A 52,254-nucleotide genomic window follows, 5' to 3' on the forward strand; every position below is an offset into this window, starting at 1 on the left:
ACGAGACCCTGTTTTTCCGCCTGCTGGATTCGCATCTGGACGAGATGCTGCCGATCATCTACACGCCGACAGTGGGGCAGGCGTGTCAGGAGTTCTCCAAGATTTACCGCACGCATCGCGGCCTGTTCATTTCCTATCCTGAGCGCGACCGCATCGATGACATCCTGCGCAGTGCCACCAAGGACCGTATCAAGATCATTGTGGTGACCGACAGCGAGCGAATTCTCGGCCTTGGCGACCAGGGTATCGGCGGCATGGGGATTCCGATCGGCAAGCTGTCGCTGTACACCGCCTGTGGCGGGATCAGCCCGGCCTATACGCTGCCGATCGTGCTGGACGTCGGGACTAACAACCGCGAGCTGCTGGACGACCCGATGTACATGGGCTGGCGTCACGAGCGGGTGTCGGGCAAGGAATACGAAGACTTCATTGCGCTGTTCATCGATGCGGTTCAACGTCGCTGGCCGGACGTGCTGTTGCAGTTCGAGGATTTCGCCCAGTCCAACGCCATGCCGCTGCTTGAGAAGTACCGGGACGAGCTGTGTTGCTTCAACGACGACATTCAGGGCACTGCCTCGGTTGCCGTGGGCACGTTGCTGGCGGCCTGCAAGGCCAAGAATGAAACCCTTGGCCAACAGAAAGTGGTCTTTGTCGGCGCAGGGTCTGCGGGTTGCGGGATTGCCGAGCACATCATCGCTGCGATGCGCATCGAAGGCCTCAGCGAAAGCGAGGCGCGCAAGCGAATATTCATGGTTGACCGCTTCGGTCTGCTGACTGAAGGCATGGGTAACTTGCTGGACTTCCAGCAACGTCTGGCGCAAAAAACCGCTGATGTCGCTGGCTGGACGGCAGGTACGGAAGACTTTCCTCAGCTACTCGACGTGGTGACGCACGCCGGTGCCACCGTATTGATCGGCGTGTCCGGGCAGCGCGGCCTGTTCACCGAGCAGGTAGTGCGTGAGCTGCACAAGCACTGCGCCAAACCACTGGTGATGCCGCTGTCGAACCCGACCTCTAAAGTCGAGGCTACGCCGGAAGAGATTCTGCGCTGGACTGACGGCAACGCGCTGGTTGCGACTGGCAGTCCGTTTGCGCCGGTCGAGATCAACGGCCGTACCGTTCACATCGCGCAGTGCAACAACTCTTATATCTTTCCGGGCATCGGCCTTGGCGTGGTCGCTTGCAAGGCATCGCGCATTACCGACCGCATGCTGATGGCCGCGTCAAATGCGCTGGCCGAGTGTTCGCCGATGGTCACGGGGCAGGGCGATGCGGTCTTGCCACCGCTCAAGGAAATCCAGCAGGTCAGCCGCAAGATCGCGCTGGCAGTCGCCAGAGAGGCCCAGGCTGAAGGGCTGGCACTGGATACCTCGGAGGAAGCGTTGCTGGAAGCCATTGAACGCAATTTCTGGCTGCCGGGTTATCGCGCCTATCGACGCCGTTCGGTCTGACCGGGCGCCGCTTGAACCGTGACGCCTCTACAAGCCTGCTTGCAGGGGCGTTCTTGTGAATACGAGGGGCAAAGCGTGCGCCGTGATGCTTTCCTGTGAAATAACCTTCATTCAACCCAATCGTCTCACCTTTTTCACATAAAATTGATGAGGCGCTGCCTACAGTCCGCGCCATCGGGGAGTTGCCTGGTTCCTGCTATGCCCGATGCACATTAATTAGATAAGCAGACCACAATGCCGACACCCAGAACTGTTCGTCCAGAGTTTGTAACCTTGCTTGCCAGTGGCTTTCTTTTATTCGGTTTCAATCTCAATCTTTGGCAACACCTGTTTGCGATTACGAGTTCCGATGCCAAAGGCATTGCCATGCGCGTTGCATTTGGATTGATGATTTTCTGTGTGTTCAATATCGCACTGACGCTGATTGCATTCCGTGCAGTGTTTAAACCGGTGTTGATCTTTCTGTTTATGGTCAGTGCCGGTGTGGTCTATTTCATGACCGAATACGGGGTCATGATCGACGCAGGCATGTTCCGCAACTTTGCCGAAACCAACGTGACGGAAGTGCAAGGGTTGCTGTCCCTGAAGCTGGTGTTGTACATCGCGTTATTAGGCGTACTGCCTTCGCTGATACTGTGGAAAACGCCTGTTGGCTATCGTCCCTGGCACCGCGAGCTGTTCAGCAAGCTGGTGGTGGCTGTGGTCTGCAGCGTTGTCATCGGCGCAGCGGCGCTGGCTAACTATCAAGGCCTGTCTTCGTTGTTTCGCAACCATCACGAACTGCGTCTGATGGTCGTGCCGAGCAATTACATCGGTGCTTCGGTGGGTTATCTGCGTGAGCAGGTCGTCTCTGCCCAGCGCCCGTTCGTCACGATCGGCGAGGACGCCAAGCGCTCGTCGGACTGGGCGACGCATAGCCGTAAATCCCTGACGGTGCTGGTGGTCGGCGAAAGTGCCCGGGCCGAGAACTTCGGCATACTGGGCTATGGTCGCAACACCACACCGAACCTGAACAAAGAGAGTGGTTTGGTGGCGTTCACCGATGTTTATTCCTGCGGTACTGAAACTGCAGTTTCGGTGCCATGCATGTTTTCCAACATGGGCCGCAAGGATTACAACGCCACCGTGGCGCGCAATCAGGAAGGCTTGCTGGATGTGCTTAAGCGCGTGGGCATTAACGTCGTGTGGCGCGACAATCAGGCAGGCTGCAAAGGCACGTGTGATCGCGTGACATTCCAGGATGTCAGCAACCTCAAAGACCCGCAGTTGTGTACGTCCCACGAGTGCCGCGATGAAATTCTGCTGCAAGGCCTGCAGGGCTTTATCGACAACCTCGACAAGGACACGGTTCTGGTTCTGCACCAGATGGGCAGTCACGGCCCTGAATACTACAAGCGCTACCCAAAAGAGTTTGAAACCTTCACCCCTGTGTGTGAAAGCAATGCGCTGAACAACTGCAGCCGCGACACGATCGTGAATGCCTATGACAACACGCTGCTGTATACCGATCACGTGCTGTCCAGCCTGATCGATCTGTTGCGCAAGAATCAGAACAAGGTCGATACCGCCATGGTGTATCTGTCGGACCATGGTGAATCACTCGGTGAATACAACCTGTTCTTGCACGGCACACCCTATGTATTGGCCCCTGACCAGCAAAAACATGTGCCTTTGCTGATCTGGTTGTCCGATGCGTATCAGAAGTCCTTTGCGGTAAGCCCTGAATGCCTGGCAAAAGAGCGCAATTCCCCGTTGAGCCAGGACAATCTGTTTCACTCGATGCTGGGTTTGCTGAAAGTGGACACCAAGGTCTATAACCCGGCGCTGGATATGTTTGCCAACTGTCGGAGTGAGGCTAGAGCAACTGACCAGGCGTCCAATGTGCCTGGCGCCGCCGAGTGAAGCGTGGGCGCCAGGGGCAGTCGGTATTCGGGACACGCGTCGCCGTTCCTGTCAGTCATTTGCATGAAGAACGGCCAGACTCGGACGACAGACGCGCGATATTCTTCGATGACGATATATACTGCGCGCCATTGTTGAAGGGAGAGCCATGTGGCCATCGATATTCACTGGATTCGCGACGACGACAGCCTCGCCCTGTATTGCGCACAATGGCAGTCGCTGCCGTTTGTCGCGCTCGACACCGAGTTCATGCGGGTCGATACGTTTTACCCGATAGCCGCGTTGCTGCAGATAGGCGACGGAAAAAGCGCGTGGTTGATTGATCCGCTGCTGATCAATGACTGGCGGCCCCTGTCTGCGTTGCTTGAAAATCCCGACGTGATCAAAGTCGTTCATGCGTGCAGCGAAGACCTCGAAGTCTTGCTGCGCCTGACTGGCAGCCTGCCGGTTCCGCTATTCGATACTCAGTTGGCAGCTGCTTACCTGAACCTCGGTTTTTCCATGGGCTATTCGCGACTGGTGCAGGAGGTGCTCGACATCGACCTGCCCAAGGGCGAAACCCGCTCTGACTGGCTGCAACGCCCGCTGTCGGAGACGCAGATCAGCTATGCCGCCGAAGATGCGGTACACCTTGCCGAGCTGTTTGCCATCCTGCGCCCGCGTTTGTCCGATGACAAATACGCCTGGTTGCTGGACGACGGTGCCGAACTGGTCGCCAATCTGCGCCGTGAAGTTGACCCTTACGAGGTCTACAGGGATGCCAAACTGGCTTGGAAACTGTCGCGTGCCCAACTGGCGGTGCTGCGCGAATTGTGTGCCTGGCGTGAGCGTGAGGCGCGCGCGCGCAACCTGCCGCGTAATCGCATCGTGCGCGAGCACTCGCTCTGGCCGCTGGCAAAAACGCAGCCGGACAACCTCGGCGCGCTGGCCCGTATCGAAGACATGCACCCGCGCACTGTTCGTCATGATGGCGAGTTCCTTCTCGAACTGATCAAGACGGCGAGTAGCCTGCCGCCGGAACAATGGCCGCCTGCGCTGCCCGAGCCGCTTCCGGTAGACGCTGCCGGTTCGATCAAACGCCTGCGTGCGATCGGTCAGCAGTACGCCGAGAAAATGGACATGGCGCCCGAGCTGATGCTGCGCAAGAAGACCCTCGAAGCCCTGCTCAAGAGCGGTTACCCCGACGGTCCTTACCAATTGCCCGATTCGTTGCGTGGCTGGCGTCGCGAATTGATGGGTCAGGCGCTGCTCGACAGCCTGGCCACCCCTGGAGAACAGTCTTGAAGCGTATCTGCTCGATTTATCGCAGCCCGAAAAAGAACGAAATGTACCTTTACGTGCTCAAGAGCGATGTCCTCAAGCGTGTGCCGCCAGAATTGCTGGTGGCGTTCGGCAAGCCGGTGCATGCCTTTGATCTGGTGTTGAGCCCGGAGCGGGCGCTGGCGCGTGAAGACATCAATCTGGTGTTGTCGAATCTCGACAGTCAGGGCTATCACCTGCAGATGCCGCCGGCTGAAGACGAGTACATCGAGCATTTACCCGAAGAGCTGCTGCGCCGCAACGATCCCATGTGATTGTTGCTGCGGTTGTAAATCGTGTCGTAAAAGCGGTCCACATCGGTTGTGGGTTGCCTGTCCTGTTTTTAAGGTTTTTGAAACATGCGCGTTCTGATTGCCGAGCACGACTACCCCGTTTATACCCAATTGTTGCGCAAGGCTGTGCCTGAGCTGGACGTCTTGAGCAGCGGTGACTCTGCCGAGCTGTCGCGGATGGCCAGCGATTGCCCGGTCTGGCTGGGGCAGCCGGACCTGATGGCCAACCTGTTGCGTCAAGGCCACAAGCCTCAGTGGCTGCAATCTACCTGGGCGGGTATCAACCCGCTGTTGATGGGCGGCCTGTCGCGGGATTATCGCCTGACCCGCGCGGTGGGCATTTTCGGTCAGGTCATGGCCGAATTCGTGTTGACCTACATGCTTGGCCACGAACGTGAGGTGCTGGCGCGATTGATGAGCCAGGTCGAGCGCAAGTGGGACAACCGCACCGGGCAAAGTCTGGCGGGCCGCAAGGCGTTGATCGTCGGGGCCGGTGATATCGGCCAGCGCGTCGCGGAGTTCCTGCTGCCCTTCGGCGTACAGGTCTATGGCGTGGCATCTACTGCGCGCACCCAGGAACCGTTCGTTGAGGTGGCCGCTCTGGCGGACATCGGACGCCTGGTCGGTGAGGTGGATTACGTCATCAATCTGCTGCCCAACACGCCCGAGACTCATGATCTTTACGACGCGAAGCTGTTTGCCAGCTTCAAGCCCACGGCGTTGTTCATCAACGTCGGGCGTGGCATTTCGGTGGTTGACGCAGATCTGGTCGAGGCACTGAGGGTAGGGCATCTGGCGGGCGCAGTGATTGACGTCTGTCGTCAGGAGCCGCTGCCGCAGCGCCATCCGTTCTGGACCGCCTACGGTCTGCTGTTGACCGGGCACAGCTCGGCGCCGACATCGCCGGTAGCCATGACCGAGCTGTTCGTGCATAACCTGAAAGCCTTTCAGGCCGGGGAGGCCTTGCGCGGGGAAGTGGATTTCTCGCGCGGTTATTGAGTTGACCGCTGGAGGGCCTACGCCCAAGGCGTCGGCCTTTCTGTTTCAGTCCGGGCAAAAAAACGTTACAGCGAAAAATCACCTTCAGCTGCGAGTTCTGCCAACGGTTTGCGCGGGCTGGGTACTTCGCGACCTTGCAGGTATTCCGGCAGTGTCGACTTATCACCCAGCTTGCCGATCGCGATGGCAGCATGCACCGCGTAGCCTTCGGGAATATTCAGCGTCTTGCGCGTCAGGTCCTGATCGAAACCGGCCATGCCGTGGGTGTGCCAGCCGTCAAGACTGGCTTGCAGCGCCAGGTAACCCCACGCCGAACCGGTATCGAATGTGTGCCACAGGGCCGGGCTTTCTTCCGTTGCGCCGGGCGCGGTGAAGGTGGTTTTGGAAATCACGATCACCAAGGCAGCAGCATGTTGCGCCCAGCTGCGGTTGAACTCATTCAGCAGACCCAGGTAGCGCTCCCAGTTCGGTGTGTCACGGCGCGCATACAGAAAACGCCAGGGTTGCGAGTTGTAGGCAGAAGGCGCCCAGCGCGCGGCTTCGAAAAAGCTCAGCAGCGTTTCCTGCTCAATGCCTTCACCGCTGAACGCGCGGGGCGACCAGCGTTCGGTGAATTGAGGGGCGATAGGGTGGTCAGCGATGCGAGGGTTTGTGCTCATGAGAATCCTTGATAACTCTAAAGGTTGGGAAACGAGCGTGGCTGGATGGGCCGTGGTCGGCAGGCATCGTCCGAACGCGCTGAAAACGCGCTAACGCTACTGTTTTGCTTTCTGGCTGACAAGTCCCGGCTACCGACAGTCGCAAGTGCTTGGCCCGCACCCCGTGTACCTCTAGACTGGCGGCCTTTTCATTATCGATACCGTTGCTCGACTCATGGCCGCTAAAGTTGAACCGTTCTGGATTCGCAAGACCCTCGACCAGCTCGATATGCAAGAGTGGGAATCACTCTGTGACGGCTGCGGTTTGTGCTGCCTGCAAAAACTCGAAGATGAAGAGGACAACAGCGTTTATTACACGCGGATTGCCTGCAAGCTGCTGGACCTCAAGACCTGTCAGTGTTCCGACTATCCGAACCGAAAGGCGTCGGTGCCGGACTGCATTCAGCTGACGCCGGGTCAGGCTGACGAGTTCAAATGGCTGCCGCCGACCTGTGGCTATCGTCTGGTCAGCGAGGGAAAGGATTTGCCGCTTTGGCACCATCTGGTGTGCGGTGATCGCACTGCTGTGCATCATGAGCGTATCTCCCAGTCCGGCCGCATGCTCAGTGAGAGCACGGTGGCCGAAGACGACTGGGAGGATTACCTGATATTTCGCGCAGGTTGAACGCTTAGCTTAAACGACCGGCTTTGGCTCGGTCAGCGCATCAACGCCTTTGGCCGCGGCATCCTTGACGGCATTTTCAGCGTCGTCTTTCAGGTTGTTCAACTCGGCGCCGGCACGTTCGATGCTCGAACGGGCGCTTTGCAGATCGCTACGGCCTTTTTCCATCAGCGTCTTGGCGGCGCAATGACCGCTGATGCCGCGAGCCAGCGCTGCGCCACCGATGGCCAGCTGGATGAGGCCCAGAAAACCGCCACGGCGGACGCCTTTGCCCATGATCAGCACGCCGCCGGCCAGCGAGCCGATACGTTCCCAGCCGTTAACGTTCTGAGCGGGTTTTTGCTTGAGCAATTCAGGTGTGTCAATGCGTTCGATGCTCGGGGTGTCGCGCATGATGGCTCTCCATGAGGTTGTGGTGCGGAGGTAGTCTGTTGGAGCTTGGTTCAGAGAAACTGACTGCCCGCTGACAACACAGGTTCAATGCTTTTGTGTCAGTGGTCGCTCGACGGATCAATTTTTTCCCGACCAAATTGCGGACCCGAGCGCGTATTGATGCCTTTGGCCATGCGATCGTAGAGCACGACGTTGACGGTGGCCGCCAGGTTCATGCAGCCCTCGGTCGGGATATAGACCACGTCTTCGCACCAGTCTCGTATGTCCTGATCCAGCGAGCCGTCTTCCGGGCCGAAGATATACAGCGCCCGATCAGGATGCGTGTATTCGGGCAACGCACGGGCGCCTTCCACCAATTCGACAGCAACCGGAATACAGCCCAGTGGCAGGATGCTCTTGAGGTCTTCGATACCGATCAGTGGAATGTCCTGATGGATCTTCTTGGTGTCGGTGATGAAGTCCCGGGCGCGCTCATAGCGCTTGCCTGTATAGAACACCGACGCGACGCCGTAACAGCCCGCCGCCCGCATGACCGAACCGACGTTTTCCGGGGACTTGGGGTTGTAAAGACCGATGCAGGCATACCGTTTGTTGGCCACGGGGAGGGTGCTCTGTAGAAAACCGGGGATTATACGGCAGGGTTGCGGCAATGCCATTTGCATTTCCGCGGCTCAGAACCATACGCGCAGGCCCGCCACCAGCCGTGCTTCGGCAACATCGTCGCCTTCTTCGCGGGCGAAGTCGGCGGTATTGCCGTAGGACCGTTCCCAGGTCACGCCCACATACGGAGCGAATTGGGGGGTGACTTCATAGCGCAGCCTCAGGCCCAATTCGCTTGTCGAGAGGCCTGAGCCGTTGCCGCGTTGCGGATCGTTCTTGCCGAAGAAATTCAGTTCAGCAGTGGGTTGCAGCACCAGATTATTGGTCAGCAACAGGTCGTAGTCGGTTTCCAGACGCGCGGAGGTCTGCCCGGCCTCGCCTATAAAGGCAGTCGCTTCGACGTCAAGATCCGAAATCGCCTGGCCTTGCAGGCCGAAGGCTGCCCAGGTTTGCGGGGCGCCAGGTTTGAAGTCCTGACGTGCGCCAGCCGCTACGTCCCACGACGAACTGACCGAGTGGCCCCAGAGCGCCTGGACTTCCGCCTCTTCGGTCTTGCCGTTGGTTCGCTCGCCTTCGGAGCGCAACAGCAGACGGTTGATATCGCCGCCGATCCAGCCGGACAGGTCCCAGGCCAGCGCACTGCCATCGTTGGCGTCCTGCCACTCCAGCTTGTCGGCCAGAAAGTAACTGTTGATGGTGTTGTCGTGAATCTGATGGCCTGCATGGCTGGTGTAGACAGCAGCACGATCGGCATCGGTGAGGGGCGGGATCGGCGTTCTGCTTTGCGTTGCAGCGTTGCCGTTATCGCTGTCTGCGGCGTCCATCGGCATCGAGTGGCTGCCGTGATCCATACCTTCCATCTCGGCCGCCAGTGCTGGCGCCCAAGGGGCCATGACCAGACCTGTGGTCAACAGCAGGGCTGGCAGGCGAAGCAAATTGCGCGATCCATTCAACCTTGAAATCCTCATTCTTCCACCCGCACTTCGCGGAACATACCCATTTCCATGTGATACAGCATGTGACAGTGATAGGCCCAACGGCCGAGAGCATCAGCGGTGACGCGATAAGTGCGACGTGAGCCGGGCGGCATGTCGATGGTGTGTTTGCGCACCTTGGACTGCCCGTGCTCGTCTTCCAGATCGCTCCACATGCCATGCAGGTGTATCGGGTGGTTCATCATCGTGTCGTTGACCAGCACGATGCGCACCCGTTCGCCATATTTGAGCGCAATGGGTTCAGCGTCGGAAAACTTCACGCCGTTGAACGACCAAGCGAATTTCTCCATGTGGCCGGTCAGGTGCAGCTCGATAGTGCGGCCTGGCTCGCGGCCGTCAGGGTCCTGGAACGTGCTGCGCAGGTCTGCATAGGTCAGGACTTTGCGCCCGTTGTCCCTGAGACCGATACCCGGATCGTCAAGCTTCGGCGAGGTGGTCACGGCTTGCATATCGACCAGCGGGTTGCCGCTTTCACTGTCCGGGTGCGATTGCAGGGCAGGGGTTGCCTGCATCGGCATGTTGCCATGGTCCATGCCCGGCATTGAGTCATGGCTCATGTTGCCGTGATCCATCGCCACCATGCCGATGTCGTTCATGCTCAACAGCGGGCGTGGGTCCAGGGGCGGGACGATGGCTTGCAGGCCGGGCTGACTGGTCAGCGTGCCGCGGGCATAGCCTGTGCGGTCCATTGACTGGGCGAACAGCGTGTAAGCGCCTTCAGCCGGTTCGACGATGACGTCGAAGGTTTCTGCCACCGCGATGCGCAATTCGTCGACGACGACTGGCTCGACGTAAAGGCCGTCGCTGGCGACCACGGTCATTTTCAGGCCCGGGATACGTACGTCGAAATAAGTCATCGACGAGCCGTTGATAAGCCGCAAGCGAATGCGTTCGCCGGCTTTGAACAGCCCGGTCCAGTTCATGTCGGGCGCCTGGCCATTCATCAGGTAGGTGTAGGTCGCGCCGCTGACGTCTGCCAGATCGGTCGGGTCCATTCCCATCTTTGCCCACATCGTGCGTTCGGACGTGGTCGCGCTCCAGCCTTTCTCGCTGACGTCGTGGATGAAGTCGCCGACGGTGCGCTTGTTATTGTTGTAGTAGTCCGATTGCTTCTTGAGCTTTTTCATCACCTGGGCCGGGTCTTCATCGGTCCAGTCACTGAGCATGACCACGTGTTCGCGCTCGTAGCTGAACGGCTCCGGTTCTTTGGCGTCGATCACCAGCGGCCCGTAAACACCGGATTGCTCCTGAAAGCCCGAGTGGCTGTGATACCAATAAGTACCGTTTTGTTTGACCTTGAAGCGGTAGACGTACAGACCATCAGGCGCGATACCGTCAAAACTCAGCCCCGGAACGCCATCCATGTTGGCGGGCAGGATGATGCCGTGCCAGTGAATGGAGGTGCTTTCGTCGAGACGGTTTTTTACTCTCAGGGTGACAGTGTCGCCTTCACGCCAGCGCAACAGAGGGCCCGGAATGCCGCCATTGATGGTCAGTGCAGTTCTGGCCTTGCCGGTGATATTGACCGGGGTTTCGCCGATGGTCAGGTCGAACTCGGTGCCGGAGAGCCCGTCAGGCTGCCCAGGATTCGGGAGCGCCCATGCCGGGCTGCGCCAGAGCCCCAGGCCGCCGAGGACGCCGCTGGCGGCAAGCCCTTTCACAAAGGTTCGTCTTGAAGTTCGGGTGGGCATGGTGGGGTATCCGGTCAGTCTGTTCATTGCAGGCCCGCATGCGGGCTGCTTGCTCGGGGGAGTTCTGATGATGTTGGTCAGTCAGGAGGGAAGCTGGTGCAGGAGCTATCGTGGCAGGACAGTCATGAACGTATCCGAGTGCAGACCATTGCCTTCGCTGACAAGTCAGCTCCCACTTCGATATATGTCAGCCCGGTGACGGGTGCGTTGGGCTTGCCCCCCTCATTCATTCGTCTTTTTTCATCAGCCCGGCCAGTGCGGCGAACGGGTTGTGGGTGGCCTTGGCGGTTTTCGGTGTGCTCAGCGAGCCGTCGGCGAAGTATTGCTGGTCGGTGTAACGCGAATGTTCGTTATCGTGGCAATACAGGCACAACAGCTCCCAGTTGGAGCCGTCCTGCGGGTTATTGTCGTGATTATGATCACGGTGATGCACGGTCAGTTCGCTGAGGCGTTTGCCGGCGAATTCACGTGCGCATCGGCCGCAGACGTGGGGGTACATGCGCAGCGCCTTGTCGCGATAACCCATTTCACGGTCGCGCTGGGCGTCGGCCAGGATGCGGTCCAGCTTGGCAGTATGGGAAGGAGGGTTGGCCGTGCTCATGGTGTCACCTGTGCGTTGTGCGCATTGAAAGCGGAATATCGGCAAGTTTAGCGCCACATGGGCAAACTCACACCTGCTGGGAGAGTAATTGACCGTCGACCATGCGCAAACGCTTGGACAATGAGATAGCCAGGGCTCGAATGATCTTGGCGGCGATCTTCGGCGCTTCGTCGAGCATCTTGTCCAGCGAGTCGCGTCCCAGATTCAACAATTGGCAATGGGTCGACGCAATGCAACTGGCCGAGCGGCGTTCGCCATCCAGTACCGCCATTTCGCCAAAGGCCCGGCCGCGACGCAAGACTGCGATTTCCACCTGCTGGCCATCACTGGCAAGCTTCTGCACGGACACGGCGCCCTGATGGATGATGCACATGAACGTCCCGGCATCGCCTTCGGCAAAGATGGTTTCGCCTTTCTCGATGTCGGTGATGCTGAAGTACCCGGCGATGGTGAAGAAGTCGCCGGGCAGCAGTGTGTCGAAAAGGCCGCAATCCAGCAGCATGTCGCGAATGGCGTTGTTCAGGTTGGACAGTGGTTCTGACATGTTCGGTCTTGTAATCCTGACAAAGGGGCAACTCCGCTGCCCCCGATCCTAGTAAGACAGGCGTTTCACACCAAGTTCATTCGCAAATCTGCAATACCTTGAAGATAAAACCATACTCCAGTGCCACGTCGCGCAGGCCCTGGTAGCGACCGCTCATGCCGCCATGCCCGGCGCCCAGTTCGGTCTTGAGCAGCAGCAGATTGTCGTCAGTCTTGCGCTCGCGCAAACGAGCGACCCATTTGGCGGCCTCCCAGTACTGCACACGGCTGTCGTTGTAACCGGCAATCACCAGCATGGCCGGGTAGGCCTGAGCGCTGACATTTTCGTACGGCGCGTAAGCCTTTATCCGTGCATAAACGTCGGGTTCCTGAGGGTTGCCCCATTCATCGTATTCGGTGACGGTCAGGGGCAGTTCAGGGTCGAGCATGGTGTTCAGTACATCCACGAACGGCACGTCGGCAATGGCCGCCTTGAACAACTCGGGGCGCTGATTGAGCACGGCGCCGATCAGCAGGCCACCGGCACTGCCACCGCTGATCACCAACTGTTCGGCGTTGGTGAGCCCTGCAGCGATCAAGTGTTCGGCGCAGGCAATGAAGTCGCCGAAGGTGTTCTGCTTGTGTTCCTGCTTGCCGTTGCGATACCAGGCCTCGCCCAGTTCGCCGCCGCCGCGCACATGGGCGATGGCAAACGCCACGCCACGGTCCAGCAGGCTCAGGCGTGCATGGGAAAACCACGGGTCGAGGCTTTCGCCGTAGGCGCCGTAGCCATACAGGTACAGCGGGGTTGTCTTGCCGACCAGTTCGCGCTTGACCACCAGGCTGATCGGCACCTGAGTACCGTCACTGGCCGTGGCCCACAAACGCTGGCTGACGTAGGCGTCGGCGTCAAAAGTGCCCAACACCGGGGTTTCCTTGAGTACCACTTGTTCGCCGGTGGCCAGTGCCAGCTGGCGCACCTGTGCCGGACGGTTCAGTGACTGATAGCGAAGGCGAATTCTGTCGCTGTCAAACTCGAGCGTGTCCTGCACGTAGAGGCTGTAGGCAGCGTCCGGCAGCTGCACGCGATAAGCCGGCAGGTCCTGCGGGCGCACCTCGATGACCGGCAAGCCGCCTTCACGCAGGCTGAGGCTGATGCCTTTCGCGTTGAGACTGACGCCTTCGAGCATCACCTTCTTATCGTGAGCAACCAGCGTTTGCCAGTCATCGCGTACCGGTACGCCATCGGCTTTTTCTGCCGCGTAATACAGCGCGAAGTTGATGCCGCTCTGATTGCTGCGGATGAACCAGCCCCAGACACCATCGAGCAGGCCGTGATCAGGATAATATTCGTGACCTTCCTCGCGCGGCGCGAGGCAAATGAAGTCCTGCTCGGGATGGTCGGCATCGAGCACCCAGGCTTCGCTGGTGGTCTTGCTGTTGAGCAGGATGACCAGTTGGCGTTCGGAGCTGGTACGGAAGCAGTGCAGGAAGAATCGGCCGTCCGGTTCGTCGAAGACCAACTCTGCCGACGCGTGGCCAAGTGTGTGGCGATGCAGCTTGCCCGGGCGATGGGTGTCGTCCAGTTCGCCGAAAAACAGTGTCTGGCTGTCGTTGGCCCAAGTCATGCTGCCGTCGCAGTTTTCAAACGGCAGGCTGCTGATCTCGCCTGTGCTCAGTTCCTTGACGAACAGCTGATAGACCTCATCGCCGCTGGTGTCCAGGCTATAGGCCAGGCGCTGGTGGTCAGGGCTGATGCTAAACGCGCCCAGCGAGAAGAAGCCGCCATTGGCCATTGCGTTAGGGTCCAGCAGCAGCTCTTCGCGACTTTCATCCACGGTGTTGGAATCGTCGGCCGGGCGCGGGCAGCGATAGTGGCGGGCGTACTCGTCGCCTTCGGTGGTACGCGTGTAATACAGGTACGGCCCCCAAGGGGAGGGCAGCGACAGATCGGTTTCCAGAATACGGCCCTTGATCTCCTGAAACAGGTTTTCGCGCAGCGCGGCCTGGTCCGCCAATTGTTGTTCCTGCCAGGCGTTTTCGGCCTTGAGGTAGTCGAGCACCTCGTCGGTGTCGCGATTCTGCAGCCAGGCGTAGGGATCGGAGCCGTCGGCCTTGCGAGCAATCGGGGCGCTGGAGGTTGCATTCGAAAAGGACATGCTGGTCTCTCTGTAAAGGCATCGATAACGGAAATATCGGTACACGCTGTACTGATTACTGAAGCGAGGCAAGCCGCGTCAGGCAAAAGCCGTTATCATAAGCGCCTCTCTACCTGCCTTACCACGGACGTCATGACCGAAAACGACTATCTGATCGCCTGGAGCGTCTACGCCTTCGCCGCATTGGGTTGCCTGCTGGTGTGGTTCCTGATGACCCGCTGGATGTGGCGGTATCTCAAGGAGCCGCTGCTGGTGGCCGTCGCGGTGCTGCTGTTCACGCCGACCATGGTCGACCCTGTCAAGGATGCGATGGCTCCGGCCATCGCAATCACCGCGCTCGACCTTATGTTCAAGGTTGGCAGCAACGTCTGGGCCGCCGTGTCGGATCTGGCCATGTATGGCATGTTCGCGTTCTGTGCGTACCTGCTGTTTGTGCTGATCCGCTGGCCGATCGAACGCAGCCGCAAGGCGCGTCAACCGCAGCCGGTTGCTCAGCCGGTCGAAACAGACCCCGCTGACGAACCGTTTGCCGAGGACGACTCGTTTGCCCGCAGAACTTCTGCGCCCCTTCCTCCGGCCAGAGGCTCGCGGGTAGAGCCGCGGTTGTAGATCCCGCTTCGCCGGCAGCGCCGCTGTGTGCGGCGCATGACCCGCCGCAAACGTCTTGAAGCGAGAACCTGAGCATGTGTGAACTACTGGGCATGAGTGCCAATGTCCCGACCGATATCGTTTTCAGCTTTACCGGGCTGATGCAACGTGGCGGCCGCACCGGCCCGCATCGCGATGGCTGGGGCATTGCGTTCTACGAAGGACGTGGCCTGCGCCTGTTTCAGGACCCCGCCGCCAGCAGCGAATCCGAAGTCGCGCAGTTGGTGCAGCGTTATCCCATCAAGAGCGAAGTCGTGATTGGCCATATTCGTCAGGCCAACGTCGGCAAGGTCAGCCTGTCCAACACTCATCCTTTCGTGCGCGAACTCTGGGGCCGCAACTGGTGCTTTGCGCATAACGGCCAGCTGGCGGACTTCAAGCCTGGCGTCACGTTTTATCGGCCGGTCGGCGACACAGACAGCGAGGCAGCATTCTGTGATTTGCTCAATCGTGTCCGTGAAGCGTTTCCAGAGCCGGTCGACATCGAAGAATTACTGCCATCGCTGATCCAGGCCTGCACTGAATACCGTCGTAAAGGCGTGTTCAATTGCCTGTTGAGCGACGGCGACTGGCTGTTCTGCTTTTGCAGTACCAAACTGGCGCATATCACACGACGCGCACCGTTCGGTCCTGCCAGGCTGAAGGACGTCGATGTGATCGTCGACTTTCAGGCAGAGACTACGCCACACGATGTTGTAACCGTCATCGCAACCGAGCCGTTGACCGAGAACGAAAACTGGAACCGCTACGAGCCGGGTCAGTGGAGTCTCTGGCGCAAAGGCGAGTGCGTGGTTCAGGGAACTGTCGAGACAACAGCGCTTTAACGGTGTCTACCCAGGCACACCGGATAAATGGAAAAGAGGGATATTGATGCTGCGAAGTTATCTGCGATTGGTCATGTTCACGGCGGGCCTGTTGTTCGGGGTACAGATCCCCGGCTTTATCAGTGATTACAGCAAGCGTGTCGAAGCGCATCTGATCGAGGCGCAACAGGCGGTCAAAGGCTATAGCGCCACTGCGCAGCAGTTCTTCAAGGGCGATATACAGGCGCTGATTCAGCACTATCGCAGCAGTGAAGACCCTGTTTTTCGTGCTGATGCAGACAACATCGATACCTTGATGACCCGTACTCACATTCTTGAACGCCAATGGCTTGGGCTGCAGGGGGCCTGGTACTCCAAGGCCATCTTCGTGGCAACTTCTGCCGATCCGGATATTCGTCGCGAAACCTTCAACGGTTACACGTGGCAAGTCCTGCTGGCTCCGGAAGTGATCGCCTGGGGCATCATCACTGCATTGCTACTGGCGCTGGCGATTGAAAGCGTCGTTCTGCTGCTCGGCTGGGTGGTCAGTGGCGGACGACGCAAGCCGCAACTCGCGAGAGACCGTCACTGACCGCTGACAGGTGTTACAACACTGCCGGGCAGCTCATATGACTGCCCGTGTTTCGTTACGCAGATAGGCGAGCACTGTTTCGGGAGCGTTCCACATCAGCACATCGACTATCGAGAGGTTTTCGAAGAAGGTGTATGGCCCGGTGGAATAACTGAATGAAGCATGTTCGAGAAACCTCAGTTCCACGCCGCGTTCCTGCCATTCTTCAGGGATGAATATGTCGCGTCCCCCGGCTGCGTTGATGTACTGACGCGCCTCCAGCAGCGTGCTGATTTCCAGCGCCCATTGGCCGGCATGCTTTATCGGTGGCAGATCAAGCTGCAGCGTAGAACAGCGTTCCCAGTCGAAATTCATGCCCAGATAATCGCAGACCACTTTCAGGGAGCGTGTATTTATATCGCACAGGTGTGTGGCCGGTGTGCCGAGAGTCAGGTCAATCAGGTTCAGAGTTTCCTGAAAGTAGGGCGCTTTGTGCCGGTAATGCTCAAGCTGATGCCTGATTTTATGATGCGTCATGGCAAGGTCGGTCAGCGTGGCGTCCTTGATCAGCGTTCCCTCGCTGGCGCACACCGGCACAGTGATGTGTTGCCAGCCACCTTTGCCGTCCAGCACCCGATTGCGGTTCATCCAGCTCTTGCGTTTGTATTTGACGATGTCAAAGACAATGCCGCGCTGGACGGCCGCAATCAGCTGGAAATAGCCGATGTAGGGGAAAAAATAAGGCTGCATGATGCCAAGCGTTTCGTTCATGAGTCGTCCGCTGCGTGGCGACGGCGGGTCAGGCAAAACGATGGAGTTACTGCAAAACTGTCTACTCGATCAGCGCATGTCCGTCTGATGGGGTGTCTGGAATGTGTGAGCGTAGCTCATGACTCTGCAAATGGCCGAACCGATGCACAGGATGTACGAGCTTTGGCCGCCAGGCCCGTACAACCGTCAATGCGCCGTTATTTCGCCAGGTAACGCATGCCTTCTTCCAGCCCGCGCAGGGTCAACGGGTACATCTGACCTTCAACCAGATCGCGCACGACATGGGTGGAAGTGGTGTACTCCCAGGCATCCTTAGGGTACGGGTTGATCCAGATGATCTTCTTGAACTTGGCCATGAAGCGCTGCATCCACACGTAACCCGGCTCTTCGTTCCAGTGTTCGACACTGCCCCCAGGCTGGGTAATCTCGTAGGGCGCCATCGAGGCGTCGCCGATGAAAATGACTTTGTAGTCTGCGCCATATTTATGCAGCAGGTCCTGCGTGGAGGTCCGCTCAGAGCCGCGGCGCAAGTTGTTCTTCCACACCGATTCATAGATGAAGTTATGGAAGTAGAAATACTCCATGTGCTTGAACTCGGTCTTGCATGCCGAAAACAGTTCCTCGCATACCTTGATGTGTGCGTCCATCGAGCCACCGATGTCGAACAGCAGCAACAGTTTGATGGTGTTGCGTCGCTCGGGGCGCATCTGGATGTTCAGAAGGCCTGCGTCGCGTGCGGTGTGGTCGATGGTGCCATCGATATCCAGCTCGTCTGCGGCGCCTTGGCGGGCGAATTTGCGTAGACGACGCAGCGCGACCTTGATGTTGCGGGTGCCCAGTTCAACCTGATCATCGAGGTTCTTGTACTCACGCTGATCCCAGACCTTGACAGCCTTGCCCTTGCGTTCGCCGGCATCGCCCACCCGGATGCCTTCCGGATTGTAACCGCCCGAACCAAAAGGGCTGGTGCCACCGGTGCCGATCCATTTGTTGCCGCCGGCGTGACGTTCTTTCTGTTCTTCCAGACGTTTCTTGAACGCCTCGATGAGTTTGTCGAGACCGCCGAGCGACTGGATCTGTGCGCGTTCTTCGTCGCTCAGTGAGCGCTCGAACTCCTTGCGCAGCCAGTCTTCCGGAATAAGCGCCTGCAAATGATCGTCGAGTTTTTCCAGACCGTTGAAATACGCACTGAAGGCGCGATCGAACTTGTCGAAATGACGCTCGTCCTTGACCAGAATCGTGCGCGCTAAAAAGTAGAACTCATCTATGTCGGCAAAGATTACCCGCTGTTTCAGAGCGTTGATCAGGTCCAGAAGCTCGCGCAGGGACACTGGCACCTTGGCCGCACGCATTTCGTTGAACAGGTTGAGCAGCATGGCTGTCGCCCTTTTTGGTAACAGGATGGATAAAGGCGATCAACGATTGCCGCGACGGCTCATGAACGCCAGACGCTCCAACAGGTGCACATCCTGCTCGTTCTTGACCAGCGCACCGGCCAGTGGCGGAATTGCTTTGGTCGGGTCGCGCTCGCGCAATACAGCTTCGCCGATGTTGTCGGCCATCAACAACTTCAGCCAGTCCACCAGTTCGGACGTCGAAGGTTTCTTCTTCAGACCTGGCACTTTGCGCACATCGAAGAACACGTCCAGCGCTTCGCTGACCAGGTCTTTCTTGATGTCCGGATAATGGACATCGACGATGCGTTGCAGGGTGGCGCGGTCCGGGAAGGCGATGTAGTGGAAGAAGCAGCGGCGCAGGAAAGCGTCCGGCAGTTCCTTTTCGTTGTTGGAGGTAATGATGATGATCGGGCGCTGCTTTGCCTTGATCGTCTCATTGGTCTCGTAAACGTAGAACTCCATCTTGTCGAGTTCCTGCAACAGGTCGTTGGGGAACTCGATATCGGCCTTGTCGATCTCGTCGATCAGCAGAATTACCCGTTCTTCGGACTCGAAGGCTTCCCAGAGCTTGCCCTTTTTCAGATAATTGCGCACATCGTGAACCTTGTCGACGCCCAGCTGCGAGTCGCGCAGACGGCTCACGGCATCGTATTCGTAAAGGCCCTGATGCGCCTTGGTGGTGGACTTGATGTGCCAGGTGATCAACCGTGCGCCGAAAGACTCTGCCAGTTGTTCGGCCAGCATGGTCTTGCCGGTGCCAGGCTCACCCTTGACCAGCAACGGACGCTCCAGCGTGATCGCCGCGTTGACCGCCAGCTTGAGATCGTCAGTGGCAACGTAGGCCGGAGTACCTTCGAACTTCATGATCCATCCTTTTCGCGTGGTCGCGCTTGGCCTGTTGGCACGCGTACCGTAATAGAAGCAAGCAATGCCAGGACTATAACTTGGCTGCCCGATGGCTGTGAACGTTGACGCCTCATTCAGTTCTTGAATGAGGCGTCACGCTGTGACCGGGCCTGGATGGCGCCGCTGTATTGCCGCTCAGGAGCCCTTGCTGTTTTCATACCGCGCATTGAACGCCTGGACAAATGCGTTGCGCAGGATCTGCAAAAAGGCCTGGAAGCCGCTGATGTCCTGCTGATGGACGCTGCCGCTGAGGTCGACACGGGTGGCGAACTGGTTCTCGCGCTGGTTTTTCAGCACGGTTTCGCTGGTGCCGACAAGTGCTTCCCAGACCGAGCGGAAAATGCCTTTGTCCTTGTTTTCAACATCCTGGTGCCAGTTGAAGACATCAACGTTGCGCAGCAAGGGCTTGATGTAACCCGTCAACTGGCCTTTATCGGCCTGTGCTTCAATCACAATATCGCCATCACCGGCGTTGAAGTCGAACTTGCCGTAGGCCGATGAAAAGTCATTGAGCTTCTTGAGCTGGATGCCGGTGGCGCGCAGGCGGAAGTCGAAATCCTCGAAGTTGCTGAACGGGTCGAACCTGGCCGTACTTTCCAGATCGGCGTGGCCCAGCAGGCGCGCCTTGCCCTTGAACTCGGCATCGCGATTGCCTTCGACGTCCACCACGTTGGTGAGGTTGTAAAAACTGGCATTGACCTGGTCAGCGTCGATTTTCACTTTGGGCGTCGAATTGAAGTTGTTGAACGTGATGCGTCCATTGTTGATTCGCAATTCGTTGAGGGTGATCGGCAACAGCTTGTCCAGTTGGGTACGCCAGTCGGTGCCCTGACCGGTCTGGGACGCTTGCTTGTTGTTGCCGCCGTCGACGAAGTTGATCTGCGGGTCTGTGAACAAGGCTTTCGCCACCACTGCATGATCGTTCCAGAGCGAGTTCCAGCTGACAGCCAGTTCGATCATAGGCGCATCGACAAATGGCACTGGAACCTTGCCATCGGTCTTGACGATCTTCAGCCCTTTGATCCGGTAGGCGCCGCGCCACAGTGCCAGGTCCACGTCGCTGATCTGCCCCCTGTAGTCACCCATGTCGGCGAGCTTGTCGTTGAGATAGTCGCGCACCAGGTACGGCAGGGCGATATTGATGGCGATCAGCAAGACGACCAGGGCGGCCATTGTCCATAGCGGCCAGCTGTAGCGACGTTTCATGACATGCGTCTCCTGTTTCAATGAGAGGATTGACTGCGCGCGCAGTCATACGTTCGGTCGGACTGGACGCCCATTGGATGGGGGCATAGGCTTTGGGTCTTTAACCGATGTGCACAAGGACACCATCATGAGTCGTATCTACGCGGATAACGCCCATTCCATCGGCAATACGCCACTGGTGCAGATCAACCGTCTCGCGCCGCGTGGTGTCACGATTCTGGCCAAGATAGAAGGGCGTAATCCAGGTTATTCCGTCAAGTGCCGTATAGGCGCCAACATGATCTGGGACGCCGAAAGCAGCGGCAGGCTCAAGCCCGGCATGACCATTGTCGAACCCACGTCGGGCAATACCGGGATCGGTCTGGCGTTTGTAGCTGCCGCCCGTGGTTACAAACTGATGCTGACCATGCCGGCCTCCATGAGTATAGAGCGTCGCAAGGTGCTCAAGGCGCTGGGCGCTGAGCTGGTGCTGACCGAAGCTGCCAAAGGGATGAAAGGTGCAATTGCCAGGGCCGAGGAGTTGCTGGCGGGCGATCCCGAAAAGTATTTCATGCCTGCGCAATTCGAGAACCCGGCCAACCCGGCCATTCATGAGAAAACCACCGGTCCGGAAATCTGGTCCGACACCGACGGCACCATTGACGTGTTGGTGGCCGGGGTTGGCACCGGCGGCACTATCACTGGCATTTCCCGGTACATCAAACACACCGCAGGCAAGCCGATCCTTTCGGTTGCGGTCGAACCGGACAGTTCACCGATCATCACCCAGGCGATGGCTGGCGAAGCGATCACGCCCAGCCCCCACAAGATTCAGGGAATTGGCGCGGGCTTCATCCCGAAAAACCTCGACCTGTCGATTGTCGATCGGGTCGAGCGTGTGACCGACGAGGAATCCAAGGCGATGGCCCGGCGTCTGATGCAGGAGGAGGGTATTCTCTGCGGTATATCCTGCGGCGCTGCGATGGCGGCTGCCGTCCGTCTGGCCGAGAAGCCGGAAATGCAGGGCAAAACGATTGTCGTGATCTTGCCGGACTCCGGCGAGCGTTACCTGTCAAGCATGCTGTTCAGCGACCTGTTCACCGAGCAGGAGTTGTCGCAGTAACACTTCTTCGAAGGTGTGTGCTTCATGCGGGCAACGCAAGGGTTTATGATGGCCAGCTTGCCAGTCGCCGGGCGGGGTTTCTGCCTGCACGGCGCCTGCGGTCCTTTGTTCAATATCATGCATCACTGCTGCCTGCGTGACGTTCGGCGTTACTCGCCCGCTTCAAGGAGAGCTTCATGACCCTTTCATTTGTTGCCAAGGCATCGATCCTGATGCTGTTTCTCGGCAGCACGCTATATGTTCACCTGCGTGGGCGCGCGCGGCTGCCTTTGTTGCGGCAGTTCGTCAATCATTCGGCACTGTTTGCGCCTTACAACGCGCTTATGTACCTGTTTTCCAGAGTGCCGTCCGAACCGTATCTGGACCGCAGCAAGTTTCCTGAACTCGACATCCTCAAGGACAACTGGGAAACCATTCGCGACGAAGCCATGCACTTGTTCGACGAAGGCTACATACGTGCGGCCGAGAAGAACAACGATGCCGGTTTCGGCTCGTTCTTCAAGAAGGGCTGGAAGCGTTTCTACCTGAAATGGTACGACAAGGCGTTGCCGTCTGCCGAAGCGCTGTGCCCGAAGACTGTCGAGCTGGTCAACAGCATTCCCAACGTCAAAGGCGCGATGTTTGCGCTGTTGCCAGGTGACAGCCACCTTAACCCGCACCGCGACCCGTTTGCCGGTTCGTTGCGTTATCACTTGGGCCTGTCCACGCCCAACTCGGATGCCTGCCGGATTTTCGTCGACGGCAAGGAGTACGCGTGGCGCGACGGCCAGGACGTGATGTTCGACGAGACTTACGTGCATTGGGTCAAGAATGAAACCACTCAGACCCGGGTGATTCTGTTCTGCGATATCGAACGCCCGCTGACCAACCGTTTCATGACGCGCGTCAACCGCGGCGTCAGTGCGTTTCTGGGGCGTGCAACAGCACCTCAGAACCTCGATGACGAGCGTGTCGGCGGGATCAATCAGGCGTATGCGTTCAGCAAGCGTTTCAGCGACGGCTTCAGTGGCAAGGTCAAGCAGTTCAAGCGCGCCAACCCCAAGGCATATCGCGTGCTGCGCCCGGTGTTGGCGGTCCTCGTACTGACATTGCTGGGTTACTGGTTGTTCGGTTGATCTTCTGATGTATCGGGTTGCTTGCCGCTTGGGCGGGCAACCCTTATCCCTTCCTTAATCCAGATTCACATGCCGACTCAACAGCGCTCGCAATGCGGCAGGCTTGACCGGCTTGGGCAGATAATCGAGCCCGGCGGCATGCACTTGGGCGATCAGCTCCGGTCGACCGTCGGCGCTGATGAGTACGCCGGGTACTGGCTGACCCAGACGGGTGCGTAACCAGGCCATCAGTTCAGTGCCGGTTTCACCCTCATCCAGGTGGTAATCCACCAGCGCAATCTGCGGCCTCATGCCGTTGTTCAACAGCACCTCGCATTCCTGGCGGTTACGAGCAGTCCAGACCTGACAGCCCCAGCGCGACAGCAGGCTGTTCATGCCGATCAGGATGCTGTCTTCATTATCGATGCACAGCACTTGCGTACCGTTCAGCGCAGGCCGGCTGATGTCTGCCTGAGTGGCAGGGATCGGTGCCTGAGCGGTGGCCAGTGGCACGCGTACGCTGAACACGCTGCCTTTACCGGTCCACGAACGCACCTGCAAAGGGTGCTCGAGAATGCGGCACAAACCATCCGCAATCGCCAGCCCCAGGCCCAACCCCTTGGCTGCGTGGGTCTTGTGGCTGTCGAGGCGTTTGAATTCCTCGAATATCACAGTGCGCTTGTCTTCGGGTATGCCCGGACCGCGATCCCATACTTCAAGGCTCAGGCTGTCACCATGGCGCCTGACGCCCAGCAGGACAGGGCCCTTGGCGTAGCGAAACGCATTGGTCAGGAAGTTCTGCAGAACGCGACGCAGCAGCTTGATATCACTGTCGACGCGCAGTGAACTGCCCCTGACACGGAACGCCAAACCTTGCTCGCCGGCCAGCGCCTTGAACTCGGCGCCCAGCGTGTCGAACAGCGCATTCAGCGGGAACGGCTGGCGATCCGGCGTGATCTTGCCGTTTTCAAGGCGAGAAATGTCCAGCAGGTCGCTGATCAAGTCTTCGGCGGAGCGCAATGAACTGTCCAGATGCTGGACCAACTGCTGAGCGTCTTTGGCAAGACCGTCCTGTTGATGGGACAGCGCTGCGGAAAACAGCCGTGCAGCGTTCAAGGGTTGCATCAGATCGTGGCTGACCGCCGCCAGAAAACGGGTTTTCGATTCGTTGGCGGCTTCAGCCGTGCCCTTGGCGTCGGTCAATGCCTGATTGAGTTGCGACAGCTCGTGGGTGCGCGCTGCGACGCGCTGCTCGAGGCTTTCGTTGACGCCCTTGAGCGCCTGCTCTGCGGCGCGAAACTCGGTAATGTCGGTAAAGCTCATGACGAAGCCGCCGCCCGGCATCGGGTTGCCGATCAGCTCGATCACCTGACCGTTGGGGAACAGCCGCTCCGAGGTGTGGGCACGGCCCTGGCGCATCCAGTGCAGACGTCGTGCGACGTGGACTTCCGCTTCGCCTGGCCCGCACAGTCCACGTTCGGCGTTGTAGCGGATGATGTCGGCAATCGGCCTGCCCACGCCGATCAGGCCTTCCGGGTAATTGAACAGCTCAAGGTAGCGACGATTCCACGCTACCAGTCTCAACGACTGATCGACCACGCTGATGCCCTGGGTGATGTTCTCGATGGCACCTTGCAGCAGCGCGCGGTTGAATTGCAGCACCTCGGAGGCCTCGTCGGCGATGCGCACCACGTCTTCAAGTTGCATCTCGCGGCCTTCGATAGCCGCTTTTACCACTGCGCGTGTCGAAGAGGTGCCCAGTACGCCTGCCAGCAGCCGTTCGGTATGGGCGATCCAGTCGCCGTCGGCGTTCTGGCTGGGGTTGAAGCGCTTGCCTTGCCGGTCGGCAAAACGGACGAAGCTCTGTTGTGCCCGATCCTCGCCGACAAAACGTGCTGAAAGACTGAGCAGGTCCTCGATCTGCACCGCCAGCAGCGGCCGGCTGTAGTCTCGCCCCTGAGTTTCCTGGCCGATGAAGCGGCCCGCCTGCCAGTGCTCGGTCACCCGCGTGCGTGACAGCATCGAGACCCAGGCGAACAGTGTGCAGTTGCCCGCCATCGACAGCACAACGCCTTGGGTCATGGGCGAGATGGGCAGATTCAGCGGGTTATTGTGCAGCCAATCCAGCAGCGGAAAACTGCTCAGTGACCAGCCCATGCCGTGCGCGGCGACTGGCAGCACCAGGGTGTAGAACCAGATGAAAATCCCGGCTGCCAGACCCGCGAACACGCCTCGGCGATTGGCCTGCTTCCAGTACAGCGCGCCGAACATGGCCGGCGCCAACTGTGTAATTGCCGCAAAGGCGATCTGGCCGATGGTCGCCAGGCTGGCGGTCGACCCCAGCATCCGGTAACTGACATAGGCCAGCAGCAGGATCATCACGATGCTGATGCGTCTGACCGAGAGCATCCAGTGACGAAACGCTTCGAACGGCCGCTCGGTATTTTTGCGCCGCAGCAGCCACGGCAGCAGCATGTCATTGGAGATCATCGTCGACAGAGCCACGCAGGCCACGATCACCATGCCGGTGGCCGCCGAAGCACCGCCGATGAAGGCCAGCAGAGCCAGTGACGGGTGCGCGTGCGCCAGCGGCAGGCTGATCACGAACGAGTCGGGCAGCATGGAGTCAGGCAGCAGCATCTGTCCGGCCAGCGCAATCGGCACTACAAACAGGGCCGCCAGCGCCAGATAGGCCGGGAACACCCATTTGGCGAGATTGAGGTCTTGAGGCTCGATGTTCTCTACCACGGTCACGTGAAACTGCCGGGGCAGGCAGACAATCGCCATCATCGCAACGCCGGTCTGCACGAACATCGACGGCCAGTTGATCGTATCCTGCCAGTATTCCTCAAGGCGAGGCGCGAGCTTGGCCTGATTGAACAGGTCATCGAAACCGTCATACAGGCCGAACGTCACGAACACACCGACCGCCATGAACGCGAACAGCTTGACCAGTGCTTCAAAGGCGATTGCCAGCACCATGCCACGGTGGTGTTCGGTGACATCCAGGTTGCGTGCGCCAAAGACAATGGTGAACAGTGCCAGAATCAGCGACACCACCAGCGCCGTATCCTGAGCGCGCGTGCCGGTCGAGTCGGCGACTGCGCCGATCAGGATATTCACGCCCAGCACGATGCCTTTCAGTTGCAGCGCAATGTACGGCAGCATGCCGATCAGGCAGATCAGCGCCACCATCACTGCCAGTGACTGCGATTTGCCATAGCGCGCGGCGATGAAGTCGGCAATTGAGGTGATGTTTTCCTGCTTGCTGATCAGGACCATTTTTTGCAGCACCCAGGGCGCCAGGACCATCAGCACGATCGGCCCCAGATAAATCGGCAGGAACGACCATAGCTGCTCGGCGGCCTGACCGACTGCGCCAAAGAACGTCCAGCTGGTGCAGTAGACCGCCAGCGACAGGCTGTATACCCAGGCGCGCATCGTCGGGCGCAGTGAAGCGCTGTACCGATCACCATAAAAGGCAATGGCGAACATGATGGCCATATAGGACAAGGCGACGGCCGCAATCAGCCCGCTGGACAGCGACATTTCAAATTCCACACCGTATCGACAGCACGCAGTCTCGCACGATGCACACGGTTCGTCTTTGTCGACCAAGGTCGAGCGTGGCAGGGTGTCGCAGCGGTCTCTCGAACGCCTGCTGTGAAAGGGAAGGGCGCCAGGTGATGTGTAAAAGGAAATGTCCTATCGACATTCACTGAAGTTACGTCTTCAATGTGCCTCGGATTGGCGGTTGCGTCAGTTCGCCCCAGCCTCTCAGGACCATGGACGATGAGCCAACAGTCGCAATTCAGCTTGCTCGGGAAACGTCGTTTCCTGCCATTTTTCATCACGCAGTCTCTCGGCGCGTTCAATGACAATATCTTCAAGCAGTCATTGATTCTCGCCATCCTTTACAAGCTGAGCATCGACGGGGATCGCTCGATCTACGTCAACCTGTGTGCCTTGCTGTTCATTCTGCCGTTCTTCCTGTTTTCGGCACTGGCCGGGCAGTTCGGCGAGAAGTACCCCAAAGACAAGCTGATCCGCATCATCAAGTTCGGCGAGATCGTCATCATGACGGTCGGCGCTGCAGGTTTTCTGTTCAATCATCTTGAGCTGATGCTGGCGGCACTGTTTGCGATGGGCACGCATTCTGCGCTGTTCGGGCCGGTCAAGTATTCGATTCTGCCGCAGCACCTGCGTGAGAGTGAGCTGGTTGGCGGCAACGCGCTGGTCGAGATGGGGACGTTCCTGGCGATCCTTGCCGGCACCATCAGTGCGGGGGTGATGATGTCTTCCTTGCACTACGGCTGGATCGTCTCGGCGGCGACTGTGCTGGTGGCATGCCTTGGGTTCATTGCCAGTTTCGGCATCCCGAGCGCCTCTGCCGCTTCACCCGAGATGAAGCTCAACTGGAACATCTTTACCCAGTCCTGGGCGACCTTGCGGATGGGTTTGAAGCAAACTCCTGCCGTATCGCGTTCGATTGTCGGTAACTCGTGGTTCTGGTTCGTCGGTGCTATTTACCTGACGCAGATCCCGGCCTATGCCAAAGAGTGGATGTACGGGGATGAAACAGTCGTCACCCTGATCCTTACTGTGTTTTCCATCGGTATTGCATTGGGCTCGTTGCTCTGCGAGCGCTTGTCCGGGCACAAGGTCGAGATCGGTCTGGTGCCGTTCGGCTCGATGGGCATGACGATTTTCGGTCTATTGTTGTGGTGGCATTCGGGCGGTTTCCCGCAAAACGTGCAGGCCAACGACTGGCTGGCAATACTTTCCTACGGGCAGGGCTGGCTGGTGCTGTTCGACATTCTGGGCATCGGCGTGTTCGGCGGCTTTTATATCGTGCCGCTGTACGCACTGATCCAGTCAAGAACCCCGGTCAAGGAGCGGTCACGAGTCATTGCGGCCAACAATATTCTCAATGCGCTGTTCATGGTGATCTCGGCGATCGTCTCGATCCTGCTGCTGAGCTTTGCCAATCTGTCGATTCCGCAGCTGTTCCTGGCGGTTTCGCTGATGAATATCGCGGTGAACATCTACATCTTCAAAATCGTCCCCGAGTTCACGATGCGCTTCATGATCTGGCTGCTTGGCCATTCCATGTACCGCGTCGAACACCGTGACCTGAACCGGATTCCAGACGAAGGTGCGGCGCTGCTGGTCTGCAACCATGTTTCCTTCGTCGACGCGCTGTTAATTGCCGGGGCGGTGAGGCGGCCGATCCGGTTTGTCATGTATTACAAGATCTACCAGTTGCCGGTGCTCAACTTCATCTTCCGCACCGCGGGGACCATTCCGATTGCCGGGCGCAACGAAGACATGGAAATCTACGAGCAATCGTTCAAGCGGATCGCACAGTACCTCGCTGAGGGTGAGCTGGTGTGCATCTTCCCGGAAGGCAAGCTGACCACCGATGGCGAAATCAACGGTTTCAAAAGCGGCATGAGCCGTATCATCGAGGAAACCCCGGTGCCGGTGATCCCGATGGCGCTGCAGGGGTTATGGGGCAGCTTCTTCAGCCGCGACCCCAGCAAGACGTTGTTTCGACGCCTGTGGTCGCGCGTGGTGCTGGTCGCCGGTTCGCCTATTGCCGCAGATGTTGCAACGCCGGTGGATGTGCGCGAAGCGGTCAAAGCGCTGAGAGGGGCAGTGCAGTAGTAGCTGCACTGGCCTGAATGTTGTAACGCTGTGCGTCGCCCTCGGGCGACGCACACGTATCAAAGGCTCGGCTTGTCGTCTTCTTCCGGCATCTTCCTGAAATACGTCGACAGCAATGCACCGGAAATATTGTGCCAGACGCTGAACAGCGCGCTTGGCACTGCCGCCAGTGGCGAGAAGTGTGCGCTGGCCAGTGCTGCCCCCAGGCCTGAGTTCTGCATGCCGACTTCCAGTGCCAGTGACTTGCGTTGCGGCAGTGGCAGTTTGAACACCTTGCCGGTGAAGTAACCCAGCAGAAAGCCGAAGGTATTGTGCAGGATTACCACGGCCATGATCAGCAGGCCGGATTCGGCGATTTTCGCCTGACTGACCGCGACTACGGCGCAGACGATCATCACGATGCTCACTACCGACACCAGTGGCAGAACGTCCACGGCGTAACGGACCCGCGCGCCCAGCAATCGCTGGGCGACCACGCCCAATACAATCGGCAGCATGACCAGTTGCAGGATCGACCAGAACATATCGAGGAAGGACACCGGCAGCCACGCCGACGCCAGCAACCAGATCAGGGTCGGGGTCAGCAGCGGGGCGAGCAGGGTGGTGACTGCAGCGATTGCCACCGCCAGCGCCAGATCACCCTTTGCCAGCCAGGCCATGACGTTGGATGAAGTGCCGCTCGGGCAGCAACCGACCAGAATCACACCCACGGCGATTTCCGGCGGCAGTTGAAACACCTGACACAGCAACCACGCCACGCCGGGCATGATCACAAAATGCGCGATCACGCCCAGTGCCACGCGCCAGGGGTTACGCGCAACTTCAGAGAAATCTTCGAGTTTCAGGGTCAGGCCCATGCCGAACATGACCAGCCCCAGCAGCGGCACAATCCAGCTTTTCAGGCCGATGAAGACCTGCGGGAACAGAAACGCCAGGATGGCGAACAGCAGCACCCAGTAAGCAAAGGTATTACCGACAAACCGACTCAAGGCTGCCAACGCACGCATGGCTCGTTCCTTCCTGTTTGAATAGTTGGTGTGAAATGAATGCGCCGTCTGAAAAGACGGCGCGGTGTTTCAGGCATCAAGGTTCGAAGCAACCGCGAGCGGGTATCAGATCCCTTGCGGAATTTCTTCGCCGCCCAGTGCTTCGAACAACTCCGGCAGAAACTCGCCGAAGGTCAGCATCATCAAGGTGAAACTGGCGTCGAGCTGGCCCAGCGCCTCATCGCCGCCGTCCTGTTCAGCCTGATCTTGCAGCAGGTCTTCGAACTTCAGGCGCTTGACCACCAGTTTGTCGTCCAGCACGAACGACAGCTTGTCCTGCCAGGCCAGCGACAGCTGGGTGACGACCTTGCCGGTGTTCAGGTGCAACTGGATCTCGTCGCTGGTCAGGTCCTGACGCTTGCAACGTACAATGCCGCCATCTTCATGGGTGTCGCGCAGTTCGCATTCGTCCAGCACAAAGAAGTTGTCCGCCGCTTTCTGGGTCTTGACCCAGTCGGTCATGGTCGCGCTTGGCGAAACCTTGACGGTCAGCGGACGTACCGGCAGTGAGCCGATGACTTCACGCAGGGTCGACAGCAGGTCTTCCGCGCGTTTCGGGCTGGACGCGTTGACCAGGATCAGACCCTGTTTCGGCGCAATGGCGGCAAAGGTCGCGGAGCGGCGTATAAAGGCACGCGGCAGGAAGGCCTGGATGATTTCATCCTTGAGCTGATCGCGTTCCTTTTTATAGACCTTGCGCATCTGCTCGGCTTCGATCTCGTCGACCTTTTCCTTGAGTGCGTCGCGTACGACGCTGCCCGGCAGAATGCGCTCTTCCTTGCGTGCGGCGATCAGCATGAAGTCCTGGCTGATGTGTACCAATGGAGCGTCTTCGCCTTTGCCGAACGGAGCGACGAAACCATAGGTGGCCACCTCCTGGCTGGCGCAAGCACGGGCCGGTTTGGTCGCAAGTGCTGTCTCCAGCGCTTCGGCATCAAAAGGCACGTCCTGGGTCAGGCGATAGACAAGCAGGTTTTTGAACCACATGAGGTGAATCTCTCTTTCTATACAAAGGCGGGCATTATTCGCTCCTAAGCTGCTTCGGCCAACCCTGCACAGCGCGTTTGTAAGCCTTTGGAAGGATTATAAAAATTATTTAAAAAATCGCTTGCCAGAGCACAGGTCGCTCCGTAGAATGCGCGCCACACCGAGAGTGAAGGGTGATTAGCTCAGCTGGGAGAGCAGCTGCCTTACAAGCAGCGGGTCGGCGGTTCGATCCCGTCATCACCCACCAAACTCACTTTTAGTGTTACGCGCAGCGGTAGTTCAGTCGGTTAGAATACCGGCCTGTCACGCCGGGGGTCGCGGGTTCGAGTCCCGTCCGCTGCGCCATATTCAGCTTCAAGGCCCTTGAACTCCTTGAAGCAAACAGAAAGCCCGCCTTGTGCGGGTTTTCTGCTTTCTGATGCTTTGAAAAAGCACATCTTTGATTATTTGGCGTAAAGGCAACTGCCAATTGTGTTGATGCCTGTCCCGGTTGATGTCGTTTTTCCAGGCTGGCGTCTTGTATCGCCAGCCCGTGCAGACATTCATTATTCGGTTTTAGTCGCCATCAAGGCGTTCACCTCACCGTAGGTGTGTGCTTTAAGCGCATGGGTGTCGAGTTGGCCTCTGTCGAGAAAGCTGCGCGCCAACCCGGCCATTGCGCCCTGCAGAAACTCGGCGATGCTCGAGCCGGCGCTCAATCGTCTGACGCCCAGACGCTTCAACTCTTCTACCGATGGCAGACCTTCCCGCGACAGCAGGTTGACCGGTAACGTGCTTTCAAGGCAAATAGTGCCGATGTCGCTCGACGTTACAACGCCTGCCGCAAATAGCCCGTTCGCCCCGGCATCGGCATACAGTGCTGCGCGTTTCAGAAGTTCTTCCAGACGTTGTTCGACGGGGAACAGATTCTTTAAATAAACATCGGTTCTTACATTGATAAACAGCCTGACGCCGGTCAGGTCTGCCACCTTTTTAGCAACGTCGATCTTGCGCACAAGCAACTCCGGAGAGTTTGTGCCGTCTTCGATATTAATGCCTACCGCCCCTGCGGCAATCACGGCATGGATTACTTTTTCGACCTGTGCCGGATCATCCGAGTAGCCGCCCTCGATATCTACGGTGAGCGGGACGCTGAGCACGCGTGCCATTGACCTGACGGTAGTGCTCAGCAGGTCGAGTGGCAGCTTGTTGCCATCCGGATAACCATGCGACCAGGCCACTGCCGCGCTGCTCGTCGCCACCGCCTTGGCGCCCAGGCTTTCGACCATGCGTGCGCCGCCCGCATCGGCTACGTTGGCCAGGATCAGCAGTCCATTTTTATGCAAATTGTGAAAAACAGTATCCAGTGCAGTCATTACAATTCAACTCCTTCGAGACGCGGCTTTATATGGCAAGGTCCGGTTGATTGTTACAGCGCGGCACGGCTTCTCATACAGTGCCGTATCGGTTGTTTCAGCACATCATCAGGTAAGACGTTGTCTTTTACAATGTCAGTCATTTCCTTATTTATTGAAATTAGTGGCTCGCTCTCCGTTTGGACTGATCAAGCCCTTGATTTCTCCTCTTTGCTGGTATTAGCTGGTTTTACGAGTCGGCACCCTAAGTGGTGCTGGCCGAGTGCTTGATTACCTGATTTTATATAATCGCCCAGTCAGGGCGGTTGAACACTGCCTATTCAAATAAGGAAGTTATATGAACACGTGTCTAAAACTGTTATTGGCCGTTTCGGTCATGGCAGCCTCCGTCAGCGCCCTGGCCTCGGCTGCGCTGCACACTGCAACTATAGACCAGCACGGCACTGTCGTTGCTCAGTCTTCCCCATGGATCAAATCCGTTAGCTACAACAGTCAGAGTGATTACTTTGCGACGTATAAAGTATTCTTCAAAGAGGGACAGTTTGAAAAGTCCCCTGGTTTCTGCGCCGTGTCGTCTATTGACACCAGTGATTATGAGCGCCTGTTCTACGGCCACGCCAAGTTGGGCGGCGCTGCTACAACAAAAGAAGTCAATGTATTGGGCCTCATGGTAGGCAAGCGCGGCGCTTCGGGGGATTCCTCGATGAGTTTCCAGTTGGCGTGCAGTAACTGAATGAGTGGGCCTCGCTTCATGCGAGGCTCATAACTTGGAGTGGCGCCGATTAGCACTGTTGATTTCCAGGACCACTCATCATGCAATTGCCTGCCTGCCACTGGTTATCTGACAAAGCTGAGCTGTGATGGCAAGCTAGAGTTAAGTGGTCGCCCTTAATATTGGCGCTTTGATAGATCGTCTCTGCGCTGACTGTTTTGTAAACGACTAATCCCCCGGCTTTCCATTCAGCGCGTTTGCGCCGATCATTCGTCCATTCCCTCACAAGAATGGACGTGTCATGAATCTACCTTTGCAAGGTATCAAAGTGGTGGAGCTGGGCCAGCTTATTGCCGGGCCTTTTGCGGCGAAGATCCTTGCCGAGTTCGGTGCCGAAGTCATCAAGGTCGAGCCGCCGCTGACGGGTGACCCATTACGCAAGTGGCGTCTGCTGCATAACGGTACTTCCGTCTGGTGGGCGGTGCAGTCGCGAAACAAGCAATCGGTAACCCTCGATCTGCGTCAGCCCAAGGCGCAGGAAATGGCTCGGCGGCTGATCCGTGATGCCGATGTGCTGATCGAGAACTTCCGCCCCGGTACGCTTGAAAGCTGGGGCTTGAGCTGGGAGGAGCTGCATGCGCTCAACCCGAAGCTGATCATGTTGCGGGTTTCCGGCTACGGGCAGACCGGCCCTTATCGGGACCGGCCTGGTTTCGGTGTGATAGGCGAGGCAATGGGGGGGGTGCGACATTTATCGGGTGAGGTGGGGCGCACGCCGGTGCGTGTCGGTGTGTCGATCGGTGATTCGCTGTCTGCGCTGCACGGCGTTATTGGCATCCTGCTGGCTTTGCGTCACCGCGAGCAAAGAGGTGGCGACGGTCAGCAGATCGACGTCGCGCTGTACGAGTCGGTGTTCAATATGATGGAGAGCCTGATTCCAGAGTACTCAGTATTCAATACGGTTCGTGAGCCGGCTGGCAGCAGCCTGCCAGGTATCGCCCCGACCAATGCTTACCGCTGCAATGACGGCAAGTACGCCCTGATCGCGGGTAATGGCGACAGCATCTATCGTCGTCTGATGGAGAAGATAGGTCGCATGGACCTTGCCAACGATCCTGAGCTTGCGCACAACGAGGGCCGGGTCAGGCACGTGGCGCGCATTGATGCGGCCATCTCGACCTGGACCGCCGAGCGCTCGCTTGACGATGTGCTGGCGGCCCTTACAGAGGCGCGTATTCCAGCGGGCAAGATCTACGACGCAGCGGACATAGCCAGCGATCCGCATTATCAGGCGCGAGATATGCTGCTGCAGACCACACTGGATGACGGCACCCCAGTCACCGTGCCGGGCATTGTGCCCAAGCTGCTGGACACGCCAGGACAGGTCCGGTCGCCCGCACCGACACTTGGGCAGCACACCGATGTAGTGCTGGAAGCACACGGTATCGATGCCGACACCCGCGCAGAGTGGCGTCGGTTGGGCATCATCTGATCCATAATCTCGCTGCTGACGTAAACAAAACTCTATTTTTCAAACGGAGCTGATCCCGTGATTGATCATCTGGACCATCTGGTATTGACCACCGCTGACATTGACGCATGCAAGGATTTTTACGTGCGCGTGATGGGCATGACCCCTGAACGCTTTCGTCAGGGCCGTCTGGCGTTCCGCTTCGGCAATCAGAAAATCAATGTGCATGAACGCGGCAGAGAATTCGAACCCAAGGCTCATCTGCCCGTGCCGGGTGCGCTGGACCTGTGTTTTATCGCCAGCGTTCCGCTTGAACAGGTGATCGTGCACCTGAGCGAGCAGGAATGGCCGATTGAAGAAGGGCCGGTTGATCGCACCGGGGCGACAGGCCCTATCCGCTCGGTGTACGTGCGTGACCCGGACCTGAACCTGATCGAAATCTCCGAGCTCGTTGGTCCCGGTATCTGACCCTGCAGCTTGGAGCGTTTTGCTGGTCCTGAGCGGTTTCACAACCAGGACCAGGCACGTCGCGAATCATAGGCCCCAGTTCGCGGTGTCATATCCCGCTATGTCATCTCGCCCCTTCAGTTTGCTTACGCTCCTGACTCGATCAGTCAAGCTCAAGGAGCTGCAAACATGTACCTCAGAACAAAACGTCCCAAGCAATCCGCAGGTGATCGGGGGCATCCGGCCATGCCGACGCTCAGCGCACCGTTCGATCATCCTGACGAGGCGGCGCGTTACGCCCACGAGCGGATAGGCAATCGGCGTGACCGTGAATACGGCGGCTTCATTCTGGTTCGGGACGACGGCAAGTACGTCGCGACCGAGCCCATGAATGGCAGTCAGTTCAGTTTCGACCCGAATGAAGTGTTCCCTCGCAACGACGAGGAAGGTTATGTGCTTTATCCGGAAGGGCATGACGACTATGCGATCTACCATTCCCACCCTTCATTGCAGGCTGGGCTTGAAGAGTGGCCGGAGCCCGAAAAGGTCACGTACCCGAACAGTTTTTCAGCGGGCGACATTTATGCGGTGATCTCTGACGAAATCTGTCCGGCGTTTTATCTGTCCGGCCCTGACGGCTCGTTGATCAAATACACACTGTCCCATTCCGCCGCTGAGACAGCGTTGTTCGCGCGTGTGGCCGGCCCCTCAGGCATACCTCACCTCAGCAGGCTTAGCGAGGTGCAACGGTCATTACAGAACCTCACGCTTATGCCCAGCGACGTAGTACGCCTGCTGGCAGCTGCAGGGGACTTGCAAGTCGTGGTACCAAGCCTGTTGTGGGGGCGTGCTGGAAAGGTCTCAGCCGACTGGCGACCTTTTCCCGGCCAGCTTGCCTCTGATGAACCAAGAGTCTCTGCGCCCGCCACCTGTGAAGCGGTGTTGCCGCCCGTACCGTTGAGCCTGAGCCCTCAATTCTCCAGTGCCGATGATGGCGCCCGTTACGTGCACGGCCAGATCGGCGCTCGTATTCATTCGCCGATCATCGGGTTTCTGCTGTTCAATCCGGTGTTGCGAACCTACCTTGTCGCCGAGCCGATTCTGGAGGACGGCTATCCGGTTTATGCGCCGTGTTCGGTGTTTCATCCGGATGCCTTTTACCGACCCGCGTTGCCTGCCGGTTACCGCGTCGACGGGATGTATTTTTCACCCGCCAACCTGGCAGCGGAGGGCGGGCATGAAACGCAGCGTCCGTTCTTCGAGCCAGACGACCTGCACCGGGTGTTCACGTATCGACACATCCCCGCAAAACGGCCAAAGGGCTTACCGATTCGCTACGGGTTCGAGATGTCGGCGATTTATTTCCTGGCTGGCGACGGTGCATTACTCTGTTACACACCCAGCAAGTCCGTTCAGGAAAATCAATTGGCGCAAGGTGTGTCACGGGTCTATTCGGGGGCTCAATCCATACAAGCGCAGCTCGCGGCCGGCACGATCAGTGCGGACGAATTCGTTCGTCATGTCGCGCGAGCCGGTCATCTCCGGGTCTTGCAGACCAGCAAGAGCTGGCCTGTCGCAGGGGTGATCAGCCATATGCCCTGAACTTTTTGCAGCCTGACTGCGCTTTACGCGAGGGACTCGCAAACTGAACTGCAACTGAACAATGCGGTGTCGAGCCGGGAAAGCCTTTGGATACCTGAACTTATCGGCTTTTTCTCCCTCTCATGCCGGTAGCCATTGATCGCGGCGGCCTGATAAGCTCGCGGCTTTACTCGTTTGCCCTTTTGGCGCATGAACAAGGAATTAGCATGAAACAGCATCGGTTGGCAGCGGCGATTGCCCTGGTCGGTCTGGTACTCGCAGGTTGTGATAAGCAGGCCAGCACCGTAGAGCTGAAAACCCCAGCACAAAAAGCGTCCTATGGCATCGGTCTGAACATGGGCAAAAGCCTGGCTCAGGAAGGTATGGACGATCTGGATTCCAAAGCTGTGGCTCTGGGTATCGAAGACGCTGTTGGCAAGAAAGATCAGAAGCTCAAAGACGAAGAGCTGGTTGAAGCGTTCTCTGCTCTGCAGAAGCGTTCCGAAGAGCGTCTTGCCAAGATGAGCGAAGAAGCATCGGCAGCGGGCAAGAAATTCCTCGAAGAAAACGGCAAGAAGGACGGCGTGGTCACCACTGCCTCCGGTTTGCAGTATCAGATCATCAAGAAAGCCGATGGCCCACAGCCTAAGCCGACTGATGTTGTGACTGTTCACTACGAAGGCAAGTTGATCGACGGCAAGGTCTTCGACAGCTCTGTAGATCGCGGTAGCCCGATTGACCTGCCGGTAGGTGGCGTGATCCCGGGTTGGGTCGAAGGTCTGCAACTGATGCACGTAGGTGAGAAGATCAAACTCTTTATCCCTAGCGATCTGGCCTACGGTGCCCAGAGCCCGAGCCCGGCGATCCCTGCCAACTCGGTTCTGGTCTTCGATCTGGAATTGCTTGGCATCAAGGATCCGGCGGCTGCACCGGCACCTGATGCTGACGAAGAAGAATCAGCTCCAGCTGCTTCGGCTTCGGCTCCGGCCAAGAAGTAACGCAACACCTGGCTACGAAAAACGCCCTGTCTCGACAGGGCGTTTTTTTGTGCATTTTATTTCTCGAACGCTTGGCCGTCCTTACAGTCCCACTATCATGGCTGCAGCGATGAGGATTGTTCGACAGTCGGGCAGGTTCATTGCGTCTTTCCAGAAGACCCGCAGAGTCAACATTTTTTGCAGTTTTTTTGTGAGTAAAAAACGCCCGATCTAACTGCGGCCCCACGGAAACGGGGGGTTCAGGCATTAAAAAAGCGGCTGTTCACAAGGTTATCCACAATTATTGTGGATAACCTTGAGCGCCAGACAGGCCGGTTCTCACGACCGCTGTTTATCCAGACACAATTTGCTGAATGGGAGTGGGTATGAAAGCACCGTGGAATCTGATCCGTTATCTGCCCGGCGCTCGTCGTCTGCTGGCCGCAGGGCGGCTGCCGGGACTGTTGTTTGCGGTTGCGCGCAAGGGCAATAGCGAAGGCAATCGTCTGGGCAAGCTCAAGGAGGACCTGCGTCTGCTTCAGGCATTGTGTCTGGCCTACTGGCGTGGCGAATACCGAAGTATCAGCCCCAAGGCAATCCTGTCGATCGTTGCCGGGTTGATGTACTTCCTCAGCCCGCTGGACGCGATACCAGACTGGATTCCGGGCCTCGGGATGCTGGATGACATCGCGGTCCTGGCCTGGGTCACCAAGCATTTGAGCGACGAGCTCGACGCTTTTCGCGCATGGCGAGCGCAGCAGCCTCCCGAAAAGCTGATCGTGGTCGAGCAGTTGCCCAAGACTCAGGCGCTGCTGGAGAAAGAGCGCAAGGTGTGAGTCTCGCGGATTGAACACAAGACCTGGCGTTCCGCTGTTAAGATGCCAGCATCCGACGTAAGCCTGTTCAGTAGGCGGTCTTGTAGTACAAGAGGAGTCTATGGATCTTCAAGTGATATCTCGTGACGGTGAGCCGGAATACGCGGTACTTCCGTGGGCTCAGTACCAGGCGCTGCTCAAGGCCGCCGGCCTGATAAGCAAACCGACTACGCTGGCAGCAGCGTCTTCTGTCGAGACAGGCTCCGATGAACAACTTCCAGGTTTTGACCGGCTGGGCGCATTGCGTGCGGCCAAGGGGCTCGAAGTGGCTACCCTGGCCCGTGCCGTCGGCATCAGCCCGTCTTACCTGGAACTGATCGAAAATGGCACTCGCCAACCGGATGCAGCCATCAAGCGCAGCCTTGCATGGGAACTTGGAGTAGCGGGCTGGCGAGGTGAGTCATGAGCGTACGCATCAGCCGCCAGCACTGGGAGGGGCTTCTCAGTGAGCTGGACGGTGCTCGCCGACAGCGTCATCTGCTGACCTACCGTGCGTTGGTCGAGCGCCTGCAACTGCCCAGTCCTGCCATGCAGACGCTGACCGCGGCCCTTGAGCACCTGGCCGCAATGGACGCCCGCGCTGAACAGCCTTTGCGCAGTTCGCTGGTAATAAGCCAAGGTGCCAGCCGCCTGCCGCGCCCGGGCTTTTTCGAGTGCGCCGAACGCCTCGGGCGCTTTTCCGGCCCATCGGACGGCGTTGCCGCAGCCTCATGGCATGCCTCGGAGGTGGTCAGGGTGTTCGAATACAGCTATCCGGAAGCGCAAGTAGAGTAGTTTCGCCAACTGTCATGACTTCGGTGCGGAGCCTCCAGTAACTGTAGCGACGATGGTTCGGGCTTCACTCACGCCTGCATCAACAAATCCATCCGCGTCGAGTCGATCACATGGATGCTCGCGCCCGCGATGTCCTTGGCGAAGTGTTTGGCTTGAGATGCCAGGTCGGCCAGTTGGCTGGCGTCGACGTGGGTGCAGCTCTCTTCATGCAGATGCACCACGCCAATCGACAACGACAGCAGAGGAAAATCCTGACGCTGCCCCTGACGATTGAGGGCTATGAAGCAGCCGGCTTCCAGGTGTTCGGCACGGTAGAAACGACGGCATTGGTTCTGGAAATCATCCAGCAGGGTTTTCAGGCGTCGTTCCCAGTCATCAAAACCCAGCACCATCAGAAAGTCGTCCCCGCCGATGTGCCCGACAAAGTCCCGGCTCGGATCGATGCGGTCGTTCAGGCACTGCGCCAGGCACAGCAGCACTTCGTCGCCGCGGGCATAGCCGTAGATATCATTGAAGGGTTTGAAACTGTCGATGTCGACGTAACAGATCATCGATTCGCGGCCCTGTTGCAGCAGGCGTGTCAGGCATTGCTGGATCGGGACATTTCCGGGCAGCAGGGTCAGCGGGTTGGCATAACGGGCCTGCTGGATCTTCATTTCAGTGATCAGTTTCAGAACATCGATTACGCGGCCCAAGCCCAGATAAGTGCCGTTCAGCGTAATGATGAAATCCTCTTCGATGCGCTGCCGGGCGCGGCTGGTCAGCAGCCGGCTGACCTGCTGCAGCGACTGGCCGACTTCCACAGCCAGAAAGTCGTCGCTCATCAGGCGGCTGATCGGCTTGCGGGCAAACAGTTCGGTACCAAACGGCTTGAGCAGCGCTTCGGAAAGCGAATGCCGATGCACAATGCCGCAGGGCCTGGCTTCTTCATCCAGCACGGCCAGCGAGTTGAGGTTTGCCTGCTTGCGAAACGCTTCAAGCACTTCTGCGGTGGGTGTGTTCTGGCTCACTGAGGGTTGCGGGTTGAGGAGGGCGGAAAGATCGGCAGCCTCTTCGTTCAGTGGCGCAGCTACGGCTTCTGCCTTGGGCAGCATCGCGCGGGTGTCGCGGGGCGGTCGCTCCTGCGGGCGAGCCAGCAGATAGCCCTGAACCAGGTCCACGCCCATTTCCTTCAGTATCGCCAGTTCCTCCGGCAACTCTATACCTTCAGCGATGACCGTTGCTCTGGACGCTTTGGCCATTTGCAGCATGGAGCCCACGAACTCGCGTTTGACCGCGTCCTGGTGGATCCCGTCGATGAAGTGTCGATCGATCTTCACGTAGTCCGGGCGCAGCTCCGACCACAGCCGCAGGCTTGAATAACCCGCCCCCAGATCGTCCAGTGCAATCGAAAACCCCATGTCACGATAGTGATGCAGCGCTTTGTACAGCAGGTTGAAATCATCGGTCGGCATTTGCTCGGTCAGCTCGATGACCACGTCCTTGGGGGCGATCTGGTAGCGGCGCAGCATCTCCAGGGTACGTCCCGGCGGGTGTGACGTTTCTAGCAGTGATTCCGGTGAGACATTGAGGAACAATTTGCCCGGCAATTTCTGCTGACTGAAGCGACGGCAGGCGCTTTCTCGGCAGCTTAGCTCCAGCTCACTCAGTCGCCCGGCTTGGCGGGCAATGGCAAACAGGTTGAGGGGAGAGTGCAGCGGGCTGTTGGAGGGGCCGCGTGTCAGGGCTTCGTAACCCAGAATCCTGCGCTCCGACAGCGAAATAATAGGCTGGAACAAGCTGTGCAAATCACCACGAGCCAGAATGGAACTCAGTGCGCTCAACTGTTCGGCTACGGTCATGGTCGTCTCGAGGGGAATAAAGAGTGTTGCAATGAAAAGGGCTGAACGCTTGCACGTTCAGCCCTGTATTTCACGACAGCTTCATGACTGTTTGATGACGTTGGAACTAAATGGCCATCAATGAATCCGCCTTATTTTTTTGCCACCGCAGCACTAAGCCCCAGGTAGTCGATGAGGATGCGCCCGGTCTCGGCCAGATAGGCGTCGTCCTCGGGTTTGGTCTTCTCGTCTTCAACCGGCAGAGCGTCTTCGTCCTCTTTCTTCAGCTCTTTGAGCGGCTCTTCACCCTTGGCCTTGCGGCGGGTGTTTTCCAGCGCGAGCTGCTTGCTTTCGATAGACGCGTGTTCGGCGCGACGGTCTGCTTCATTGAGGCTGACCGTCTTCTCGTTCATCAGCTTCTTGGCCAGCGCGAGACGATCCTCGATGAACACGAATTCGGCGTCTTTGGCCGAGCGCGCGTCATGACGGGTCTGCAACTGCGCCAGGAAAGGTTTGAACGGATCAATTGCCGGCTTGATCGCCGGCTTGATGCTATCCCAAGGCATGGCCTCGGGTAGCGCGCTCTCGCCGATTTCCTTGGTATCGATCAGCGAAGGGTAGGTGATGTCCGGCACCACGCCCTGATGCTGTGTGCTCTGGCCGGAGACCCGGTAGAACTTCGCCAAGGTCAGTTTCAGTTCGCCGTGGTTAAGCGGCTGGATGGTCTGCACGGTGCCTTTGCCGAAGGTCTGGCCACCGATCACCAGCGCGCGGTGGTAGTCCTGCATTGCACCGGCAAAAATCTCGGACGCCGAAGCCGACAAACGGTTGACCAGCAGCGCCATCGGGCCTTTGTAGAAGGCGCCTTTGGCTTCGTCTTCCAGCACGTCGACCTTGCCATCTGCATTACGCACCAGCACTGTCGGGCCCTTGTCGATGAACAGGCTGGTCAGTTCGGTGGCTTCCTGCAAGGAACCGCCGCCGTTGTTGCGAAGGTCCAGCACCACGCCGTCGACTTTCTCGGCCTGCAGCTCGGTGAGCAGTTTCTTCACGTCACGGGTTGTGCTCTTGTATTGCGGATCGCCAGCACGGTAGGCCTTGAAGTCCAGATAGAAAGCCGGAATGTCGATGACCCCGAGCTTGTAATCCTTGCCGTCCTGCTTGATATGCAGGATCGACTTCTTGGCCGCCTGCTCTTCGAGCTTCACTGCTTCACGCGTGATCGAGACGATTTTGCTGGTCTGGTCATTCGGCGCATTGCTGGCGGGGATGATCTCCAGGCGAACCACGGAGCCTTTCGGGCCACGGATCAGCTTGACCACTTCATCCAGACGCCAGCCGATCACGTCGACCATTTCCTTGTCACCCTGGGCCACAGCAACGATCTTGTCGGCGGGGGCGACCTGCTTGGTCTTGGCCGCCGGACCTGCTGGCACCAGGCGCACGATCTTCACGTTGTCGTTGTCGCTCTGCAACACGGCGCCGATGCCTTCCAGCGACAGGCTCATGTTGATGTCGAAGTTTTCCGCGCTGTCAGGTGACAGGTAGTTGGTATGCGGATCGTAAGACATGGCAAAGGTGTTGATGTAAGCCTGGAAGATATCTTCGGCGCGGGTCTGGTTCAGACGCGCCTGCTGATTCTTGTAACGCTTGGTCAGGGTTTCCTGGATTTTCGCCGGGTCTTTGCCTGCGATCTTCAGGCGCAGGACTTCGTCCTTGATGCGCTTGCGCCACAGCTCGTCCAGCTCGGCGGTATCCTTGGGCCATGCGGCGTCCTTGCGGTCCACCAGCAGGGTTTCCTTGGTCGTGAAGTCGAGCTTGTCGACGCCTTTGCCCAGTTCTGCCAGAGCGAAGTCCAGACGCGCCTTGATGCGGTCCAGATAACGCTTGTAGATGGTGAAACCGGGGTTCAGGTCGCCGCTCTTGAGGAAGTCGTCGAAGTCGAACTGCCACTTGTCGAATTCGGCAATATCGCTTGCCATGAAATAGCTGCGCGAGGGGTCAAGCTGCTTGATATAGCTCTGATAAATAATCGCTGAACGCTTGTCGTCCAGGGGCGGCTTGCTGTAGTGATGTCGCTTGAGCAGCTCAACCACGTTGAGACTGGCAATCACTTCGTCGCGGTCAGGCTGAAGATTATCCCAGCTGTTGGCGGCAAAGGTGCTGGCGGACATCGGCAAAACGCTAAGGCCGACAAACAGTGCAAGGGCTGTGCTTGGGAATAGTTGCTTCATGCTGATTCGACGCGAGGACAATTGATAACGCATATTAGGCCGTCTGTGAGGTCGCCGGTTCCCTTGGAGCCGGCCGCATAATGCAAAAGCCCGGGCAAACAGCCGCGGGCTCAGTCTGGACTCACTATGGAGGCACCGTGAAAGCATTGCAAGGCGTTGAAGGTCATGTGGAATGGGTCGAGGCGCCAAGTCCGGCCCTCGATGTGGGACAAGTACGTATCAAAGTTGCTGCGGCGGGTTTGAATCGCGCCGATCTGTTACAACGCGCCGGGAAGTATCCGCCGCCGCCTGGCGTCACCGAAACGCTGGGTCTGGAGTGCTCTGGCGTCATCGCCGAGGTGGGGCCGGGAACCTCCTGGCAGGTGGGAGACCGCGTCTGCGCGCTGTTGGCGGGCGGGGCGATGGCCGAAGACGTAGTGGTCGATGCCCGGCACGTCTTGCCGGTACCAGAAGGGTTGTCGCTGCACGAGGCTGCAGCCATTCCTGAGGTGTATGCCACAGCCTGGCTGAACCTGTTTCAACTGGCAGGTCTGAAGCCCGGTGAAAAAGTCCTGCTGCACGCCGGTGCAAGTGGCGTTGGTTCAGCCGGTATTCAGCTTTGCAAAGCGTTTGGCAACCCGGTCTGGGTCAGCGTTGGCTCGACTGAACGACTGGCTTATTGCGTCGAGCTGGGCGCACAGGGCGGGATGGTGCGCAGTGAAAGCCTGGAAGGCCTGAACGACTTTGCGCCGTTCAACGTCATCCTCGATCCGGTTGGCGCCAGTTACGCCGAGCTCAACGTAAAACTGTTGGCTCTGGATGGTCGCTGGGTGCTGATTGGTGTGATGAGCGGGCGTGAGGCGCAGGTGGATCTGGCGCATGTGCTGGGCAAGCGCATCCAGTTGATGGGCTCGACGTTGCGCAGCCGTGACGAAACATTCAAGGCCGATCTGATTCGTGATCTGGGGCAGCATGTCTGGCCGCTGTTCACCGAAGGCCGCCTCAAGCCGCAACTGGCAAAATCCTTTGCGGTCAAGGATGCCGAAGCGGCATTCGAAGAACTGGCGACCAACAAGGTGTCCGGCAAGATCGTGCTGGTGATCGACGAAAGCCTGGTCTGAAGCGTCGGTGCTGCCGGATTCAACTCCAGCGATGCACCGGCCAGCCAGCTTTCTGCGCGTGATCCAGTAGCACTGCATCAGGGTTGACCACGTTAGGGTGGTCAACCTTGAGCAGCAGCGGCAGATCATTGCGCGAATCCGAATAGAAGCTCGCACCCTCGAGGTTTTCTCCCTCTGCGTCCAGCCACTCCATCAGGCGAGTGATCTTGCCTTCCCGGTAGGTCAGCACACCAACGGTGCCGCCGCTGTAGACGCCATGCTGCACGTCCAGCTCGATCCCCAGCACTTCATCGATCCCCAGGCGGTCGGCAATCGGCTTGACCAGATGCACGCCCGACGCCGAGATCACCAGAATCCGGTCCCCCTTGGCGCGATGCTGTGCGATGCATTTGCAGGCGTCGCTGTAGATGATGGGCTCGATCACATCCTCGACCCACGGGCCGACCAGATGATCGACTTCCTCAGGCGTGCGTCCGGCCATAGGTTCCAGGCTGAATGCCATGAACTCTTCCATCGCCAGTTTGCCCGCACTGTAGGCGTCCATCAGCTCATTGTTGCGTTGCATGAACGACTTGGAATCGACCCAGCCCAAGCGACCCATCTGCTCGCTCCAGAGCGTGGCGCAATCGCCACCGATCAGGGTTTCGTCGAGGTCGAAAATTGCCAGGGGCATGTGCGTCTCCTAAATATGCGTTGAATCAGCTTCAAGCTTGGCGCTTCAAGCCTCCAGTGAAAGCATGGCGCTCTGGCGTTCTCATTCCAGTGCGCAGAGTGCCGATGGTTCGATGTTCAGTGTTACCCGCCGCCCGTCCGGGTGCAGATCGTCGGCGCTGCGGTTCAGCACGTCGACTACCAGCTCCACACCGCGGGCCTGTATGCGATAGCGGATCACGTTGCCGAGCAGACTGTGACTGCGAACTTCGCCTTCCAGTTCGCCTGTCAGGCTCAATTGGATCGCTTCGGGGCGAATAGCCACACGGCTGGCGATCGGGCGTTGCATCAGGCGTGTGGCGACGTCGGCTTCCAGCAGATTGTAGTTGCCGATAAAACCGGCGGCGAAGACATCCACTGGCGCCGTGTAAAGCGTTTCTGCGTCACCGCTCTGTACGATCCGGCCCTGATTCATCAGGAAAATACGGTCTGACATGGTCAGCGCTTCTTCCTGATCGTGGGTCACAAAAATCGTGGTCAGGCCCAATTCGCGCTGGATGGCGCGGATTTGCTCGCGCAAGTGCTTGCGGATTCGCGCATCCAGCGCCGACAGCGGCTCGTCGAGCAATAGCAGACGCGGGCGAGTGACCAGCGAGCGGGCCAGGGCTACGCGCTGGCACTGACCGCCGGACAGCTGATGCGGATAACGCTTGGCAAAGTCGTGCAGTTCGACCATCTGCAGTATCTCGGCGACGCGTTTTTCGCTGTCGTCTGCGCTGACTTTCTGCATGCGCAGGCCAAAGGCGACGTTCTGCTCCACGTTCATGTTGGGAAACAGCGCGTAGCTCTGGAACACCATGCCGATGTTGCGCTTTTGCGGCGTGAGCGGTACCAGATCGCTGCCGTCCAGCAGGATGCGTCCGCTGTTGACCGGGGTCAGCCCTGCGACGCAGCGCAGCAGGGTGGATTTGCCGCAGCCGGACGGGCCGAGCAGGGTGACGAACTCGCCTTTTTTGATGTTGCAATTGATATCGCTGAACACCGACGTGCTGGCGTAGCTTTTTTGCAGATTTTCAATGCTGACAAAACTCATTTCAGTCTTTGTCCTTGTTCAGTCGATTGGCGGCCCAGGTCAGCACCAGCACGAAGAGGAAATACGAGATCACCAGCGCGCTGTTGAAATGACCGCTGCTGTTACGCATGTTGTTCAGGTACACCTGCAACGTTTCATAGCGGGTGCCGACCAGCAGGTTGGCGAACACGAATTCGCCGAACAGGAAGGAAAAAGACAGCAGCAGGGCGATCATCAGGCCCTTGCGCAGATTGGGCAGCACCACCATGAATGCCGCCTGCCAGGTGCTGGCCCCGAGCAGTTGGGCGGCATCCATCAGGTCTGTCAGGTTGATGGCCTGAAGGTTGTTGGTGATTGCGCGGTACATGAAGGGCAGGGCGATGGTGAAGTAGCAGCCGATCAGAATCCACGGCGTGCCGACCATCGCCATCGGGCCCGAACCATAGAGTTGCAGCAGGCCCACCGACGACACCACCGGCGGGACAGCGAAAGGCATCAGGATCAGGATGTTCATCAGCCCGTCGAGGCGCGGGAAGTGGTAATGCACCACAAACAGCAGCGGCAAAATCAGCACCACCGACAGAATCAGCGCGCCGAAGCACACTAGCAGCGACTGGCCGAAAGCCGCCAGAAATCGTGGGTCGCTCCAGAGTGCCACGTACCATTTGAAGGTCAACCCGCTGGGCAGAATGGTTGCCGACCAACTGGTCGCGATCGAGTACAGAAAAGTGCCGGCAAGCGGCAGCAGCAGGATCAGAAACAGCAGGTAGACCACGGTCTTGTGGTAGAGGGCTGCTGGTGCTCGTTCAGCGCGCGACATGGTAGCTCCTTTTCAACAGCCACTGATGGATCACGGTGACCAGCGTCATGAGGCCGACCAGAATCATGGCCAGCGCGCTGGCCATGTTCGGGTCCAGCGTGATGTCACCTGCCACCATCGCCGCAATGCGGATCGGCAACACGTTGAAGTTGCCGGTGGTCAGCGCGTAAACCGTGGCATAGGCCCCCAGCGCGTTGGCTAGCAGGATAACGAAGGTGCCGAGCAGGGCCGGAGTCAGAACAGGCAGGCCTATGTAGCGCCAGAACTGATAGCTGCTGGCGCCCAACAGAGCCGCTGACTCGTTCCAGTCTTCGCGCACAGCATCGAATGCCGGATAAAGCAGCAGCACACCAAGAGGGATCTGGAAGTAGGTGTACAGAATGATCAGACCGGCTTTGGAATACAGGTTGAAGTCGTCGATGATCCCGGCCTGCTTGAGGATCAGCGTCAATGCTCCGTTAAAGCCCAGCAGGATGATGAAAGCAAATGCCAGCGGGACACCGGCGAAGTTGCTGGTCATATTGGCGAACGAGTTCACGAAGTCTCTCAGCCGCGAATCCACCTTGCGCAGCGAGTAAGCCCCGAGCACCGAGATGATGATGCCGAACAGGCTCGACCAGAAGCTGATCTCCAGGCTGTACTGGATGGCCTGGCGATAGAACTTCGAGCCAAACGCTCTGACGAAGTTGTCGAGGCCCCAGCCGGCGTCGCTTTGCAGACTGTTGATGACTACCCACAGCAGTGGCGCAATCTGGAATACGATGAAAAACAGGGCGAACGGCACCAGGCACAACAGCGCCAGCCGCTTGCCTCGGGTAAAGCGCGTCACTTGAGTATCTCCCGGCAGAGCGGTTTGTCGTGGGGCACGCCAAGCAGCTCGCAGATCGTGCCACACAGGTCGGTCTGGCGCGGCGCTGCATCGACATTCAGGCTGAATGCCTCACCGATGACAAACAGCGGCACTTCGCGCTCTTCGGGCAGCAGGCCATTGTGCGAGCGGTCATTGTTCATGCCGTGGTCGGCGGTCACCAGCACCTGATAACCCGCGTCCAGCCAGCGCTGCAGGTAATCCGCCAGGATGATGTCGGCGCTGCGGGCGGTGTTGCGATATTGCGCGGTATCGAGGCCGTGCTTGTGCCCGGCGTCGTCAATGTTCATGGGGTGTATCAGGAGAAAATTAGGGGCGTGCCTGAGACGCAGGCTTTCGGCGTCGGCGAACAGGTGCGAGTCCGGATAGTGGTCGGCCCAGTAGAACAGCCCGTGCTGGATCGGTAGGTCGGCTGCTTCGGTGTAGCGATCGCGTGCCGGGTCGAACGGTGTGCGGTTGTACAGTTCGCTGACCCAATGATAGGCCGCCGCCGCAGTGCTCAGTCCGGCGTCGCGGGCGTAGTGGAATACGCTGCGCTGGCTGGACAGGCGGGAAACGTTGTTGTGCACGATGCCGCTGTCGATGGGTGCGACGCCGGTCAATATGCATTCGTACAAGGGGCGGGAAAGGGCGGGCAGCTCGCACTCCAGCTTGTAGAGCGCTGCACGGCCTGCGTTGTGCCAGGCCTGAAGATGGCCCATTGCATGGCGGGCTACTTCGTAATTGAGTCCATCGAGCACGATCAGGATGACGTTATGTTTCATGGGCGACTCGCTTGGGCGAAGAAGTACGGGCGAGACTGTCTCGCCCGTTTCACACGACTCCATCCCTGGGTCGCAGTGGCGATCAGTTCATCTCGATGATGACCTGTTCGTTCCACTTTTGAGGCAGGGCCTTGGACGTCTTCTCCCACGCATCCGCGTTGACGATCGGCTTGGCATTCTTGTACTGGTCTTGCGGCAGCAATTTGGCTTGAACGGTCTCAGGCAGCTTGAGGTGCTCTACGCGGATCGGACGCGCATTGCCTTCGGCCAGCCGGATCTGACCGGCATCGCTGAACGTGTACTCACGCGCCAGCTTGGCGGCGTTCGGGTGTTTGGCGTATTTGTTGATAATGGTGGTGTACCCGGAAATCACCGAGCCATCCGACGGGATCAGCACTACGTAGTCGTCAGGCTTGGTCATCTTGGCCTTGTAGCTCAGCCCGTTGAAGTCCCAGACCACACCCACTTCGATTTCGCCTTTCTCCATAGTCTGGATAGTCGGGTTGGCGAGCGACAGACGCTTTTGCTTAGCCAGTTCGGTGAACAGTTGCAGGCCCGGTTCGATGTTGGCTTCGTCGCCTTTCATGGCGATGGAAGCTGCCAGTACACCGTTTGCGGCCTGGGCAGCAGTACTCACGTCGCCGACCGAAACCTTATATTTACCGGTTTTCAGGTCAGCCCAGCTTTTTGGTATTTCCGAACCGTGCAGCAGGTTCTTGTTGACGATAAAGGCGATGGTGCCGGTGTAGGCCAGCGCCCAGTGGCCTTCCTTGTCCTTGGCCCAGGCCGGGATCTGATCCCAGGTGGTTGGCTTGTAAGGCTGGGTCACGCCCTTCGACACGGCGATGGGGCCGAACGCTGCGCCCACGTCACCGATGTCGGCGCTGGCGTTATCTTTCTCCGCATCGAACTTGGCGATCTCCTGGGCCGAGCTCATGTCGGTGTCCATGTGCTTGAGGCCGTACTTGGCTTCCAGGTCCTTCCAGATGCCGCCCCAGTTAGCCCAGTCATCCGGCATGCCTGCGCTATTCACCGCGCCTTCAGCCTTGGCCGCGGCCTCAAGGGTTTTCAGATCCGTGTCCGCAGCCATGGCCAGGGAACTCATTGCCATGGCTGAACCGAGGAGTGATGCCAACAAAAGATGTTTCATTCGGAGCTCCTGTGCACTTCTTTAGCAGAAGTCTTCATCGCGGATGGTTTGGTCTAGATCAGCAATACCTGAGCCAAGTTAGGCGTGTTGCATGACATTTTCGTGTCGGGGAGGGCGAAGAATTCCGTTGTTCCCGCTGCCTGACAGGGCTTCGGGCTAAGCGTAGACCATTGCAAAGCGTCTGAATCAATGGGGTTTCAGGGCTTTTGGAGCGGCGTCTGGCATGGATTGTGAAGTGCTGTGTCACGTGATGGTCATCTGGCCGGCCTAGGCTTGCACCGATGGAGTTAACAGCGGTTGCAGCACGCATGCGTGCCCCGCGAGAGGGCTGGTCTAGTCCAGACAGGTACGCAAATGCGCGAAGATGTACCACGAGCAGTCACCACCATCTGCAACGCTTTGCAGGAGCAAATAGAACACGGTCTGTTGCCGCACGGCAGCCAACTGCCCGCCGAGCGCAAGCTCAGTGAAGTATTCGCCACCACGCGCATCACCCTGCGCGAGGCACTCCTGCAACTGGAGGCTCAAGGGCTGATCTACCGCGAAGAGCGACGTGGCTGGTTCATATCGCCGCCGCGCCTGGCCTATGACCTGATTCGACGCAGTCATTTTCACGCGATGGTCTGCGCGCAGGGAAGGGTGGCTCACACCCGCTTGCTTTCGGCGCGTCTGCAGCCGGCGTCGGCGAAAATCTGCGAAATGCTGGAGCTGCCGGCACTGTCAAGCGTGATCCAGATCTGCCGCGCGCGGCGTATCGACCAGCGTCTGGTGCTGTACGTTGAGCATTACCTGAGGCCTGAGTTGTTCCCAGGTATTCTCGAACACGACCTGAGCGAGTCGCTCACCGAGCTTTACGCCCGGTGCTACGACATTCACTACGGTCAGGTGCATTTCGACATGGTACCCACGGCACTGCACGTCGAGGCAGCCGCCGCCCTGAAGGTTTCACTCGGCAGCCCGGGTTTGCGCATTGCGCGGGTCAACTATGATCGCAACGACCGGCTGATCGACTGCGACCTCGAATACTGGCGTCATGATGCTATTCATGTGCGCGCTAAGGTGCATAGCAACTGACGCTTGTATTGCAAACCCACTTGCCGGGTGCGGCCCGCACCTTTGTTAGTTGGCTGTTTTATATAAGTTAATAGTTGTTTCATTGTTCTAGTGCTTGCGAAGTGTGCGGCTTGGTTAATAGGTTTTATATAGTGTCCGTGGCCAGCTAATAAAAAAATCATTGAAAATATTTCTATTCTCTCGGAGGGGCGTGGCGTAAATTAGTTGGTTTTTCTTCAGGATTTTCCAGAGTGATTATTCTAATTTTTAAGGGGTATATAAGAAAAAATTTTAGAATTAATTAATATTTCCTAATGCGCTGTGTTAGGTTTTTTAGTGTGGAGCGAAGTGCGCAGGCCAGTGGTTTTCCTGTGCGCCGTTCCGCTGTGGGATTAAGGCTGACATGGCGGTTGTCCTGTAAAGCAATGCTTGATAAGTGCAGCTGCTTTTATTTAAAGGATCTATGAGGATGCTGTAATGAATCTCGACAAGGCGTTAGTGCTGCGTACCTGTGCAAATAACATGGCCGATCATTGCGGCCTTATATGGCCCGCTTCCGGAACAGTTGAATCCAAATACTGGCAGTCAACCAGGCGGCATGAGAATGGCTTGGTCGGTCTGCTGTGGGGCGCTGGAACCAGCGCTTTTCTAAGCCTGCATGCCGACGCACGATGGATTGTCTGTGAGGTCGCCGTTACAGACATCATCAGCCTGGAAGAACCGGGGATGGTCAAGTTTCCGCGAGGCGAGGTGGTTCATGTCGGCGACAAAATTAGTGCGTCACACTTCATTTCGGCGCGTCAGGCCGACCAGGCATCAATGCCCGCGCCTACGCCTATGCTCTTGACCACGCCTGCGGCGGCAAGTGTCACGTTACCTGTGGCCGAACAGGTCAGTCATGAAGTGTTCGATGTGGCGTTGGTCAGCGCGACAGCCCCCTTGGCAAACAACTTGCCGGTGACGGTGCCGCAGACTTTGCAGACCGCCACTTACGGCGGCACGTTGAGTGGCGATAACCACAGTCGGCTCATTGCCGGTTATGGCAGTACCGAAACCGCTGGCAACCACAGTGATCTTATTGCCGGTTATGGAAGTACAGGAACCGCCGGCTCCGACAGCGCTTTGGTAGCAGGCTATGGCAGCACCCAGACTGCCGGAGGGGATAGCGCGCTGACTGCGGGTTATGGCAGCACCCAGACCGCCCGCGAAGGCAGCAACCTGACGGCAGGGTATGGCAGCACCGGCACGGCGGGTTCCGATAGCTCGCTCATCGCAGGTTACGGCAGTACACAGACTTCTGGTGGGGACAGTTCGCTGACGGCGGGATACGGCAGTACGCAAACGGCTCAGGAAGGCAGCAATCTCACCGCGGGGTATGGCAGCACCGGCACTGCAGGTTCCGACAGCTCGCTGATCGCGGGTTACGGCAGTACTCAGACCTCCGGAGAAGACAGCTCGCTCACAGCAGGTTACGGCAGCACGCAAACGGCTCAGGAAGGCAGCAATCTCACCGCGGGGTACGGCAGCACCGGCACTGCAGGTTCCGACAGCTCGCTGATCGCGGGTTACGGCAGTACTCAAACCTCGGGCGGGGACAGCGCCTTGACCGCAGGCTATGGCAGCACTCAGACGGCCCAAGAAGGCAGCAATCTCACTGCCGGGTATGGCAGCACTGGCACAGCAGGTGCCGACAGTTCGCTGATCGCCGGTTATGGCAGCACACAGACGTCAGGAAGTGACAGTTCCCTGACGGCGGGCTACGGCAGCACTCAGACCGCTCAAGAGGGAAGCAATCTTACTTCTGGTTACGGCAGTACAGGCACCGCTGGCTCTGACAGCTCGCTGATCGCCGGTTATGGCAGCACACAGACCTCCGGGAGTGATAGCGCACTTACAGCGGGCTACGGCAGTACCCAGACCGCTCAGCAGGGCAGCAACCTGACAGCCGGGTATGGCAGCACCGGGACGGCTGGCTCCGATAGCTCGTTGATAGCAGGCTACGGCAGCACGCAGACCTCGGGCGCAGACAGTGCAATGACAGCAGGTTATGGCAGTACACAGACCGCGCAGGAGGGCAGTAACCTGACGGCGGGTTATGGCAGCACTG

46 protein-coding genes, 2 tRNA genes and 1 pseudogene (1 of these 49 only partly in view) are annotated in these 52,254 nt (G+C 58.4%); 25 read left to right on the forward strand and 24 right to left on the reverse strand.

The genetic code is table 11. The features are described 5' to 3' along the window. The 5 genes from ALO43_RS20540 to ALO43_RS20560 form a co-directional block, all read left to right on the forward strand. Positions 1-1,451, forward strand: partial view of an NAD-dependent malic enzyme gene (locus ALO43_RS20540; RefSeq protein ID WP_024669483.1) — the 3' portion only. It extends 241 nt beyond the left edge of the window; the window shows 1,451 of its 1,692 coding nt (coding positions 242-1,692); the start codon falls outside the window, past its left edge; the stop codon is at positions 1,449-1,451. A gap of 234 nt (positions 1,452-1,685) precedes the next feature. Continuing rightward, entirely contained in the window at positions 1,686-3,353 is a 1,668-nt protein-coding gene (locus ALO43_RS20545; protein ID WP_024669484.1) for a phosphoethanolamine transferase, read from the forward strand. 150 nt (positions 3,354-3,503) lie between these two features. Then, complete coding sequence (gene rnd / locus ALO43_RS20550; RefSeq protein ID WP_005892103.1) at positions 3,504-4,637, forward strand: ribonuclease D; 1,134 nt, start codon at positions 3,504-3,506, stop codon at positions 4,635-4,637. Further along, a complete protein-coding gene (locus ALO43_RS20555) occupies positions 4,634-4,927 on the forward strand; it encodes a YcgL domain-containing protein (RefSeq protein WP_005892105.1) in 294 nt (97 codons plus the stop codon). Before rnd ends, ALO43_RS20555 begins: the two co-directional genes overlap by 4 nt. A gap of 84 nt (positions 4,928-5,011) precedes the next feature. Next, entirely contained in the window at positions 5,012-5,944 is a 933-nt protein-coding gene (locus ALO43_RS20560) for a D-2-hydroxyacid dehydrogenase (protein ID WP_024669485.1), read from the forward strand. Between the two features lie 65 nt (positions 5,945-6,009). Here ALO43_RS20560 and ALO43_RS20565 read toward each other — a convergent pair whose 3' ends face one another. After that, positions 6,010-6,603 (reverse strand): nitroreductase family protein, encoded by a 594-nt coding sequence (locus ALO43_RS20565; protein ID WP_024669486.1) that lies wholly within the window; start codon positions 6,601-6,603, stop codon positions 6,010-6,012. Positions 6,604-6,817: 214 nt separating this feature from the next. On the opposite strand from ALO43_RS20565, the gene ALO43_RS20570 reads away from it, so the two are divergent. Then, positions 6,818-7,267 carry a YcgN family cysteine cluster protein gene (locus ALO43_RS20570; protein WP_005892111.1) on the forward strand — a complete coding sequence of 150 codons (450 nt, stop codon included), beginning with the start codon at positions 6,818-6,820 and terminating at the stop codon, positions 7,265-7,267. Positions 7,268-7,276: 9 nt separating this feature from the next. Here the strand turns inward: ALO43_RS20570 and ALO43_RS20575 are convergent, their stop codons facing one another. From ALO43_RS20575 to ALO43_RS20605, 7 genes are all read right to left on the reverse strand, one after another. Further along, positions 7,277-7,657 carry a YgaP family membrane protein gene (locus tag ALO43_RS20575; RefSeq protein WP_054997985.1) on the reverse strand — a complete coding sequence of 127 codons (381 nt, stop codon included), beginning with the start codon at positions 7,655-7,657 and terminating at the stop codon, positions 7,277-7,279. 98 nt (positions 7,658-7,755) lie between these two features. Then, a complete protein-coding gene (locus ALO43_RS20580) occupies positions 7,756-8,256 on the reverse strand; it encodes an RNA methyltransferase (protein WP_024669488.1) in 501 nt (166 codons plus the stop codon). A 72-nt stretch (positions 8,257-8,328) separates the two neighbouring features. Beyond that, a complete protein-coding gene (locus tag ALO43_RS20585; protein WP_053932366.1) occupies positions 8,329-9,210 on the reverse strand; it encodes a copper resistance protein B in 882 nt (293 codons plus the stop codon). Positions 9,211-9,221: 11 nt separating this feature from the next. Continuing rightward, positions 9,222-10,943 (reverse strand): copper resistance system multicopper oxidase, encoded by a 1,722-nt coding sequence (locus ALO43_RS20590; RefSeq protein ID WP_054997986.1) that lies wholly within the window; start codon positions 10,941-10,943, stop codon positions 9,222-9,224. A gap of 226 nt (positions 10,944-11,169) precedes the next feature. Then, positions 11,170-11,544 carry a YajD family HNH nuclease gene (locus ALO43_RS20595; RefSeq protein WP_002552611.1) on the reverse strand — a complete coding sequence of 125 codons (375 nt, stop codon included), beginning with the start codon at positions 11,542-11,544 and terminating at the stop codon, positions 11,170-11,172. 67 nt (positions 11,545-11,611) lie between these two features. Further along, positions 11,612-12,088, reverse strand: a complete 477-nt coding sequence (locus ALO43_RS20600) for a cyclic nucleotide-binding domain-containing protein (RefSeq protein ID WP_005892125.1) — start codon at positions 12,086-12,088, stop codon at positions 11,612-11,614. Positions 12,089-12,164: 76 nt separating this feature from the next. Beyond that, positions 12,165-14,225, reverse strand: coding sequence for a S9 family peptidase (locus ALO43_RS20605; RefSeq protein WP_054997987.1), 2,061 nt, complete (start codon positions 14,223-14,225; stop codon positions 12,165-12,167). A gap of 132 nt (positions 14,226-14,357) precedes the next feature. Here ALO43_RS20605 and ALO43_RS20610 point away from each other — a divergent pair, with 132 nt between their 5' ends. The 3 genes from ALO43_RS20610 (at position 14,358) to ALO43_RS20620 (ending at position 16,268) form a co-directional block, all read left to right on the forward strand. Next, positions 14,358-14,834: a hypothetical protein gene (locus ALO43_RS20610; RefSeq protein ID WP_005892128.1), complete on the forward strand. Its 477-nt coding sequence runs from the start codon at positions 14,358-14,360 to the stop codon at positions 14,832-14,834. Between the two features lie 74 nt (positions 14,835-14,908). Continuing rightward, on the forward strand, positions 14,909-15,697 hold the full coding sequence (locus ALO43_RS20615) for a class II glutamine amidotransferase (protein ID WP_005892130.1): 789 nt from the start codon (positions 14,909-14,911) through the stop codon (positions 15,695-15,697). 46 nt (positions 15,698-15,743) lie between these two features. Continuing rightward, positions 15,744-16,268 (forward strand): DUF2937 family protein, encoded by a 525-nt coding sequence (locus ALO43_RS20620; RefSeq protein ID WP_024669493.1) that lies wholly within the window; start codon positions 15,744-15,746, stop codon positions 16,266-16,268. A gap of 33 nt (positions 16,269-16,301) precedes the next feature. Here the strand turns inward: ALO43_RS20620 and ALO43_RS20625 are convergent, their stop codons facing one another. The 4 genes from ALO43_RS20625 to ALO43_RS20640 all read right to left on the reverse strand — a co-directional run bounded on the left by ALO43_RS20625 (position 16,302) and on the right by ALO43_RS20640 (position 20,527). Then, positions 16,302-17,018: a WbqC family protein gene (locus tag ALO43_RS20625; protein WP_005892133.1), complete on the reverse strand. Its 717-nt coding sequence runs from the start codon at positions 17,016-17,018 to the stop codon at positions 16,302-16,304. Positions 17,019-17,215: 197 nt separating this feature from the next. Beyond that, on the reverse strand, positions 17,216-18,394 hold the full coding sequence (locus ALO43_RS20630) for a vWA domain-containing protein (protein WP_005892135.1): 1,179 nt from the start codon (positions 18,392-18,394) through the stop codon (positions 17,216-17,218). A 39-nt stretch (positions 18,395-18,433) separates the two neighbouring features. Next, positions 18,434-19,279 carry an AAA family ATPase gene (locus ALO43_RS20635; protein WP_005892136.1) on the reverse strand — a complete coding sequence of 282 codons (846 nt, stop codon included), beginning with the start codon at positions 19,277-19,279 and terminating at the stop codon, positions 18,434-18,436. 177 nt (positions 19,280-19,456) lie between these two features. Then, a complete protein-coding gene (locus ALO43_RS20640) occupies positions 19,457-20,527 on the reverse strand; it encodes a DUF748 domain-containing protein (RefSeq protein ID WP_024669494.1) in 1,071 nt (356 codons plus the stop codon). A 127-nt stretch (positions 20,528-20,654) separates the two neighbouring features. Between ALO43_RS20640 and cysK the strand changes: the two genes are divergently transcribed. Both cysK and ALO43_RS20650 read left to right on the forward strand, forming a co-directional pair. Then, the gene (gene cysK, locus ALO43_RS20645; protein ID WP_005892144.1) at positions 20,655-21,629 is read left to right on the forward strand and encodes a cysteine synthase A; all 975 of its coding nucleotides are present in this window, start codon (positions 20,655-20,657) and stop codon (positions 21,627-21,629) included. A gap of 176 nt (positions 21,630-21,805) precedes the next feature. Further along, positions 21,806-22,744 (forward strand): aspartyl/asparaginyl beta-hydroxylase domain-containing protein, encoded by a 939-nt coding sequence (locus ALO43_RS20650; RefSeq protein WP_054991083.1) that lies wholly within the window; start codon positions 21,806-21,808, stop codon positions 22,742-22,744. Positions 22,745-22,798: 54 nt separating this feature from the next. On the opposite strand, the gene ALO43_RS20655 is transcribed toward ALO43_RS20650, so the two are convergent. Continuing rightward, positions 22,799-26,272 carry a hybrid sensor histidine kinase/response regulator gene (locus ALO43_RS20655; RefSeq protein ID WP_024689935.1) on the reverse strand — a complete coding sequence of 1,158 codons (3,474 nt, stop codon included), beginning with the start codon at positions 26,270-26,272 and terminating at the stop codon, positions 22,799-22,801. Positions 26,273-26,515: 243 nt separating this feature from the next. On the opposite strand from ALO43_RS20655, the gene ALO43_RS20660 reads away from it, so the two are divergent. Next, positions 26,516-28,390 (forward strand): MFS transporter, encoded by a 1,875-nt coding sequence (locus ALO43_RS20660; protein WP_053932362.1) that lies wholly within the window; start codon positions 26,516-26,518, stop codon positions 28,388-28,390. A gap of 59 nt (positions 28,391-28,449) precedes the next feature. Here the strand turns inward: ALO43_RS20660 and ALO43_RS20665 are convergent, their stop codons facing one another. Both ALO43_RS20665 and rdgC read right to left on the reverse strand, forming a co-directional pair. After that, complete coding sequence (locus ALO43_RS20665; protein ID WP_053932361.1) at positions 28,450-29,397, reverse strand: bile acid:sodium symporter family protein; 948 nt, start codon at positions 29,395-29,397, stop codon at positions 28,450-28,452. 105 nt (positions 29,398-29,502) lie between these two features. Further along, the gene (gene rdgC / locus ALO43_RS20670; protein WP_005892159.1) at positions 29,503-30,423 is read right to left on the reverse strand and encodes a recombination-associated protein RdgC; all 921 of its coding nucleotides are present in this window, start codon (positions 30,421-30,423) and stop codon (positions 29,503-29,505) included. 171 nt (positions 30,424-30,594) lie between these two features. On the opposite strand from rdgC, the gene ALO43_RS20675 reads away from it, so the two are divergent. Both ALO43_RS20675 and ALO43_RS20680 read left to right on the forward strand, forming a co-directional pair. After that, positions 30,595-30,670: transfer RNA gene (locus ALO43_RS20675), tRNA-Val, on the forward strand. A 21-nt stretch (positions 30,671-30,691) separates the two neighbouring features. Then, a tRNA-Asp gene (locus ALO43_RS20680) sits at positions 30,692-30,768 on the forward strand. Between the two features lie 200 nt (positions 30,769-30,968). On the opposite strand, the gene ALO43_RS20685 is transcribed toward ALO43_RS20680, so the two are convergent. Beyond that, positions 30,969-31,778 carry an isocitrate lyase/PEP mutase family protein gene (locus ALO43_RS20685; protein ID WP_024691466.1) on the reverse strand — a complete coding sequence of 270 codons (810 nt, stop codon included), beginning with the start codon at positions 31,776-31,778 and terminating at the stop codon, positions 30,969-30,971. Between the two features lie 337 nt (positions 31,779-32,115). On the opposite strand from ALO43_RS20685, the gene ALO43_RS20690 reads away from it, so the two are divergent. The 8 genes from ALO43_RS20690 (at position 32,116) to ALO43_RS20725 (ending at position 38,615) form a co-directional block, all read left to right on the forward strand. Then, entirely contained in the window at positions 32,116-32,511 is a 396-nt protein-coding gene (locus ALO43_RS20690; protein WP_005892161.1) for a hypothetical protein, read from the forward strand. A 280-nt stretch (positions 32,512-32,791) separates the two neighbouring features. Next, positions 32,792-33,982, forward strand: a complete 1,191-nt coding sequence (locus ALO43_RS20695; protein WP_005892162.1) for a CaiB/BaiF CoA transferase family protein — start codon at positions 32,792-32,794, stop codon at positions 33,980-33,982. 57 nt (positions 33,983-34,039) lie between these two features. Next, positions 34,040-34,429 (forward strand): VOC family protein, encoded by a 390-nt coding sequence (locus ALO43_RS20700; RefSeq protein ID WP_005892163.1) that lies wholly within the window; start codon positions 34,040-34,042, stop codon positions 34,427-34,429. 168 nt (positions 34,430-34,597) lie between these two features. Beyond that, entirely contained in the window at positions 34,598-36,010 is a 1,413-nt protein-coding gene (locus ALO43_RS20705; protein ID WP_054997988.1) for a DUF4329 domain-containing protein, read from the forward strand. Positions 36,011-36,216: 206 nt separating this feature from the next. After that, positions 36,217-36,987 carry an FKBP-type peptidyl-prolyl cis-trans isomerase gene (locus ALO43_RS20710; protein ID WP_005892165.1) on the forward strand — a complete coding sequence of 257 codons (771 nt, stop codon included), beginning with the start codon at positions 36,217-36,219 and terminating at the stop codon, positions 36,985-36,987. 365 nt (positions 36,988-37,352) lie between these two features. After that, a complete protein-coding gene (locus ALO43_RS20715) occupies positions 37,353-37,802 on the forward strand; it encodes a YkvA family protein (protein ID WP_024669502.1) in 450 nt (149 codons plus the stop codon). 100 nt (positions 37,803-37,902) lie between these two features. Beyond that, a complete protein-coding gene (locus ALO43_RS20720) occupies positions 37,903-38,247 on the forward strand; it encodes a helix-turn-helix domain-containing protein (protein ID WP_005892167.1) in 345 nt (114 codons plus the stop codon). Next, positions 38,244-38,615 carry a hypothetical protein gene (locus ALO43_RS20725; protein ID WP_005892169.1) on the forward strand — a complete coding sequence of 124 codons (372 nt, stop codon included), beginning with the start codon at positions 38,244-38,246 and terminating at the stop codon, positions 38,613-38,615. The genes ALO43_RS20720 and ALO43_RS20725 overlap by 4 nt, the downstream gene beginning before the upstream one ends. 68 nt (positions 38,616-38,683) lie before the next feature. On the opposite strand, the gene ALO43_RS20730 is transcribed toward ALO43_RS20725, so the two are convergent. Both ALO43_RS20730 and ALO43_RS20735 read right to left on the reverse strand, forming a co-directional pair. Further along, positions 38,684-40,456 carry a bifunctional diguanylate cyclase/phosphodiesterase gene (locus ALO43_RS20730; RefSeq protein ID WP_024691463.1) on the reverse strand — a complete coding sequence of 591 codons (1,773 nt, stop codon included), beginning with the start codon at positions 40,454-40,456 and terminating at the stop codon, positions 38,684-38,686. 131 nt (positions 40,457-40,587) lie between these two features. After that, positions 40,588-42,669: a carboxy terminal-processing peptidase gene (locus tag ALO43_RS20735; RefSeq protein WP_172678957.1), complete on the reverse strand. Its 2,082-nt coding sequence runs from the start codon at positions 42,667-42,669 to the stop codon at positions 40,588-40,590. Between the two features lie 137 nt (positions 42,670-42,806). On the opposite strand from ALO43_RS20735, the gene ALO43_RS20740 reads away from it, so the two are divergent. Further along, on the forward strand, positions 42,807-43,769 hold the full coding sequence (locus ALO43_RS20740; RefSeq protein ID WP_024691461.1) for an NAD(P)H-quinone oxidoreductase: 963 nt from the start codon (positions 42,807-42,809) through the stop codon (positions 43,767-43,769). 19 nt (positions 43,770-43,788) lie between these two features. Here ALO43_RS20740 and ALO43_RS20745 read toward each other — a convergent pair whose 3' ends face one another. The 6 genes from ALO43_RS20745 to ALO43_RS20770 form a co-directional block, all read right to left on the reverse strand. Next, positions 43,789-44,442, reverse strand: a complete 654-nt coding sequence (locus ALO43_RS20745) for an HAD family hydrolase (protein WP_024669507.1) — start codon at positions 44,440-44,442, stop codon at positions 43,789-43,791. 81 nt (positions 44,443-44,523) lie between these two features. Continuing rightward, complete coding sequence (locus ALO43_RS20750) at positions 44,524-45,513, reverse strand: ABC transporter ATP-binding protein (RefSeq protein WP_005892180.1); 990 nt, start codon at positions 45,511-45,513, stop codon at positions 44,524-44,526. Between the two features lies 1 nt (position 45,514). Next, positions 45,515-46,312, reverse strand: coding sequence for an ABC transporter permease (locus ALO43_RS20755; RefSeq protein WP_005892181.1), 798 nt, complete (start codon positions 46,310-46,312; stop codon positions 45,515-45,517). Further along, positions 46,299-47,141, reverse strand: coding sequence for an ABC transporter permease (locus tag ALO43_RS20760; protein ID WP_024691460.1), 843 nt, complete (start codon positions 47,139-47,141; stop codon positions 46,299-46,301). The genes ALO43_RS20755 and ALO43_RS20760 overlap by 14 nt, the downstream gene beginning before the upstream one ends. Next, positions 47,138-47,944, reverse strand: a complete 807-nt coding sequence (locus ALO43_RS20765) for an alkaline phosphatase family protein (RefSeq protein ID WP_005892183.1) — start codon at positions 47,942-47,944, stop codon at positions 47,138-47,140. Before ALO43_RS20765 ends, ALO43_RS20760 begins: the two co-directional genes overlap by 4 nt. Before the next feature lie 82 nt (positions 47,945-48,026). Continuing rightward, the gene (locus tag ALO43_RS20770) at positions 48,027-49,094 is read right to left on the reverse strand and encodes an ABC transporter substrate-binding protein (RefSeq protein ID WP_005892184.1); all 1,068 of its coding nucleotides are present in this window, start codon (positions 49,092-49,094) and stop codon (positions 48,027-48,029) included. 354 nt (positions 49,095-49,448) lie between these two features. Here ALO43_RS20770 and ALO43_RS20775 point away from each other — a divergent pair, with 354 nt between their 5' ends. Together ALO43_RS20775 and ALO43_RS20780 are read left to right on the forward strand one after the other, a co-directional pair. Further along, complete coding sequence (locus ALO43_RS20775; RefSeq protein WP_005892185.1) at positions 49,449-50,168, forward strand: UTRA domain-containing protein; 720 nt, start codon at positions 49,449-49,451, stop codon at positions 50,166-50,168. 456 nt (positions 50,169-50,624) lie between these two features. Further along, positions 50,625-52,254, forward strand: a pseudogene (locus ALO43_RS20780) (Ice nucleation protein); the annotation flags it as partial.

This window comes from Pseudomonas tremae (assembly GCF_001401155.1).
Taxonomy (GTDB): Bacteria; Pseudomonadota; Gammaproteobacteria; order Pseudomonadales; family Pseudomonadaceae; genus Aquipseudomonas; species Aquipseudomonas tremae.

Coding starts and splice junctions, on each gene's coding strand:
- ALO43_RS20545 (WP_024669484.1), top strand. CDS start 1,686: ATGCCGACACCCAGAACTGTTCGTCCAGAGTTTGTAACCTTGCTTGCC.
- ALO43_RS20560 (WP_024669485.1), top strand. CDS start 5,012: ATGCGCGTTCTGATTGCCGAGCACGACTACCCCGTTTATACCCAATTG.
- ALO43_RS20565 (WP_024669486.1), bottom strand. CDS start 6,603: ATGAGCACAAACCCTCGCATCGCTGACCACCCTATCGCCCCTCAATTC.
- ALO43_RS20570 (WP_005892111.1), top strand. CDS start 6,818: ATGGCCGCTAAAGTTGAACCGTTCTGGATTCGCAAGACCCTCGACCAG.
- ALO43_RS20575 (WP_054997985.1), bottom strand. CDS start 7,657: ATGCGCGACACCCCGAGCATCGAACGCATTGACACACCTGAATTGCTC.
- ALO43_RS20590 (WP_054997986.1), bottom strand. CDS start 10,943: ATGCCCACCCGAACTTCAAGACGAACCTTTGTGAAAGGGCTTGCCGCC.
- ALO43_RS20595 (WP_002552611.1), bottom strand. CDS start 11,544: ATGAGCACGGCCAACCCTCCTTCCCATACTGCCAAGCTGGACCGCATC.
- ALO43_RS20600 (WP_005892125.1), bottom strand. CDS start 12,088: ATGTCAGAACCACTGTCCAACCTGAACAACGCCATTCGCGACATGCTG.
- ALO43_RS20605 (WP_054997987.1), bottom strand. CDS start 14,225: ATGTCCTTTTCGAATGCAACCTCCAGCGCCCCGATTGCTCGCAAGGCC.
- ALO43_RS20610 (WP_005892128.1), top strand. CDS start 14,358: ATGACCGAAAACGACTATCTGATCGCCTGGAGCGTCTACGCCTTCGCC.
- ALO43_RS20615 (WP_005892130.1), top strand. CDS start 14,909: ATGTGTGAACTACTGGGCATGAGTGCCAATGTCCCGACCGATATCGTT.
- ALO43_RS20620 (WP_024669493.1), top strand. CDS start 15,744: ATGCTGCGAAGTTATCTGCGATTGGTCATGTTCACGGCGGGCCTGTTG.
- ALO43_RS20625 (WP_005892133.1), bottom strand. CDS start 17,018: ATGAACGAAACGCTTGGCATCATGCAGCCTTATTTTTTCCCCTACATC.
- ALO43_RS20630 (WP_005892135.1), bottom strand. CDS start 18,394: ATGCTGCTCAACCTGTTCAACGAAATGCGTGCGGCCAAGGTGCCAGTG.
- ALO43_RS20635 (WP_005892136.1), bottom strand. CDS start 19,279: ATGAAGTTCGAAGGTACTCCGGCCTACGTTGCCACTGACGATCTCAAG.
- ALO43_RS20640 (WP_024669494.1), bottom strand. CDS start 20,527: ATGAAACGTCGCTACAGCTGGCCGCTATGGACAATGGCCGCCCTGGTC.
- cysK (WP_005892144.1), top strand. CDS start 20,655: ATGAGTCGTATCTACGCGGATAACGCCCATTCCATCGGCAATACGCCA.
- ALO43_RS20650 (WP_054991083.1), top strand. CDS start 21,806: ATGACCCTTTCATTTGTTGCCAAGGCATCGATCCTGATGCTGTTTCTC.
- ALO43_RS20655 (WP_024689935.1), bottom strand. CDS start 26,272: ATGTCGCTGTCCAGCGGGCTGATTGCGGCCGTCGCCTTGTCCTATATG.
- ALO43_RS20660 (WP_053932362.1), top strand. CDS start 26,516: ATGAGCCAACAGTCGCAATTCAGCTTGCTCGGGAAACGTCGTTTCCTG.
- ALO43_RS20665 (WP_053932361.1), bottom strand. CDS start 29,397: ATGCGTGCGTTGGCAGCCTTGAGTCGGTTTGTCGGTAATACCTTTGCT.
- rdgC (WP_005892159.1), bottom strand. CDS start 30,423: ATGTGGTTCAAAAACCTGCTTGTCTATCGCCTGACCCAGGACGTGCCT.
- ALO43_RS20685 (WP_024691466.1), bottom strand. CDS start 31,778: ATGACTGCACTGGATACTGTTTTTCACAATTTGCATAAAAATGGACTG.
- ALO43_RS20690 (WP_005892161.1), top strand. CDS start 32,116: ATGAACACGTGTCTAAAACTGTTATTGGCCGTTTCGGTCATGGCAGCC.
- ALO43_RS20695 (WP_005892162.1), top strand. CDS start 32,792: ATGAATCTACCTTTGCAAGGTATCAAAGTGGTGGAGCTGGGCCAGCTT.
- ALO43_RS20705 (WP_054997988.1), top strand. CDS start 34,598: ATGTACCTCAGAACAAAACGTCCCAAGCAATCCGCAGGTGATCGGGGG.
- ALO43_RS20710 (WP_005892165.1), top strand. CDS start 36,217: ATGAAACAGCATCGGTTGGCAGCGGCGATTGCCCTGGTCGGTCTGGTA.
- ALO43_RS20715 (WP_024669502.1), top strand. CDS start 37,353: ATGAAAGCACCGTGGAATCTGATCCGTTATCTGCCCGGCGCTCGTCGT.
- ALO43_RS20720 (WP_005892167.1), top strand. CDS start 37,903: ATGGATCTTCAAGTGATATCTCGTGACGGTGAGCCGGAATACGCGGTA.
- ALO43_RS20725 (WP_005892169.1), top strand. CDS start 38,244: ATGAGCGTACGCATCAGCCGCCAGCACTGGGAGGGGCTTCTCAGTGAG.
- ALO43_RS20730 (WP_024691463.1), bottom strand. CDS start 40,456: ATGACCGTAGCCGAACAGTTGAGCGCACTGAGTTCCATTCTGGCTCGT.
- ALO43_RS20735 (WP_172678957.1), bottom strand. CDS start 42,669: ATGAAGCAACTATTCCCAAGCACAGCCCTTGCACTGTTTGTCGGCCTT.
- ALO43_RS20745 (WP_024669507.1), bottom strand. CDS start 44,442: ATGCCCCTGGCAATTTTCGACCTCGACGAAACCCTGATCGGTGGCGAT.
- ALO43_RS20750 (WP_005892180.1), bottom strand. CDS start 45,513: ATGAGTTTTGTCAGCATTGAAAATCTGCAAAAAAGCTACGCCAGCACG.
- ALO43_RS20755 (WP_005892181.1), bottom strand. CDS start 46,312: ATGTCGCGCGCTGAACGAGCACCAGCAGCCCTCTACCACAAGACCGTG.
- ALO43_RS20765 (WP_005892183.1), bottom strand. CDS start 47,944: ATGAAACATAACGTCATCCTGATCGTGCTCGATGGACTCAATTACGAA.
- ALO43_RS20770 (WP_005892184.1), bottom strand. CDS start 49,094: ATGAAACATCTTTTGTTGGCATCACTCCTCGGTTCAGCCATGGCAATG.
- ALO43_RS20775 (WP_005892185.1), top strand. CDS start 49,449: ATGCGCGAAGATGTACCACGAGCAGTCACCACCATCTGCAACGCTTTG.